Raw genomic sequence first — 56,714 nt, 5'->3', positions numbered from 1 at the left:
GTACGCGCCTGTGGCGAGGGGCGGGCTATCGGCCGTCGTCGGTGTCGCGCAGGGAATCGATCATGCTTCGCAGGCTGCGGAACGCGGCCGCCTGTTCGGGCCCGGTCATGCCGGTCAGCATCTTGAGTTCGACGGATCGCACCGCCGTGGTCGCCTTTTCCAGGCTTCGGCGGCCTCGGGGGGTCAGCCTCGCGGGGAGGGCCTTTCCGACGGGGGCCTCCGCGGGTCTGGTTACGTAGCCGTCTCGTTCCAGGGCCTGGAGCAGGACGTTCATCGTCTGCCGGGTCACGAACGCGCCGCGCGCGAGTTCGGAGTTGGACAGGCCCGGGCGTTGGGCCAGCAGTTCGAGGCAGGAGTAGTGCGTCACGCTCATCCCGAGGGGCCGCAGCACCTCCTCCATGGCCGCGCGCAGGGCGCTCGAAGCCTCTTTCAGCAGGTAGCCCAGGGATGTGTCCAGGTCGACGCCCGCACCGTTTTGACTCATGTCAGGATTCTGACATACCTTGATGTGTGTCAGGAACCTGACATGCAACGAAGGAGTATCGCCATGCCCGCCACCGGCCCCGACTTCATCTCGCTCCAGGTGCGTGACCTCGACGCTTCGCAGGCGTTCTACGAGCGCTACCTCGGCCTCGTCCGCTCGCCGGCCGGGCCCCCGCACGCCGTCGTCTTCGAGACCAAGCCGATCGCGTTCGCGCTGCGCGACATCGTGCCCGGCACCGATCTCGCGTCCGCCGCCCGGCCCGGCATCGGTGCCGCGATCTGGCTGCACGCCACCGACGTCCAGGCCATCCACGACGCCCTCGTCGCCGACGGTCACCCCATCGTCGCCGCGCCGATCGACGGCCCCTTCGGCCGGACCTTCACCTTCGCCGACCCCGACGGCTACCACGTCACCCTCCACGACCGCACCTGACCAGCCGCCGACGCCCCGACCCGACGGCGGGCAGCCGGCGAGTCGGGGCGGCACGGGTCGGTCAGAGCTGTGCGCAGAGGCGGTCGATTTCGGCGATCTCCGGCTCGGTCAGGTCGGGTTGGCCGACCGCGGACAGGTTCTGCTCCAACTGCCGCACACTGCTTGCCCCGACGATGACCGAAACCACCCTCGGGTCGCGCAGGATCCAGGTGAGGGCGAGTTGGGCCAGCGTCTGGCCGCGGTCGCCGGCGAGCTTGTTCAGCGCGCGCAGCAGGGTCAGGCGCTCCTCGGTGAGGGCGTCCTCGGTGAGGAAGTGGCCCACCGCCATCCGCGAGTCGGCCGGGACGCCGTTCAGGTAGCGGTCCGTCAACAGGCCCTGCGCCAACGGGGAATACGCGATCAGCGCGGTCCCGGTCTCGCCGACCGCGTCCAGCACGCCCCGCTCCGGCTCGCGGTCCAGGATCGAGTACGCCGACTGGTTGAGCAGTACCGGAGTGCCGAGGTCGCGCAGGATCTCCACGGCCCGACGGTGCTCCTCCGGACCGTAGTTGGAAATGCCGGCGTACAGCGCGCGCCCGGACCGAACGGCCGTGTCCAGCGCGCCCATCGTCTCTTCCAACGGGGTGTCCGGGTCGTAGCGGTGCGAGTAGAAGACGTCGACGTAGTCGAGCCCCATCCGGCCCAGCGACTGGTCCAGGCTGGCCAGCAGGTACTTGCGCGAACCGCCGTTGCCGTACGGCCCCGGCCACATGTCCCAGCCGGCTTTGGAGGCGACGAACAGCTCGTCGCGATAGGGCCGGAAGTCGGCCCGGAAGTGCACCCCGAAGTTGGCCTCGGCCGACCCGTACGGCGGCCCGTAGTTGTTCGCCAGGTCGAAATGCGTCACCCCGAGGTCGAAGGCGCGTCGCAACACCGCGCGCTGGACCTCCATGGGCTGGGTGTCCCCGAAGTTGTGCCACAACCCGAGCGACACCGCGGGCAACTCGACCCCGCTGCGTCCGGCACGGCGATAGCGCATGGATTGGTAACGGTTCTCGGCGGCAGAGTGGATCATTACCCCATCTTGGCCCTCGACCGCCACCCTTGACACCCCCGGATGTCCCTCCTAGGGTCCAGAGCATTCTTTGGCAGGAACAGACGAAGACCACCTGTCGGTGGCTTCGCTGTGCCCTCCTACGCGTTAGCGCTCGCGTGTCACCGACCGGTCCTTTTTTCCGAGGACGGGAACATGGCACAGCAGCCGAGCGTCAGAGGCGTCAAGGACGTCGTCGCGCTCATCGACCGGCAGGGGACGATCTCCGGCCGGTCCAGGGTCATCTGGTTCCTCGTGTTCGGGGGACTTTTCCTCGACGCGTACTCCAACGCCGCACTGGGCGCCGGGCTCGCCCCGATGACGAAGCAGATGGACCTGAGCAGCACCCAGGTCTCCATCCTCACCGCCACCGCACCCGCGCTGGCCATCCTGTTCAACCCCATCGGCGGCTGGCTGGCCACCCGGATCGGCCGGGTGCCCCCGCTGCTGCTGGCCAAGCTGTTCGCGCTGGCCGGCGCGGTGATCGCGGCCACCGCCGACGACTTCCTCGTGGTGTGGATCGGCCGGGTCCTGGTCGGTGTGGCCTACGGCGTCGACTTCGCGGTGGCGATGGCGCTGCTCGCCGAGTACACGCCCAAGTCGCTGCGCGGCCGGCTCAATCTGTGGCAGGGCATCTGGTACATCGCCACCACGGGCAACCTGCTGCTCACCCTGATCTGCTTCAAGTTCGATGTCGGCGCCGACATCTGGCGCTGGTCGGTCGGCTCGGCCGGGGTGATCGCGCTGACCCTGTTCCTGCTCCAGTGGGCGTTTTTGGTGGAGAGCCCCACGTGGCTGGCCACAAAGGGTCGACTGGAGGACGCGGTCCGCAACCTGCGCCGCATCTACGGCATCGAGGCGGTCGCCGCCGCCCCCACCGTCGCCGGCGCCGTGCCCGACAAGGCGGACGCCGAGGAGGCGCCGCCGAACGTGGGGATCAAGCAGGCCGGGATCCTGTTCCGCGGCTCGTACCTGCCGCGCACCCTGCTGTCCTCGGCGATCTCGCTGGGCCAGTCCATGCAGTACTTCGCCGTCGGCTGGTATCTGCCGGTGATCAGCCTGGCCATCTTCGGCAACAGCTTCGAGAAGGCCACCATCGGTTCGATGGTGTTCAACGCCTTCGGCATCGTCGGCGGCCTGCTCTCCGCGTACTTCGCGCGCCGGCTCGGCCTGCGGATCAGCTCGGCGATCGGCTTCGGCGGCGTGTTCGTGATGCTGCTCGGCATGGGGCTGACCTTCGACCGGGTGCCCACCTGGATCGCGTTCATCCTCCCGGCGCTGTTCATCTTCTGTCACTCCGCCGGTCCCGGCGCCAACGGCAAGTCGATCGCCGCGCTGTCCTACCGCAGCGAGGTGCGCACCCTGGGCACCGGCGTGACCGGGATGATCGGCAGCTTCGGCAGCGTGGCCGGGCTGTACCTGTTCCCGCAGATCAAGGACGGCATCGGCCTGGACAAGACCTTCATGGTGTTGGCCGTCGTCCCGCTGCTCGGCCTGCTCACCTGCCTGGCGATCCGCTGGGACCCGACCCGGGCCGTCTCGCCCGACGAGGACCCGAACGTGCCGATCATCGCCGCACCGTCGGCCGGGCCCGCGAACCCCGCGTTGGTCACCCGCTGAAGCGGGTCCGTCACGCGAGACTCGCACTCGGATCAAGCGGAGATATCGCACCGAAAGGGCTGTGATGACGAAGACGTTGCACCACCCCGGCCGGCGCCTGGGCATCCTGTCCGTCGACGAGGGCACCACCGGGACCCGCGCCGGAGTCGTGCAGGACTCCGGGGCGGTCACCCACCTGGCGTATCGCACGATCGCCGTGGACCACCCCGACGAGGACTCGGTCGAGCAGGACCCGATGGAGATCTGGTCGGCCACCCTCGACGTATGCCGCGAGGCCCTGGCCGGGGCCCGGGCCGACGGCGTGGAGATCGTCGCGCTCGCGCTGTCCACCCAGCGGGCCACCGCGATGTTGTGGGACCGGCGCACCGGCCTGCCGCTGGTGCCCGCGTGCGTGTGGCAGGACCGACGCTACGCCCGGGACCTGCTCGGCTACGAGGCCGAATGGGACGAGCGGCTGCTCGCCCGGCTCGGCCGCCCGGTGGGCAGCAGAGCGCCGTTCCACTGGGCCGCGCGGCAGATCGCCGAACGGCCCGAGGTGGCCGAGGCGTACAAGGCGGGCACGCTCGTGTTCGGCACCGTGGACACCTGGCTGGCCTGGCGCTTCACCGGCGGGGCCGCGCACGCGGTCTCGGCGAGCAACGCCGGCTCGATCGGCGCCTACCTGCTGCGTGAACACGCGTGGGACCGCGAGTGGATCGAGCACCTGGGCTACCCGCTCGAACTGCTCCCGGACCTGTTCGCCGACGACGACCTCGGTTACGGCCGCACCGATCCCGAACTGCTCGGCGTGGAACTGCCGTTGGCGGCGGTGATGGGCGACCAGCACGCGGCGCTGATCGCGCTGGGCGGACTGGCCGCCGGCCAGGGGATGTGCATGTACGGCACCGGCACCTTCGTGGACGCGGCCACCGGCCGCACCCCGGCGATGCCGATCCCGGGCATCGCCGGGGTGCTCGCCCAGCCCGGTTGGCGCCAGGGCGACACCACGCACTTCAGCCTGGAGGCGTACTGCTCGACCACCGGGTCCGCGCTGCGCTGGTTGTGCGACGACCTGGGCCTGTTCGCCTCGCCGGCCGAAATCGGCGAACTCGCCGCGGGGGCCGGCGCCGGCGCGGGCCCGCGCGAGTGGTTCGTGCCCGCGCTGGCCGGGATCCGCACCCCCGAGTGGCGGCCCGAGGCACGGGCCGCGCTCGGCGGGCTGACCCTGGCCACCACCCGGGCCGATGTGGCCCGGGCCGTCCTGGACGGGATCGCGCACTCCGTGTGCGACCTGATCGACGGCGTCGCCGCCACCATGCGGGCCCCGTTCGCCCGCCTTCGGGTGGGCGGCGGGGTGGCCGGCAGCGACACCCTCATGCAGATCCAGGCCGACCTGGTCGGCCTGCCGATCGAGCGCGCCGCCGACTCGGCCACCGCGAGCCTGCGCGGCACCGCCTACCTGGCGGGCGTACGCGAGGGCCTGTGGTCCTCGCTCGACGAGGTGGTCGAGGCCCAACCACGCGGCCGGATCTTCGAACCGACCACCACCCCCGACCGGCGCGCCGCACAGCGCGCCGCCTGGCGGAGCGTGCTCGCCGGCTACCCCGCCTGAGCCGAACCGCCCGTACGACCCGGCGGCGCGAACCGTGAACGCCGGACAGACCCCAGGAGTTGATTGTGATTTCGATGCCCGCCCGCAAGCCACGACGGGCGTCGGCGGCGGCCACGAGAGGCACCCCGCTGCTTCTCGACCGCGGCCGGGCCAAGCACCGACTCGCGGACCACCGCTTCGACGTGCTCGTCGTCGGCGGCGGCGTCACCGGCGCCTACGCCGCGCTCGACGCGGCCTCGCGCGGCCTGGACGTGGCCCTGGTGGAGAAGGACGACTTCGCCTCCGGGACCTCCTCCAAGTCGTCGAAGATGGTGCACGGCGGCCTGCGCTACATCGAGCAGGGCAACGTCAACCTGGTCCGCCACTCGCTCCTGGAAAGACACCGCTTCCGCAAGAACGCGCCGCACCTGGTGCACCGCCTGCCGTTCCTGTTCCCGATCCTGGAGAAGGAGGGCGTCTTCGACGCCCGCCTCGCCAAGGGCTTCGAGGGCCTGCTGTGGACCTACGACCTGGTCGGCGGCTGGCGGATCGGCAAGCTGCACCAGCGGCTGACCGTCGACGAGGTCCTGGCCCACGCGCCGACGCTGCGCGCGGACCACCTCCAGGGCGGGCTGATGTACTTCGACGGCCGCGCCGACGACGCCCGCCTGGTGCTGACCATCGTGCGCACCGCCGCCGCGCTGGGCGCCACGGTGCTCAACGGCGCCACGGTGGACCGGATCCTGACCGAGCGCGGCCGGGCCGCCGGGGCCCGGATCGAGGTCGACGGCGAGCGCTTCGACGTGCGCGCCTCCGCCGTGGTCAACGCCACCGGCGTGTGGAGCGACACCGTCGACGGACTGGCCGACGACGACCACCGGCCGCAGGTACGACCCGCCAAGGGCGTACACATCGTGGTGCCGTGGCACAAGGTCCGGATCGACTGCACGGTCACCGTGCCCATCCCGGGCCGGGCGCGCCGCGCCACCTGCACCCGCTGGGGCGACGCGGTCGTGCTCGGCACCACCGACGAGGACTACCGCGGCTCGATCGACGACGTGCACTGCACCCGCCCGGAGATGGAGTTCCTGCTCGAAGGCGCCAACACCGCGTTCGAGGGCCGGCTCACCCCGGACGACGTGATCGGCAGCATCGGCGGCCTGCGTCCGCTGGTCGGCGGCAAGGAGGGCGCCACCCTCGACATGAGCCGCGACCACCACATCTCGGTCGGCCGCGGCGGCATGGTCACCGTCACCGGCGGCAAGCTCACCACCAGCCGGCACATGGGCGAACTGGTGATCGACAAGGTGATGCAGGTCCTGGGCCGCAAGGGCCGCAGCCGCACCACCAACCTGCCGCTGATCGGCGGCGCCGGCTACGACGCCGAGGCGGTCGCCGCGTCCGGCGGCCTGGCCGCACACCTGGGCGAGCGCTACGGCACCGAGGCCCGCTTCGTCTCCGACCTGCTCGCCGAGGACCCCGCGCTCGCCGAGCCGGTGGTCGCCGGCATGCCGTACATCGGGGCCGAGGTCGTCTACGCGGCCCGCTCCGAGATGGCCCGCTCGGTGGACGACGTGCTCTCCCGACGCACTCGCTCGCGCCTGTTCGCCCGCGACGCCTCGGCCGCCGCGGCCCCCGAGGTCGGCCGGCTGCTCGGCGCCGAACTGGGCCTGACCGCCGCGCAGATCGACCGCCAGGTCGCCGACTACCTCGCCGCCGTACGGCACGAGAAGGCGGTCCTGCTCGGCGAGCCCGAAGAACCCACATCCGCAGTGATCGCACCCCAAGGAGCCGCGAAGTGATCAGCAGGCAGACCATCACGAACCCGTTCAACCGCGGCGACTACATCGTGGGCGCGCCCACCCCGGCCAAGTGGGCCCGGAACACCCCGATCGGCACCGGCGACGCGTCGCTCCAGGGCCGCGTGGTCGAGGTGCCCGCCCCGGTGCTCGAGGACCTGCGTGCCGCCGCCAAGGCCGTGTACACCGACCGCGACGACGTGGTCGCCCGTACCCGCGACTGGTGGGCCGGCACCATGATCGGCGAGACCGACGGCCGCCCCGCCACCCCCGACGCGGTCGTCGTCGAGGTCGTCGACGCCGACCAGGTGGCCGCCGTACTGCGGATCTGCCACGCCGCCGGCATCCCGGTCACCGCCTCCGCCGGCCGCAGCAACGTCACCGGCGCGGCGCTGCCCGTGCACGGCGGCGTCGTGCTCGACCTGTGCGGCCTGAACCGCATCCTCTCCTTCGACGCCGAATCGCTCGTCGTCGACGTCGAGGCCGGCATGTTCGGCGACCTGTTCGAAAAGGAACTCCAGGAGACCCACGGCGTCACCACCGGCCACTGGCCGTCCGCCTTCGCCGTCTCCACCGTCGGCGGCTGGATCGCCTGCCGCGGCGCGGGCCAACTCTCCACCCGCTACGGCAAGATCGAGGACATGGTCGTCGGCGTCGACGTGGTGCACGCCGACGGCACCCGGGCCACCTACGGCGACTACCCGCGCGCCGCCACCGGCCCCGACCTGCGGCAGATCTTCATCGGCTCGGAGGGCACGCTCGGCGTGATCGTCTCCGCGCGCATCCGGGTACACCCGCTGCCCACCTACGCCAAGGCGCTCGCGTTCGGCTTCGACACCTTCGCCGAGGGCCTGGACGCGTGCCGCAAGATCATGCAGCGCGGCGCCACCCCGGCGGTGTTGCGCCTGTACGACAAGCTGGAGAGCGGGGTGCACTTCGACCACCCCGAGACCAACCTCCTGCTGATCGCCGACGAGGGCGACCCGATCCTGGTCGACGCGATGCTCGAGGTCAGCAAGGAGGTCTGCCTGAGCTACGGCCCCGAACTGGACAGCGACGCGGTGTTCGAGCGCTGGCTCAAGGACCGCATGCTGGTCGGCAAGTCCTCCGACGGCTTCACCCCGGGGCCGGGCTTCGTCGCAGACACGCTGGAGATGGCCGGGTCGTGGACGGCGCTCGGCGAGGTGTACGACGAGGTGGTCGCGGCGATCCAGGCGGTGCCCGGCACGCTCGCGGCCTCCGCGCACCAGTCGCACGCGTACACCGACGGCGCCTGTGTCTACTTCTCGCTGCGCGGCGACGTGGACCGGCCCCGGCGCCGCGACTGGTACCGCGCGGTGTGGGACGCGGCCAACGAGGTGCTGATCCGGCACGGCGCCGCGCTCAGCCACCACCACGGCTGCGGACTGCTGCGCGGCCCGTACCTGCCCGCCGCGCTCGGTGCCGGGTTCGACACGTTCGCCAAGGTCAAGGCCGGCCTGGACCCGGCCGGAATACTCAATCCTGGCAAACTGGGCCTGCCCAACCGCTTCGACGCGTGAGGCGGCCGAGACCCAGCCCAGGTAGGTCATGAACGCCAGTCGACGCCCCGCGAGCGCGCCCCGGATGTCCTCCGTGCTCGCGTCCGCCTTCGCCGAGGTACCCGTGATCGCGTCGATCATCGGACCCCAGCGCCTGCAGAACTTCCTCGGCGCGCCCGCACAGGTGTGCATCCTCGCGTCCATCCCGGTCGGGCAGCTGCCGAACATCGTGCAGCTGCTCGGCAGGGCGGGCAAGACGGTGTTCGTCAACGTGGACAGCTGCCCCGGCCTGGCCCAGGACAAGGGCGCGCTGGAATTCCTCAAGGCGATGGGCGCGCACGGCATGGTCAGCACCCGACTCTCGCTGATGGAGAAGGGCCGCCCGCTCGGGCTGCTGACCATGCAGAAGGTGTTCGTCACCGACCGCTCCAACATGCGCCGCAGCACCGACGCGATCGCGCGCGGCGGCCCCGACCTGGTCGAGATCATGCCGTCGCCGATCGTGGCCCGGATGACCCCCGAGGCCAAACGCGCGATGTCGCCGTTCGTCGCGGCCGGCTTCGTGGAGACCGCCGAGGACGCGGCCGCCGCGCTCGCGCTCGGCGCGGTCGCCGTGGCCACGTCCGACCCCCGGTTGTGGGACCTGCGGCGCGACCGGCTCGGCGCGACCGCGCCGGCCCCGCCCCCTGCTTCTTCCGCTCCGTAGTACGTAGGAGAACCACCCTTGAGTTACGTAGTCGTCGCCCGCTATCTCACCCATCCCGACGCGCAGGACCGGGTACTCGCCCTGCTCGACGAGATGACCCGCCACTCGCTGGCCGAACCCGGCTGCCGGAGCTATCGCGTACACCAGGGCACGGAGGACGCCCGGACGATCGTGCTCGTCGAGGAGTACGACGCCGAGGCCGACTTCACCGCGCACTGCGCCTCCGCGCACTTCCGGGAGATCGTGCTCGGCAAGGTGGTGCCGCTGCTGGCGAGCCGGGACGTGGTCCGGCTCACCCCGCGCGAGGTCGCGCCGTGAGGATGCGGGCCGCCGTGCTGCGCGCGACCTCGCAGGCCCGGCCGTACGGGACGAGCCGGCCGGTCGCGATCGAGGACGTGGAACTGGGCGAGCCGCGCGCGGGCGAGGTGCTGGTGCGGATCGCCGCCGCGAGCCTGTGCCACTCCGACCTGTCCGTGGTCAACGGCGACCGGGTCCGGCCGCTGCCGATGGCGCTCGGGCACGAGGCGGTCGGCGTGGTCGAGGCGGTCGGGCCCGGGGTGGACCGGGTCGAGCCGGGGGAGCACGTCGCGCTCGTGTTCGTGCCCAGCTGCGGCCACTGCGTGCGGTGCGACGAGGGCCGGCCGGCGCTGTGCTCGGCCGCCGCGGCGGCCAACGGCTCGGGCGGGCTGCTGCACGGGCCGTCGCTGCTCCGGGACGCGGACGGCGCGGTGGTGCACCACCAGCTCGGGGTGTCCGCTTTCGCCGAATTCGCGGTGGTGGCGCAGGAGTCGGTGGTGCCGATCCCTCGCGACGTGCCATTCGAGGTGGCGTCGATGTTCGGCTGCGCGGTGCTGACCGGGGCGGGTGCGGTGATCAACACGGCGGCGGTACGGCCGGGCCAGTCGGTCGCGGTGTTCGGCCTCGGCGGGGTCGGCCTGTCCGCCGTGCTCGGCGCGCGGGCGGCCGGGGCGTACCCGATCGTCGCGGTCGACCCGGTCCCCGCGAAGCGCGACCTGGCCGTGCGGCTCGGTGCGTCGCACGCGTACCACCCGGAGGAGGCGGTGGACGCGATCGGCGGCCTGGTCGGCGACGGCCTGGACGTGGTGATCGAGGCGGTCGGCAGCGCCGGCGTGATCGCGGACTGCCTGGCGGCGGTGGGTCGAGGCGGCCGGGTGGTCTCGGTCGGCCTGCCGGCGCCGGGTCGGCGGTTGGACGCGGTGCCGGCGCTGGCCTTCGCCGGCGAGGGCAAGTCCCTGATCGGCTCGTACATGGGCGACGCGGTCCCCCGCCGCGACATCCCCCGCTACCTGGCCCTGTGGCGGGCCGGGCGGATGCCGGTCGAGCTGCTGCACACGGGCACGGTCGAACTGGACGACCTGAACGAGGCGATGGAGGAGCTGGCAAGCGGCGAGGCCATCCGCCAGGTGATCCGCACGGGAGCCGCGGTGGCGGCCGGGCGGTAGGCCCCGGGGGTGCGTGCCCCGGTCACTACGCCAGTGCGCTCAGGTGGTCGGGGTGGGCGGCGGCGACATCGTGGGCGGCTCGGACGAAGGCGGCGACGGCCGGGGATCGTGAGGTCTCCGGCCAGGCGACCACGACCGTGCTGGGGCTGAGGCCGGTGACCGGCCGATACGCGATGTCCGGGCGCTGGTGGCGCTTGGTGGTGGACAGCGCCAGGAACGCCACCGCCTGGCCCAGCGCGACCACCTCCAGAAGTTGCTCGACGCTCGCCACGAGCGGCCCCTCGGCAGTGTCGGCCGGCGCCGAGTCCGGGTGGCCGTCGCCCGCTTCCGCCCCGTCGCGTCCCGTGTAGTAGGCGAGGGTGGCGGGGGCGGCCCCCTTCCAGCGCGGGATCGGTTCTCCCTCCAGGTCGGCCGGCCGCAGTCGCCGACGCGCGGCCAGGCGGTGCGCGGCGGGGAGAACGGCCAGTCGCGGCTCGACCACGAGCGTCTGGGAATCCAGCCCCCGACCGTCGAACGGGCTGCGCAGCAGCGCCACATCGGCACGGCCGTCCCGCAGCATGGCGATCGGCTCCCCGCTGCCGCCGACCACGACCTCGGGCGGCGGCAGACGCGAACCCGTTCCCCGGTAGGCGTCGAGGATCTCCCGCAACAGCCCCGCATCGCCTCCCGGCTTGACCGCCACGACGAGTCGGGGGGTCGGCTGACCGGCCCGACGTGCCCGCCGGGCCGCCGCGTGCACCGCGTCGACCGCGATCCGGGCCTGGTCGAGCAGCACCCCACCGGCGGTGGTCAGCCGCACCCGCCGGGTGGTGCGCTCCAACAGGCGTACACCGAGCCGGGATTCCATGTGGGCGATCGCCTTCGACAGCGGGGGCTGCGCCATCCCCAGGCGTTCCGCGGCCCGGCTGAAGTTCAGCTCCTCGGCGACCGCGATGAAGTACCTCAGCTCCCGCACCTCCAGCTCACTCATATCCGTGGACTATAGATCCAGAGTCGTCCGGTCTTTCACCGCCGCCCGTGGGTCAGGGGAGGCTGGGTGCCATGACGACGACTTCGCAGCAGACCGCCCTGATCACCGGCGCGAACAAGGGCATCGGCAAGGAAACGGCGCGCGGGCTCGCCGCCCTCGGCATCACCGTGTTGATCGGCGCCCGCGACGCCGAGCGGGGCGAGGCGGCGGCCGAGGAGCTTCGCGCCGACGGCGCCGACGTACGGTTCGTACCGCTGGATGTCACCGACGAGATGTCGGTCCAAGCCGCCGCCAGGCGGATCGACGCCGCGTTCGGCCGCCTCGACATCCTCGTCAACAACGCCGCGATCGCCGCCGAACCGCGAAAGCCGAGTGAAACCCCCGCCGCCACCGTCCGGCAGGTCTACGAAACCAACGTATTCGGCGTCATCGCGGTGACCCACGCCATGCTCCCGCTGCTACGCCGCTCCGCCGCCGCACGGATCGTCAACATGTCCAGCGAACTCGGCTCCCTCACCCACCTGGCCGACCCGGGCAGCCCGTGGGCCCCGTACTCCTCGACCCTCCTCCCCTACTGCACCTCGAAGAGCGCCCTGAACGCGATCACCGTGCTCTACGCCAACGAACTGCGCGCCGAAGGAATCCTGGTCAACGCGGTAAGCCCCGGCTACTGCGCGACCGACCTCAACCGCCACACCGGCCAACGCACATCACAGGAGGGCGCAACCGCCGCAGTCAACGCGGCAACCGCGGACAAGCACGGCCCAACGGCCGCCTTCCTGACCGAGACCGCCCCGATTCCCTGGTAAAACCCTCGCCCCATCCCCACCCACTCCGCCCGGCTGGCGCTTGAGGCCAAATCAGCCCCGCCGGCGCTTGAGGCGAAACAGCCCGGCCGGCGTTTGAGGCCAAGTAGCCCGGCCGGCGCTTGAGGCCACCTCGGCCGGAGGCCGGGGGCACTCAGCCCGGCCGGCGCTTGAGGCCAAAAGCCGGGCCGGCGTTTGAGGCCGTCGTGGTGGGCCGCGGAGCGCGCCCTCACGCCCTCGCGAGGAGCGCCGGGCGCAGGTCGGCCGGTTCGACCGCCGCGAGCGAGGCGACCACGCGGCGACCCGGCGCGGCCGGGATCGGGGCGGTCGTGCGCACCGCGACCACCGCGCAGCCGGCCGCTTCCGCCGACGTGACGCCGACCACCGTGTCCTCGACCGCGACGCACGCGCTCGGCTCGACCCCGAGCGCGGTCGCCGCGGCCAGATAAGGGGCGGGGTCGGGCTTGGTCCGCGCGACGTCCTCCGCCGCGACGGTGACCGCGAAACGCGCCGACCCCAACGCGTCCCGCACCAGGTCCACCACATGCCGCGGCGACGCGGACACGATGGCCAGCGGCACCTCGGCCTCGGCCAGCGCGTCCAGCAGGGCCACGACGCCCGGCAGCGGCTCGATCCGACCCCGCACCCGGTCGGTGAACGCCGCGTCCAGCGCGTCGGACAACTCGTGGACGCACGGCCCCTCGGGCACCACCGCGTGCAGGTAGGTCGCGGTGTGTGCGATGGCGTGGCCCACCACGTCGGCCGTGTCGGTCGGTCCCAGCGCGTAGCCGACCCGCCCCGCCACGTCCTCGACCGCCTCCCACCACAACTGCTCGGTGTCGACGAGGGTGCCGTCCATGTCGAACAACACGGCGGCGGGCAGAACGCTGGACACACTGACTCGTTTCGACGCGCGTTTCGCTGCGTGGAGCGCGGACGTCCCGACCCTCTCAGCCCGACGTGAGCACAGTGCCAAGGCCGGGTTGCGGGCGCGTGAACGTGTGCGAACCCCGCCGTCACGCAGCGCGAGCACGACGGCGCTAAACCACCGCGGCGCGCAACGACAGTACGTCGGGCAGGTGCTGGGCGATGCGCTCCCAGTGCTCGCCGCCGTGGTGCCCCCGGTAGATCTCGCCGCTGCGCGAGCCGAAGTACAGGCTGGTGACGTCGGCGTCGTCGGCGCACATCGCGTCGCGCAGGACCGCCGTCCAGAACCCGTCGGGCAGGCCGTCGGACAACGCGGTCCACATCTCGCCGGCGTCGTCGCTGCGATAGACCCGACAGCGCCCGTCGATCGGGAAGCGCATCGCGTCGGCGGTGAGCGGGACCACATACACGGTGTCCGGTCGGCGCGGGTGCACCACGATCGTGAAGCCGAAGTCGGCGGGCAGGCCCTCGGCGATCGACCGCCACGTCGCGCCCGCGTCGTCGCTGCGGTAGACCCCGTGGTGGTTCTGCAGGAACAGCCGGTCGGGCCGCTCCGGATGCCGGGCCACCTTGTGGACGCACTGGCCGTATTCCGGATACTCGTCCGGCTGGAAGCTGACGTGGATCCCGGTGTTGGACGGATGCCAACTGGCCCCGCCGTCCTCGGTGACGTAGACCCCGCCGGTGGACATCGCCACCACGATCCGGCGCGGGTCGGTGGGGTGCGGCAGCACGGTGTGGATCGCCTGACCGCCGAAGCCGGCCCCCCAGTGCGGACGGTGCGGGTGGTCCCACAACGCGCGGACCAGTTCGAAGGAGCGCCCACCGTCCGCGGAGCGGAACAGCGCGGACGGCTCCACGCCGGCGTAGACCACGTCGGGCTCGGAACTCGCCCCCGGCACCAGTTGCCACACCCGCTCGACCGACGCGCCGGCGTCGGCCGGGAAGCCGACCCGCCCCAGGTCCGGCTCGCGCCAGGTCGCGCCGAGGTCGTCGCTGGTGACCACGACCGGGCCGAAGTGCTCGTTCACCACGCCCGCCATCACCCGGGGCACCGGCCCCCGCGTATCGATCGCGACCGAGTAGACGCCGGTCATCGGATGGTGCGGCCCGGTGAACTCCCAGGGCTCGGCGCCGTGTGAGCGACCGAGCCACAAGCCCTTGCGGGTGCCGACGGCGAGCAGGACGGACTTCGTCACGATGACCTCCAGGCAGCGCTTCCCAGGTGGGAAACGCTACGCGCCACCGGTGACATTCGCCCGATTCGACGCTCTTGTCGGCCTGATTGCCCCACCCGAGCGCCGCACTACGGCAGCGGGCGCCGGCCCGCGAAGCCCAGGTCGGTGCGGTGGTACCAAGCCAGTTCCCGGTCCCCCTCCAACCAGCACAACAACACCGGTACGCCGTCCAGGTCGGCGGGGAAGTCGACGAGCAGCGGCGCGAAGCCCTTGAGCTCCGCGCCGGTCTGCTGAATCCGGGTCATCAGGTCGTCGAGCCGCGCCTGCGTGCCCTTGAGCTCCGGCAGACCGCCCAGTTCGGTACGGGTCCCGCCCGGCTCCAGCGCCGCGGCCAACTCCGCCGCGTCCGCGCGTACCACGATCAGTTCGTCGAGCACCGGCATCAGCCGGGCCAACTCCGCGCGTGCCTCGTCCACCGTGAACAGACCCATGGCGCACAGCCTCCCATGCCCGCCGGGGAGCGGCGTCGGCGCCGGGTCACCGATCGGCGCGATGGGAGGTTCGGCCCACGCGCCGCGCGCCCCGCCGTTCCATCCGGACCGAGGCTAGACGCCCGGCCAGGAACCGTGGTTGGTGTGCACGCCGAGGACGCCGCCGGCGGCTTCGGCGCGCGTCGTGTTGTCCCGCTCGATGCGCAGACCGTCGTGCGTCGCGGTCCGGGTGCGCGCGCGATCGCGCAGGGCGAGGAAGACGATCAACACACCGACGACGAGGAGCAGGTCGGCGACGAGCATGACGGTGATCACGGCGGCTCCCGAGGAGTGGATCGGCGGCCGGGCGACCCGGACCACCCCTACATGATCCATGCCCGTTCCGACCGGGTCGACCCCTGTCCCGCACAGCGGGCGGCCAGCGCGCGCAATCGGGCCTCGTCGCCGTCCACCGAGGAGTCCAGGCGCAGGATCTCCTGCACGAAGGTCCGGTTGATCGGCCGGCAGCGGATCTCCTGGGCCGCCGTGACCTCGGCGTCCAGCAGCGCGGTGACCGCCTCGCCGCGCCGACCCAGCGCGGCCAGGGCCCGGGCGAGGTCGATCAGGTGCCGGGCCTGCCTGCCGCGCGGCAGCACGGCGAGCGCGGCCGGGTCCAGCCGACCGTCGACGGCCCGCCCGTACTCGCCGAGCAGCACCTGCGCGGTGACCCGGCACAGTGGCACCTGGATCGCGCCGGGATCGATCCGCTCCGCCGCGTCGAGGAGGTCGCGCGTGCCCGAACGATCGCCGAGCCGCGCGGTGGCCAACGCGGCGCCCAACCGCAGGGTACGCAGCGCCGCCCGCCCGGCCGCGCCGCGCGGGCCCAACGCGGCGGCCAACTCCGCCTCCACCTCGAGAGCGAACTCGGCGGCGGCCCCGGCCCCTTCGTGCCCGACCATGGCCGCGGTCAGCCGATCGGCGGCGCGCGCGAGCACCACCGCGTCGCCGCCGCGCCCGGCCGCGGTGACCGCCCGGTCGGCGGCGCGCCAGGCCAGGTCGGCGTCGCCGAACACCTGCGCCGCGGCGGCGGCCAGGGTCAGCGCGCCGGCGCGCACCACCATCGGCGCGAGCGGGTCCGCCGCCCCCTCTCCGACGGGCGCGGCCGTCGCGGCCCCGGTTCCCACCAGGATCGGCGGCACCACCCGATCCAGGCACAGGTAGTCGGCCGCGGCGTACGCGGTCCACCCGTACGCCAACTCCCGCCGCAAAACCCCGAGATCGGGCGGCTCGACGGGGGCGCCCGCGGTCGGCGCGAAGTCCGCCCGGCGCAGCGCGGCCCGGACCGCCGCGAGCGGATCGTGGTCGACGCCCTCCCGGTTCGGCTCGGGAGGCAGCAGGCGGTCGATTCCGATACGCAGGACGGCCGCCGCCCGCGCGAGTACCGACAGCCGCGGGTCGGCCTGCCGGTGGCCGGCCTCCACGTCCTCGACCCAGCGCACCGATCGGCCCATCAGACGCGCGAATTCGGCCTGCGTCAGGCCCCTGCGCGTGCGCCAGTACGCGATCTGCCGGCCGATCCCACCCACGGTGTGCATGCCGTACCCACTCCTTTGGGTAGCGCCGAATGCGTGTTCGGTAACCTATGTGCGGAATTCGCTCCGCCGCTCGCCGCTTGTGCGCTGTATGTGACGCACGGGTAGGAAGTTCCCCACGCACACTGCGTGGATTGTGTCGGGTGCCTCACCGGTACCTTCGGCCGGGTCGCGGCAACCGCAATTTCGGGCCCGGTTGCCCTTGCGGGAGAGTCGATGAGAAAACTGATGCGCGCCCCTCGGGCCGACCGGACCGGGGCGGCTCGCTCGCGGCCGCGTCGGACCTTCACCATTCGGACCCTGCTGGTCCTGCTGACCGTGGTGCCGCTGGTGTCGATGGTCGCCCTGTGGGCGATCGCGACCTATCGGCTCGCGGATCACGCGAGCGGTTTGGACAACGAGGTCTCCGTGGCCGAACGGGCGGGCACGCCCAGCTACAACACGATGATCTCGCTCCAGGCCGAACGGCGGCTGACGGCGACCTGGATGGCCAAGCCCACGCCCGCCGCGGCCGACGCGCTGCGCGGGCAGCGGGTCAAGACCGACGAGGCCGTGAAGCAGTTCGTCGCCTTCGCCAAGAGCGGCGCGCGCGAGACCCCGGGCAACGCGGTGCGCCGCGCCCGCGAGGTGGCCGCGGAGTTGGCGCAACTTCCCGACGCGCGTCGCCAGGTGGACTCCATCGGCGCGATCGGCCGGGACCGCTGGATCAAGTTCTATACGAGCCAGATCGCCGATCAGATCTCGGTGGTCCAGGCGCTGGCCGAGACCTCGGACACCGACGTCACCTACGCCGGGCAGTTCCTCGTCATCCAGTTCCGCGCCGGGGAGGCGCTGGCGCAGGAGGACACGCTGGTGTCGTTCTCGTTGCCCGCCGGGCGGCTGAGCCAGCCGGACTACGCCGCGTTCGTACAGAACGTGGGTGTGCGTCGGCACTCGATCGAGGACGAGATCGAGCCCTTCCTGCCGCCGGCGTCACGGGCCGGCTATCTGGCGCTGACCCAGACGCCGGCCTGGCACGACCTGGTCTCGATGGAGAACGCGATCATCGCGACGGTCGACGCGCCGCGTGAGGCGCGCGCCACCGGCAGCGGTATCCCGATCCCGGCCGAACTGGCCAGCTGGCGCAGCGTTCTCGACCGACTCGCCGAGCCGGCGTCGGCCTTCGACTTCGCCCGTGTGGACCAGGTGTTCGCGGCCGGCGACGACGCCACCTCGGACACCTGGAACCAGGTGTACCTGCTCAGCGCGATCGGCCTCGCCTTCGTGCTGATCGGCGGCGTGTTGTGCTGGCGGATCACCCGGGCGGTGCGGCGGCGGTTGTTCCTGCTGCGCGACGCGACGGTGGAACTGGGCACACACCGGCTGCCGATGGTCATCGAGCGACTGCAACGCGGCGAGCGGGTCGACCTCGCGGTCGAGGCGCCGGACGTGGAGGCGGGTCGGGACGAGATCGGCCAGGTCGCCTCCGCGTTCAACTCCGCGCAGCGCGCGGCGCTGGACGGCGCGGTACAACTGGCCCGACAGCGCGAGGGTTTCGCGAAGGTCTTCGTCAACACGGCGTTGCGCACCCAATCGCTGGTGAACCGTCAGATCGGCGAGTTGGACACGATGGAGCGCCGGCACCAGGATCCGGAGCTGCTGCGCGAGTTGTTCACCATCGACCATCTGGCCACCCGACTGCGGCGATACGAGGAGAACCTCGTGGTGCTCACCGGCAACCGACCGGGCCGACGCTGGAGTCGCCCGGTCCGCATCGTGGACGTGGTGCGCGGCGCGGTCGGCGAGGTGGAGGACTACCACCGGGTCGAGGTGTACTCGGATCCGGACGTGCTGCTGTCCGGGCCGGCCGTGGGCGGGGTGATCCACCTGCTGGCCGAACTCGTGGAGAACGCCACGATGTTCTCGCCGCCGGACACGCCGGTGCATGTGCGCGCGGCGGCGGTGGCCAAGGGGTTGGTCATCGAGATCGAGGACCGCGGCCTGGGCATGTCCGAGACGGAATACGAGGCGGCCAACCGGCAGTTGGCGGTGCCGACCACGTTCGACGTGATCGCGCTCGCCGACGACGTGCGGATGGGCCTGTTCGTGGTCGCGCAGCTGGCGGACCGGTTGGGCGTCGGCGTGACGTTGCGACCGTCGCCGTACGGCGGCACGCTGGCCATCGTGTTCGTGCCCGACGAGCTGATCACCCGCGAGAGCGGCGTCCCCGACGAACCGGACCGCGCGGCGGGGCCGTTCGAGGCGGCGACGGCGATCGGGGCGGTACAACCGGCTCCGGAGCCGGACCCCGCCTCGACGCACGAGGCGAACGAAGGCCCCGATTCCGTACCGGAGTCGCCGGGTCGGCCGCACCCCGAGCCGGTGGTGCGCTCGCTGGACCGGGTCCCGATGCCGGCCGAACACACCGAGCCCGCACCCGCCGAACCCGACGTGTGGGTACGCCCGACCGCGCCGACCGGCACCGATCCCGGTCCGGTCGCCTCCCCGGAGCCGGCCCCGGCTCCGTCTCCGAGGCACGCACGCGCGGCGACCACACCCACGACCGCGCCCGCCGTCGAGGAGACCACCCCCGACGGCCGCCGCGCGCTGCCCCGCCGGGTGCGCCAGCGCAACCTGCCGATGCCGCTGCGTACCGAGACCGCCACCACGAGCGAGGGAGGGGCGCGAACCGAGGCGAAGCCCTCCTCACCGCGGGAAGCTGCGGCTACCTTGTCCTCGTTCCGATTCGCGAGCCAACGTGCGCGCGAGGCATCCGAACCGACCGCGGCCGACGACGAGTCCGCGATCGCGACCGAACCCGGAACCGGGACCGAGCCCGCTCCGGGCACGCGCCCCGTCGCCGGAAGCACCACGCACCCTGGGGAACCGTCATGACGAACACGCACGATCTCGCCGGCGGCATGGCCACCACCGCGACCGACAGCCGCCTGGACTGGTTGTTGACCGACCTGGTCAAGCGCGTCCACCAGACGCGGCACGCGATCGTGCTGTCCGAGGACGGCCTGCTGATGAGCCGGTCCGAGACCATCCCGCGCGACGACGCCGAGCAGTTGGCCGCCGCGGCGGCCGGCCTGCAGAGCCTGGCCCGCAGCATCGGCCGGGGTTTCGCGGGGGGTTCGGTGCGCCAGACGCTGGTCGAGATGGACGACGCCTTCCTCTTCCTCACCGCCGCGGGCACCGGCGCGCATCTGGCCGTGCTGGCCGAACAGAGCGCGGACGTGGGCGTGGTCGCGTTCGAGATGAACATGTTGGTGAAGAAGGTCGGTGAATACCTCGGCACCCGGCCACGCGGTGACGAGGGCGGCACTCGATCCGGTGGTCGAGCGTGAGATCCGGGTGGGATCAGTCCTGGGACGAGGACGCGAGCCCGGTGGTGCGCCCGTACACGCTCACCCGGGGGCGGACCAAGGCGGTGCGCGACGCGGACCTGACCCTGATCACCCTGGTGACCACGGTCGACCCGGACGAGCCCGCGGTCCGGTCCCCCGGGGCCGACGAGTCGTCCCCGGGGCCGCGGCGCAAGCCCCGCGACGGGCGCGGCCGCCAACCCGAGCATCAGCGGATCCTGGAGTTGTGCCGGGAACCGCAGGCCGTCGCCGAGGTGGCGGCCCTGATCGATCTGCCGGTGAGCATCACCAAGGTGCTCGTCGACGACCTGCTCCGCGACGGCCTGGTGACCGTGCGCGCCCCGCTGGCCTTGGCCCGCACTCCCGATACCGCCCTGCTGAAAAAGGTACGTGATGGTCTCCTTCGGCTCTGACCGGCTGCCCGAGCGCGCGGCGGCGGTCAAGATCCTGATCGCGGGCGGATTCGGGGTCGGCAAGACCACGCTGGTCGGCACGGTCAGCGAGGTTCCGCCGCTGCACACCGAGGAGATGATGACCGAGGTCGGCGTCGGCGTCGACGACACCGTCGGCATCGAGGCCAAGTCGCGCACCACGGTCGCGCTCGACTTCGGCCGCATCACCCTGTCCGAGGAACTGGTGCTGTACCTGTTCGGTGCCCCCGGTCAGGAACGGTTCTGGTCGTTGTGGCACGACCTGGCGATCGGCGCGCTGGGCGCGATCGTACTGGTGGACACCCGCCGCCTGGAGGCCGGTTTCGGCAGCATCGACTTCTTCGAGCGGCGCGGTATCCCCTTCGTGGTCGCGATCAACCGCTTCGACGAGGCGGTGGAGTACACCGTCGACGAGGTCCGCGACGCGCTCGACCTCGACCCCGAGGTGCCGATCGTGCCGTGCGACGTGCGTACGCGCGGGTCGGGGCGCGACGTACTGCTCGCGCTCGTCGACCACCTCCTCGGCGTTCCGGTGTCGGCCGGCGCCGGTCGGGCACCGGCCGGCGCGGCCGGCGTGTGAGATCCGATCGATCGCGTCGGGGTCAGTGCACCGTGACCCCGACGCGGACGACCGGTCGGGCGGCCGAAGTACCCAGCCCCTTGGGCCCGTAGCACACCCGGGGTACCGCGGCCGGCTCGACCGGCGCCCGGGCCGCGCCCGACCGCGCGCCCTGTGCGATCGCGCCGACGCCCGGTCGCGGTGCGGGCGGCGCGAACCGCTTCCCGACCTGCTGCGGGAACGGCACCGGCGACCTGGGGTCGGCGTAGCGCCTGCACTCCCGATGCCACTTCAGGATCGCCGCGTTCCAGTCGCCGAGCGCCGCCGCGTAGCCGTCCAGCGCTTCCCTGGCCGCCGCACTCAATTCCAGGTCCCGGTACATGGCGGGGAGTTCGGTCGCCACCACCCGCTCGAACTCGCGCATCCGGGACGTCATCAGGTCGTTCACGATGGCCAGCGCGTGGTCGAAGTCGCAGCCGAAGAAGTTCTGCACGACCAGGAGCAGGTTGTGCAGCTCCCCCTCGACCTCGATCTCCTTGCGGTAGGAGAACACGTCGTTGATCATCCAGCCGAAGTCGGCCGCCGAGTTCTCCATCGCCTGCATCGCCCGTGAGCGGTAGGCCTGTTCGGGCACCACGTCGCCGTGGGTCAGCCGGGACAGGCTCTTGGTCAGGTCGGAGCCGAACGTACGGCGACGCATCTCGATGTAGTCGACCGGATCCGGGATGCGGTTCTGCGCGGCGTTGGCCAACTCCCACAACCAACTGTCCAGCATGTCGTCGACGGCACACCGGAACCTGCGTCGCGACGCCGGCGGCATCGGGCCCGCCGTGCGTGTCCACAGGTCGACCAGGCCGCGTTCGATCGCGTCCGTCGGCGCGGGCGCGGCCTCGCCGTCGACCGGCATCAGGGTCTTCAACCGCTCGGTGTAGGCCTTGGCGCCGGCCTGGTCGTGCGAGCGCCCGAAGACGATCGGGTAGTAGTCGTCGCCGTAGGTCCCCCACGCCAACCACTGGGCACCGAGGTCCAGTTGCTCCGGCGAGGCGGCCGGCGCGATGCCCGCCGCGCACAGCGCCAGGTCGAAGTCGCGCAGTGCCCGCTCGTCCCAGACGCCCTCGTCGAGGATGCCCGTGCGCCGACTCCACTCGACGAGGTTGTCCCGGGCGCCGTCCAGGTGCGGGTTCAGGCGCGGCTCGAACGGGATGTGGAAGTCCGGGATCTCGTACGGTGCGACCGGCTGGAACGGCACGTGTGTGTGGCCGCGCAGGGCGCTGTTCAGTCCGGCCACCAGGCCCGGCAGCATGCGAGCCGCCGAGGTGCCGATGCCCTGCGGGCCGGCCAGGACCCCGGGGACCGTGAGGGTGCCGCCCACCTCGGTGGCGCCGTTCATGTAACGGCTGGAGCGCATGTGCCACTCGTGGCCGCCGGACTGCCAGTCCTGGAGGCCCTTGACGTAGGCCATCACATCGATGCGGGACCGCGGGTCCAGGCCGTATTCGGCGAACAGCGGCGGGAGTTCGGTGAAGGTGGTGTGCTCGAACTGGTGCAGGCGCGAGGTGAGCAGTTCGTTGACCGCGTCGGCCGCCTCCTGGGTGGCGCAGCCGAGGAACTTCTCGAAGACCAGGACCGCGTTGGCGTTCTCGCCCTCGTTCTCCACCTCGCGCTGGTAGGAGAACAGGTCGTTGCGCAGGTGCACGGCGTCGGCGAAGGTGTCCTTGAGCACCCGCATCGGCCGGCTCGCGGCGATCACGGCGGGCACCTCGGCGTTCGCGGCGTATTCCACCAGGTTGGCCGACCACGGCGCGCCGCCCACCTTGCGGCGCATCTCGATGTATTCGACCGGGTTGGCCACCCGTCCCTCGTTGATGTTGGCCAGTTCCCACAACGACTCCTCGAGCAGCGCCCGCGTGCTCGCGGCGAATCGCTCGCGCCAGGCCCGCGACATGCTCGGCACGGTGCGCGCCCACAGGTCGGCCAGGCCCTCCTCGACCTGGTTGATCGGCTCGGGGATCGGCGTGCCCGGGTCGACCGGCATGAACGCGCGCAGCCGTTCCAGGTATGCCTTGGCGCCGGCCATGTCGTGGGTGCGCTTGAACACGTCCAGGAAGTGGTCGTCGAAGAAGAAGACCCAGACGTACCAGTCGGTGACCAGGTCGAGTTGCGGGCCACCACAGTCGGGATGGGTGTACGCGCACAGCAGCGCGTAGTCGTGCGAGTCGAAGTCGCGCTCGTCCCAGATGTTCGAGCCCTCGATCATCCGCATCCTGCGGGCCCACGCCTTGGAGTGCAGGCGCGCGCCGTCGAGATGCGGATTCAGTCGTGCCGGGTACGGCACGTAGAACTCCGGGAGTTCGAAGGGTTGTGACATCGATGCGCCCCTTTCGCCAGGGCACACCGTAGGGTCGCGCGCGGTCGAACGGGCCTTCGTCGCACCGGTTCTCGCTCGATCAGGTGAAACCGGGCCGGCACAGGATTGACGATCTTCACCGGCAGGCATAGGGCGCGCCCTCCGGGGCCGCGGGGGCGCGTGGCGGGCGCGCGGCGCGGCGGGTGAGGATGGGCGCATGACGACATCGCAGCGGCTCACCCGCATTCCCGCGCCCGAGGGCGTCGCGCCGGGTCGGGGGTACACCAACGTGGTCATCGGCACCGGCCGAGTGGTCGCGATCTCCGGACAGATCGCCCTGGACGAACACGGCGAGCTGGTCGGCGCGGACGACCCGGGCGCGCAGGCCCGCCAGGTGTTCGAGAACCTGCGCCGCTGCCTGGCGGCGGTGGGCGCGACCTTCGACGAGGTAATCAAACTGACCTACTTCCTCACCGACATCGCCGACCTGCCGGCCGTCCGGGCGGCCCGGGACGCGTACATCGACCCGGAGCGGCTGCCCGCGAGTTCGGCGATGCAGGTCGCGGCCCTGGTCCGGCCGGATCTGCTGCTGGAGATCGAGGCGTTCGCGGTGCTTCCCGAGCCCGAACCGGCCGCCGAATAGGGCTCGGCGCCGGCCCGCGTCCGGGCGCGAATCGATGCCGGCATCATGGCCGGGCAGGTCGGCCCGCCGTGCGCGCGGGCTCCCGACGGTTCCCGAAGGGTGGCGCCAAGTGCTCGTGCAGGTGAGCGTGGTCGGCGACGAAGGCATCGAAGTAGCGGCGTTGCAGCGGTGGTTGGCCATAGACCCCGACCTCCGCGGCGGCGCGGTGACCAGCTACGCCGAGGACGACGCGACCGGCACCATGGGCGCCACCCTCGACGTGGTCAACGTCGTGCTGAGCAACGGCATCGGCCTGTCCGGTCTGCTGGTGGCGATCGCCGGCTGGCGCCGCTCGCGCGCACCGATCACCGGCGCCGGCGGCCCGGACATCGTGGTGCGCCGGGGCGATGTGGAGGTCGTGCTCTCGGAGGCGACGGAGGACGACATCGCCCGGGCCGTACGGGCCCTGGAGGCCCCCGACGGCTCCGCGTGACGACGCGCTCCGGGTCCTGACGGGCCATCAAAAACGCCCGACGGCCGACCGTTGGGCCGACCGTCGGGCGTGCTCGGGGATACGCCCGGACGAGGCGCGGCTAGACCAGCGCGTCCACCGGCTCCGCGGCCAGGACGCCGGCCGCGATCGCCTCGTTCAGCCATTCCGGGAATTCCAGGAGGAGTTGGTCGTACAGCTCCGCGTCACGGAGCGACCGCGGATCCTGCCCGGCGTGGAAGAAGCCCGCGTTGTCCACCACGCGCTGCTCCGGCACGGTGAGTTCGTCCAGCTTGCGCAGGAAGTCGAAGCCCTTGGACTCGGGGTCGCCGAACCCGAGGAACTGCCAGAAGATCGGCAGCCCGGCCGCGTCGCACAGCGCCTTCGCGGCGGCCGGCCGGCTCGTCGGCGCGCCGTCGGTCTGGAAGATCACCAGGGCCGGGTCGGTGCTGCCGGACGCGCGGTAGTGCTCGACCACCCGGGCGATCGCCCAGTGGTAGTTGGTCCGGCCCATGTGGCCGTAGGAGCCGTGCAGTTCCTCGATCCGGCCCACGTGGTTGCCGGGGTCGAGGTCGGCGACGCCGTCGATGTCGGTGGAGAAGAACACCATCGGGACGACGGCCTCGCCCAGTTGCCCGGACAGTGCCAGCGTCTGGTCGGCCAGGTGCTGGACGGTGCCGTCCTTGTAGTAGGAGCGCATCGAGCCGGAGCGGTCCAGGACGAGGTAGACCACGACGCTGCGGCCGGTGAGGCCGCACTTGGCCACGGCCGCGGCGGCGGCCTCGGCGCGGCCCGAGGTCGCGGGCGCGGGCTCCTCGGCGCGGGCGGACGGGACGGGGGCGACGGCGGTGGGCGTCGCGGCCGGGGTCGGCTCGGTCTCGGCGGCGGGCGCCTCGGACTCCGGGGCCGCGGACTCGACCTCGGCGGTCGGCGTGACGACCACCTCGGCCTCGGCCGGCTCCGCCTCGTCACGGGTCGTGATCGACTGTGCCGGCACGGGGATCGACATCGGGGCGGCCTCGGCGGCGACCGACTCCGCCCGGGACTCGGGGATGACCACCGACTCGGGAACGACCCCCGACTCGGCGACGACGGGCTCGGGCTCGGGCACGTGTACCGGCTCGGGCTCGGGTACCCGCACGGGCTCCGGCTCGGGCTCCGGTTCCGGTTTCGTCAGGGCCGGCGGTTCCGGGACGACCTCCGGCTCAGGCGTGATCGGCGCGTCCGACGTGTGGTTCGCCTCCGCTGTCGTGCTCGCCTCGACCGCCGTGGCCGGCTCCGGTGCGGGGCGTGCCGCCGGCTCCACGACCGCGTCCGTCGCCCCGGGTGTCTCCGCCGTCTCGCGGGACGCCCGCGAACGAAAGACGTTGCGCAGCAGACTCCTCAAACCCATCGGCGAATCCTTACCTGTGTGAGGGACGCCGCCCCGATCATCAGGACGGTTACGTAAGGCTAGTCATGGCGCCGGCCGCCCGGCGGCCGACCCGCGCGTACGACACCCGACCGCCCCCCGAACAGCCGAAGGATCGCCCCTCACACGCCGGCGAGCAGCACGAACGCCGCGTCCACGGCGGTGCAGGCGGCGGCCACGTCGTCGTCGGTGAGCGCCGCCGAGACGAACCAGCACGCCGAACCGGCCGCGTTGACATGGATTCCGCGCTCCAGCAACGCGTATCGGAACAGGGCGTAGCGTGCGTCGTCGTTCACGGTCGGGCCCCCACCGGCCCGCGTCGACGCATCGTCGGCGGAGAAGACCACCTGGAACATCGCCCCGACGCCTTGCACCACACAGGGAATTCGCCGATCCCGGGCGGCCCGTCGGATCGCCTCCATCACCCGGGTGCCGGCCGCGTCGATGTGCGCGGTCACCGCCGGATCGCCGAGTTCGCCGAGCGTGACCAGCGCGCCCGCCGCGCACAGCGGCGAACCGTTGTACGTGCCACCGTGCTTGATCCGATTGGCGCCGATCTCGCTCATCACGTCCTGTCGGCCGACGAACGCCGCGATCGGCAGGCCGCCACCGAGTGCCTTGGCGTAGACGGCGAGATCGGGGATCACGCCGAACAACCCCTGGGCTCCGCCCGGTCCGGTGCGAAAGCCGGTGCAGACCTCGTCGAAGATCAGCAGGATCCCGCGTCGGGTGCACTCCTCGCGCAGCGTCTCCAGGTATCCGGGCACGGGCATGGCGCACGCGTTGTTGGCCATGATCGGCTCGCAGATCACCGCGGCGAGTTCGCCCCGATGCGCGTCCAACACCTCGCGCAGGATCTCCGCGTCGTTCCAGGGGCAGACCACCACGTCGGCGAGCACGCCCTTCGGCACGCCCGGCGAGTACGGGTGTGCGCGCGGTCGCGCGTACGGTCCGGCCTCGGCGGCGCGCGGCCCGGTGGAGACCGCGAGCGTGTCGGCCCATCCGTGGCAGTGGCCCTCGAACTTCAGCACCCGGTCGCGGCCGGTGAAGCCGCGCGCCGCGCGGATCGCCCCCTGGATCGCCTCCGACCCCGAGTTGGCGAACCGGACGAGGTCGGCGCACGGGATCATCGCCCGCATGGTTTCCGCCAATTCGATCTCCGGTACGGTGCCCGCGCCGAACATGGTGCCGTTGGCCAACACGTCGGCCACCGCCGAGGCGATCCGCGGATTGGCGTGCCCCACCACCGCGCAGCCGTACGAAATCAGATAGTCGACATACTCGTTCCCGTCCACGTCCCAGATGTGCGCGCCCTTTCCGCGCGCGATATACAGCGGATAGGGATAGGACCCGGTGGTGGTGACCCGGCCGGACGAGGCCGTTCCGCCCGCCAGGGATCGTCGGGCCCGATGGAAAAGCGCCCGGCTGGTTTCGGTCGACTCGGCCGAGATCACGAAATTCGCCACCTTTGCTCGCGACGCCCGCCCGGGACACCGCGTGGGTTTACTTCGCCGCCGGCGCTCCCGGGCGCCCGGGATCCCGCGCTCGCCCGGGCCGAGCGCGCGCGGCCCGGGATCCGCCCGGCGGTCGGCTGCGAGCCGGGGCATCGGCCGGCCCGGCGAAAAGCCGGGTGTCTCCGGATATCCGGGCTCGGCAAATCCGTCGATTCGGTCTTCGGCATATGGAATTCCCCCGCGTCGGTCGTGTCTTTCGGTCGGTCGAACGGGTGGTCGCGGAAAGCGGAGGGTCGTCTCGCATTTCCGGGTGAAAACCACGTGACCGAACGGAAAACGGAGCCTGATCGAACCGATACGAGAAATATCCAGAAGGGGACCGGTCCATGCGCGGGTCGGACGGATTGGCCGGATCACTCCCCCGGCCGACCGCGCCGACCGCGCACACCGGGGCGGATTCACGCCACGCGGCGAGGGCCGCGCCACCGGCCGTCCGGCCCGGCCGGCGGGTTCAGCCGAGGAAGGTCAACCGCACCGTGCGGTCCGGGTTGTCCCGGTTGGTGTCCACCATCGTGACCGACTGCCAGGTGCCCAGCGCGAGTTCGCCCGCGATCACCGGCAGGGTCGCGTGCGGCGGGACCAGCGCGGGCAGCACGTGATCGCGTCCGTGGCCGGGGCTGCCGTGTCGGTGTCGCCACCGGTCGTCGGCAGGCAGCAGATCCGCGAGCAGTGCGAGCAGGTCCTCGTCGCTGCCCGCGCCGGTCTCCAGGATCGCCACCCCCGCGGTCGCGTGCGGCACGAAAACGTTCAGCAATCCGTCCCGTCCCGCCGCCGTCTCGCGCAGGAATCGCGCGCACATCCCGGTCAGGTCGTACACCCGCTCCCGCCGCCCGGTACTGACCTCGAACACCCGCGACACATTCGTCTCCGCCATCCCCCCATGCTCACCCGAACCCCGGCCGCCGCCGCGCAGCCACACGCTCTCCCGGCGGATTCCTTTGCTTTCGGCCGAATACGTACGGACAATGTGCGGCAGTACCTACCTGTCGGTAAGGAACTGTCCGAGGAGGGGAAGGCGCATGGCTCGGCGCTACCAGTGCGGTCTCGACGCCGCCATGGACGTCATCGGCGGCAAGTGGAAGGCGCTGATCCTGTGGGCGCTGCACACCGAGGAGCGGCGGTTCGGGGAGCTGCGCCGCGCGGTGCCCGGGATCAGCGAGAAGATGCTGATCCAGCAGCTGCGCGAGATGGAGACGCGGGGCATCGTGCACCGCGAGGTGTTTCGGGAGGTCCCGCCGAAGGTGGTCTACTCGCTGACCCCGCTGGGCGAGTCGCTCAACGAGGCACTGTTGCCGCTGGGCGTGTGGGGGCAGGACCACGAGCAGCACATCACCGCCACCGCGCCCTCGACCACCGCGACGCCGGATCCGGCGCGGCCCGCCGCCTAGAGGTCGTTTCCGGGCGAAGTTTCCGGAGGCGGCGAATGCTCGGGAATAGCGTCGAACGGTCTGCTATACCCGCGCGGCGCACTCTGGGTGAGTCGTTGTTGACTTTTCGTAGCACCCGCCGTAATTATTTCGGCATCGAATATCCGGATTGTCTGCGACGTCTTCGTTGAGCCGCCGGGGTGTGAATATATGACCGAATACGTCCGAGTGTCCGAACAGCTGGCGCTGCCTCGCGGCCGGGTCGATCCGATCATGGCCACCGCTCGGCGGCTCGACACATATCCGGTCCATGTCTGCCTCGACGAGAACACCGCGCTCGCGCGCCTGTGCGCCGAGATCGACGGCCGCCGGGTCGCGCTGGTCACCGACGACACCGTGCTCGCGCTGCACGCACGCCGCCTGGCCGAACGCCTGATCGCCGCCGGACTCGACGTGGTCGCCACCTCCTTCCCGGCCGGCGAGGCCAGCAAGAGCCTGCGCACCGCGAGCACGCTGCTCGACTGGCTGGCCGAAACCTCGCTGGTACGCCGGGACATCCTGCTCGCGGTCGGCGGCGGCGTGGTGATGGACACCGTCGGCTGGGTGGCCAGCGCGTACATGCGCGGACTGCCGTACATCAACGTGCCCACCACGCTGCTCGCGCACGTGGACGCGGCCCTGGGCGGCAAGGTGGCCATCGACCACCCGTCCGCGAAGAACCTGATCGGCGCCTTCTACCAACCCCGCGCGGTGGTCTCCAACGTCGGCTATCTGAGCACCCAGGACGATCGTGGACTGCGCGCCGGACTGGCCGAGGCGATCAAGACCGGGATCATCGCCTCGCCCGAGTTGTTCGATCTGATCGAGCACCGGCACGCGGCGATACTGGCCGCCGAGCCCGGGCCCACCGCCGCCCTCGTGCATGCCTCCAGCGTGCTCAAGTGCCGTCTGATCGCCCGCGATCCGTACGAACGCGACCTGTGCCGGCCGCTGAACTTCGGACACACCATCGGACACGCGGTGGAGACCGCGACCGGCTACGGCCCGGTCCTGCACGGCGAGGCGGTCGCGTTCGGGATGGCCTGCGCGGCGCGCATCGCCGAACGCCGAGGGCTGCTCGACCCGGCCCTGCTCGCCCGAATGACCGCACTCCTCGACCGGGTGCGACTGCCCACCACGCTCGCCGCGTTACCCGCGCCGCTCGATCCGGCGACCACCGTCGAGGCGCTGGGGCAGATCCGCAAGATCCGGGACGGCCGGCTGCGCTTCGTGCTGCCCACCGCGCTCGGCGAGACCGTGATCACCGACGACGTCACCGACGAGGAGATCCACGCCGCGCTCGTGGTCTCCACCGGATCCGAGGCCACCCTGGCGCACACCCACGGAGGTACCGATGGCTGAACCCGCCGGGCTGGATGTGTTCGTGGTCGGCGGGGTAGGCGTGGACGTGATCGTACGGGTCCCGGAACTACCGTTACCGATAAGCGACTTCAAGGTGCCGCCGATCCGCAGCTATGTCGCGCACACCGGCAACGGGGTGGCCCTGGGCTGTCGGGCGTTGGGGCTGCGCACCCATCTGGCCGCCGTGCTCGGCGAGGACCCGGAGGCGGACTTCGTGCTCGCGCACTACGCGCGGCACGGCCTGTCCTTCGCACATGCCACCGACCCCGCCGGTACCCCGCGCAGCGTGAACCTGGTCGGCCCCGACGGCGAACGGCTCTCGCTGCACGACAGTCGGCTGCCGAAGGACCTGGTGGTCGACCCCGATCTGTACCGCCCCGCGCTGGCCCGGACCCGGCACGCGCACGTGTCGATCGGCGGCTGGTCGCGGGCCGCCCTCGCGGAGGCGATCGAGGCCGGCGTGTCCACCTCGACCGACCTGCACGGCTGGGATGGGAAGGACCCCGACCGGGCCGACTTCGCCTACGGGGCCGAACTGGTGTTCACCTCCACCAATCGGCTGGGCGACCGGGTCGAGGAGGCCGCGCGGGACCTGCTCGCCCGGGGCCGGGCGAAGATCGTGGTCGCGATGGCGGGCGGTCGGGGCAGCTATCTGGTGGTGCGGGATCGGCCGCTGTGGCACGTTCCGGCGCTGGCCATGCGGGCCGACGAGGTGGTGGACACCAACGGGGCCGGGGACAGCTACGTCTCCGGCTTCCTGTACGCCTACCTCGCCGGCCGCGACTGGGCCGGTTGCGCCGCCGCGGGTACGCATGCGGGGGCACACGCGGTCCGCACGGCCGGTACGCACACGTCGTTCATCACGGCGGAAGAGCTGGATCGTGCGGTGTCCTGACCGGCTCGGCGGGCGGCGTTGCGGATCCGGTGGGCGTCGTGGTGCCGGGCGGGGCCGGGGTCAGGATCCCGCCCGGGGTGACGATGGCATCGCGAACCGTACTGCCGGCGGCGACCGTGGCGCCCGGCAGCACCACCGAGCGCAGTACGGACGCGCCCGGTTCGAGGTGACAGCCCGGGTGCAGCACACTGCCCTCGACCCGCGTCCCCGGTGGTATCCCGGTGCCCAGCAGACTCCCGTCGGCGTACCGGGGGAACCCCTCCCCCAGACCCGCGAGGGTGCGCGGCAGCAGTTCGGCGGGGATCGGGTGCGGCGGGTCGAGCAGCCGCAACTGCTCGTCCCGGTAACGCTCGACGGTCCCGATGTCGGCCCAGTGGTCGGCCACTCGATATGCCGCCACCCGGTCGCCCCTGGCGATCATCGCGGGCAGCACGTCGCGGCTGATGTCGTGTTGCCAACCCGCCTCGCCACGCGCCGCCAGCACCGCCAACACCTCGCGCAGCGCGGCGATCCGAAACACGCAGAACGCGGTGAACACCAGGTCGGAGGTCGGCCGCGCGGGCTTCTCGACCAGGGCTCGGACCCGGCCGTCGGGCTCGGTCTCGACCATGCCGAACAGGTGTACCCAGCGCCGCTCGACGCGCTGTACGCCGATCGTGCAGTCGGCGTCGGCGGCACGATGCGCGGCCAGCATCGGCGCATAGTCGAACACGTAGACGTGGTCCGCGTGTTGGATCAGCAGATCGCGCGCGCCGGGGGCGAACAGGTATTCCGCGTTGGCCAGCAGCGCGTCGGCGGTGCCGCGTTCGGCGGGCCGGGCGGGCAGGATCGCGCCGGGGCCGGATCGGGCCAGGGCGTCGTGCGGGCCGAAGTGCAGCCGGGTGCCCGGGTGTTCGTCCCAGTGCGCGAGCAGGTGCCGGACCAGGTCGGACTCGCGGTGCTGGGAGAGCAGGACCAGCTCGGGCAGGCCGGAACGGATCGCGTTGGCCACGCTGAAGTCGACCAGGCGGCAGCTCGCGGCGTACGGGACGAGCGGTTTGCAGACGGTCTCGGTGAGCGGGCCCATACGCTCGCCCAGGCCGCCCGCGAGCAGGCCGCCACGTACTCCGTCGAGCGTCACCAGGTCCGCCCCGGGGCGACGCCGGCGGGGATCAGCGTGCGCAGCAGCGTCAGCGAATTGGCGATGCCCTGCTCCGTCGGCAGTAAGGCGTCCTCGTGTTCCACGTAGATCACTCCCCGGTAGTCGTCGTCGAGCAGCGCGGCCACGATGGCCGGCCAGGGCAGGGCGCCGGCGCCGAGGGCACGGAACCGGATCGCCGGGCCCGGGCCATAGCGCGACCAGCCCGCGCCGCGCGGCGGTTCGGTGTCGGACCAGCGCTGGAGGTCCTTGGCATGCACGGCGGCCAGTCGCCGGCCCCAGCCGCGGACACAGGCCACCGGGTCGTATCCGACGGCGGCGAGGTTGGCCGGGTCCACGCACAGACGCACCCCGCTCGCGGCGGAGAGCAACGCCCGGGTGCTGGCCGGGTCGTACGCGACCTGCTTGGGGTGCGGCTCGATCACCACGCGTACGCCCAGCGTGTCCGCCAGTTCCAGCACCGGGCGCGCGGCGTGTACCCATGCGTCCACGTTGTCCTGCCAACTCACCTCGCTGCCCGACCAGGACAACCAGCGGGCCAGATCGGGCACGCCCAGCATCAGCCGCACCAGCGGCGCGCCCACCCCGGCGGCGAATCGCACCGTCCCGAGCGCGGCGCGCACCCCGAACGCCCGCTTGGCCTCGGCGCCGCCGACCAACACCGCGTCGGTGTGCGGCCCGTGCGGGCCCAGTACGAGCTGGGTGTCCCGGCTGTTGCTCACACACCCGACCTCGACGCCGGCCGCCGCGCACCGCTCGCGCACGTCGCGCTGATGGCGCGGATCCTCGAGGCGGGCCGCGTCCACGAGCGCGAAGGCGCGGTCGACCGGCAGGTCGACGACGTCCACCCCGACGTCCCGGGCCACCGCCAACGCCCCCGCCGGTCCGAGCGGCGCCAGCGCGGCGAGACAGATCCCGAGCCGAATGGGCGCGGTGGAGGGGGCGGCTCGGTCCGCGGGCGGGACGGGTGGAGCCGGTGGGGTGGGGTTTTGGTGCTCGGCTCCGGTGGGGCTTGTGGTCATCGGCGGTCCCCCTCGTTCGGTTGCGTCTCGCGTCCTCACAGGTGGCGGATGTGTGCCCAACCCTTGGGCGGCGAACCCTCGTTCGCCCGCAGCGCGGCGTACACCGCGTCCACCGGGTCGGCGATCACGGTCGGCGATCGGGCCGCGCCGAGTTCGGTGACCAGGCGCCGGCTCAGCTCGGCCGCGTACGGCGGACAACCGCGGAACACACCGCCGTTGAGCACGACGCGCCACGTGCCGCTCAGGGCCGCCGCGTCCCGGGCCGCGCGGACCCCATCGACCAGATCGTCGAGGCCGGCCCGCACCACCTCGCCGGCGACCGCGTCGCCCGCCTGCCACGCCGCGCACACCTCGGGCGCCAACGCGGCCACCGCGCTCTTGGGAAACGGCTCCGCGGCCAGCCGGCGGGCCAGTTCGCGCGGACCCCGGGCGGCGAACAGCGTGGTCGGCCGCCCGCGCCCGTCCGCGCCGCGTACGGCGGCCCGCAATCCGGCCGCACCGAGCGCGTACGCGCTGCCCTCGTCGCTGCCCAGGTACTCGCAGCCCCCGATCACCACCGGCGGCCCCGCGTCCGGGCCGGCACCCGCCACGCAGGCCGACCCCGTCCCGGCCACCACGACCACCCCACGTCCGGCAGTCGGCGGCGCGAGCAGCAGCGGCGGTACGTCCCCGGAGACCACCAACCGCCCCACCAGGCCCTGTTCGCGCGCCAGCACCGCCAATCGATCGATCTCCGTCGGCGCGGTGTCCATGGTGATCGTGGCGCTCGCGAACCAGCCCAGCGCGGGTGCCCCGGCCAGGTTTGCGGCGATCTCGGCCAGCAGCCGCGCCAGCGTCGCCTCCGCCGCCGCGCCCGCCGACGCGGGATTCACCGACTCCCGGGTGTACCGCGCGCCGCCCACCCTGGCCGTGGTGCGTGTGCCACCGGCGTCGATCGCCCAGTACTCCACCGTCGAAAGCCTCCGCAGTCCGTCGAAATCGCCCCCCGCCGGTCACGCTATCGGTGCGGAAGGCCGGCTCGGGGTAGTGGTGGAGAGATACGGTGGGCGACACTCTCGGTCACCTGTGACGGACGGAGTGTGCATGCGATACGGCGGCGGTGTGCTCGGTCTGCTTGCCCCGGCGACGAGTTGGGGGCTGTTCTGGGGTGGTTGGGCCGCGCTGCTGCCCACCCTCCAGGACGAACTCGGGTTGGACGACGGGAGTCTGGGCCTGGCGCTGTTCGCGGTCCCGGTCGCGGCGGTGCCCGCGATGTTGCTGACCGGGCCGCTCGCGCGCCGGCTCGGCCCGCGTACGTTACCCCTGGTCACCCTCGGGTTCGCGCTCGGCACGCTCGCCGTCGCGATGGCCGGGTCGCGCCGGACGTTCGCCGCGGCACTGTTGCTGATCGGCGCGACCAGCGGGGCGATCGAGGTGGCGCTCAACGCCACCACGGCCGCGCGCGAGGCGCTGACCGGCGAACGGCTGTTCCACCGGGTCCAGGCGGCCACCCCGCTCGCGATGGTCCTGGCCGCCCCGGCGGTCGGTCTCGCACTGCACGCGGGGGTGTCGGCGCGGGCGATCCTGGTGACGATCGCCGTACTGGTCGCGCTGAGCGCGGCGGCGGCGATCGACCGCCGGCGCTGGCAGGAGGAGGCGGCCGCACCACCCGGAACGGAGCGCGCCGAACGGGCGAACGGCCGTCTCCTGATCGCCCTTTCGGCGGTCGGCGCGGTCGGCGGCACGGTGCTGCTGATGGAGAACACCGTCGAGCAGTGGGGCGCGATCCACCTCACCGACAACCTCGACACCGGCCCGTTCCTCGCCTCGTGCGGCCCGGCGGTCTACATGGCGGGCCTGTCCGCCGGCCGCATGCTCGCCCAGTGGCGCGGCGAACGGGTCGGCGACGCCCCGCTGATCGTCGGCGGCGGCGCGCTGGGCGGCCTGGGCCTGGCCCTCGCGGCGGCGGCCTGGTCCACCCCGACCACCCTCGCCGGCTTCGCGCTCGCCGGCGTCGGCCTGGCCCCGGTGTTGCCCACGCTGCTCGCCGCGACCGGGCGCGCGGTCGCCCCGAGCCGGCGCCCGCAGGCGATCTCGCTGGTGACCACCGTGTCCTACGCCGGCTTCCTCGGCGCCCCACCGCTGGTCGGCACGCTGGCCGGCCGGCTGGGCCTGGGTACGGTCCTCGGCATCGTGGCGCTGTGCGGGGTGGTGGTGATGGTGGGCGCGCGGTCGTTGCGGCTGCTGCCCGCCGAGACCGCCCCGGGCACGTCCGACCCGGACGGCGATCCCGATGATCCCGACGATCCGGGCGGCTCCGGCGGCTCCACCGACGGAGACCGTTCCGAAGGTGATCGTTCCGATCCGTCGCACCACCCACGTCCGCCGCACCGGAAGGGGGTCGCCCGATGACCCGGGTCCTGCTGTTCGGATCGGGGTACATAGCCGGCCACGTCGGCGCCCGGTTGACCCGCCTGGGCCACGGCGTCGTGCTCGGTTCGCGGCGCCGCCCCCGCACCCCGGAGACCCGGGGACTGCGCTGGCTTCCGGTGGATGTGGCCGATCCGCGCGAGGTGCGCACGGTGGTCGACGCGGTCCGTCCCGACGCGGTGGTGGCCGCGCACGGGCCCTCGGACATCACCCGGTGCGAGGCCGATCCGGCGGGCGCGGCCGCGGTACACGTCGCCGGGGCCCGACACGTGGTGGCGGCACTGGCCGGGCGGGCCGCGCGGATGGTGCTGATCTCCACGGACAACGTCTTCCCGGGCCACGCGGACAGTTGCGCCGAGTCCGCGCCGACCTCGCCCGCCAACGCCTACGGGCGGGCCAAGCTCGCCGCCGAGGCCGCCTATCTGGCCGGCGGCGACGCGCTCGTGTTGCGGGTCAGCCTGGTGTACGGCTGGGACCGGGCCGGACTGCGGCCGAACTTCTTCACCACGTGCGCCGAACGGCTCGGCGCGGGCGCGCCCGTGGCGGTGCCGGACGAGCACTGGAACACCCCGGTGCTGATCGACGACGTCGCGGCCTGGACGGCCGCGCTGCTCGACTCGCCGCACACGGGCGTGGTGCATCTGGGCGGGCCGCGGCGGTTGTCCCGGGTGCAGTGGGCCCGGCACATCGCGGCGGTGCACGGCGTGGACCCGGCGCTGGTGACCGCCGTACCGCAGCGGGACACCGGGTACGCCTGCCGGCCGCGCAACGCGTGTCTGCACAGCGAACGCGCCATGCACCTGCCCGAATTACGCGGCCTGGACCCGGTCGACGTGTTCGCGGCCGACGCGGCGCTGATCGCGGCCGCGGTCGGGCCGACGGGCTTGATCGGGCCCTCCGGATCCCCCGGTTCCACCGCCGACCCGAACACCCTCGCGCCGCGCGCCCCCCTCGACGCCTCGGCCGCCCTCGACGCCTCAGCCGCTCTCGACGCTTCAGCCGCTCTCGACGCCTCAGCCGCTCTCGGAAGGGACCAGCCCTGATGGACCGTCATCTGTTCCTGGCCAGCAAGCGTGCCGCAGTCAGCTTCGCCCCCGATCCGGTGACCGGCGCGCTGCGTCCCTGGCTCGCGCCCGGTGGCACCGGCAACGTGGTCGCCGAGCAGGCGGGTGTGCTCGACGTGACCTGGATCGCCAGCGCGGACACCGACGACGATCATCGGGCGGCCCGGGAGAATCCGAACGGTCTGAATCTGCGCCTGCGTTCGGGCCGCGACATCCGGGTCCGACTGCTGCGGCACGACCGGGAGACCTTCGACGTCGTGCAGAACTTCATGACCGCGCAGTTGATGTGGGCCGCGAACAACTACGGCTGGGACCGGTGGACCACGCCGACCTTCGGCGCCGAGACCTATACCGCCCTGGAACGATTCACCGAGTTCACCGAGGACTTCGCCGGCGCTCTGCTCGCCGACTCGGCCGACGTCGCCGATCCGGTGTACCTGGTGCACGACTACCAACTCGTCGGCGTACCGGCCCGGTTGCGCGCGGTGCGGGCGAACGCGCCGATCCTGCTGTTCGTGCACATCCCCTGGCCCTCGCCCGACTACTGGCGGATCCTGCCCCGGGCGCTGCGGGTGGGCCTGCTCGAAGGCATGTTGCCGGCGACCACGATCGGCTTCTTCGCCGAGCGGTGGTGCCGCAACTTCCTGGACTGCGTGGCGGATCTGATACCCGACGCCGACGTGGACCGCAACGCCGGCGTCATCCGGTGGCGCGGCCGGCGCACGGGGGTGCGCACCATGCCGCTCGGCTACAGCCCGCGCGCGCTCGACGCGGATCATCCGCGCCTGCCGGCGGGGATCGCGGAGTGGGTGGGCGACGCGCCTCTGGTGGTGCACAGCGGCCGGACCGACCCGATGAAGAACGCCGAACGCGCCGTCCGGGCCTTCGTGACCGCCCATCGCCGCGAGCCCGCGGTGCGGTCCTCCCGGATGCTGGTCCGGATGAATCCGAACCGGCTCTACGTCGAGGCGAACGCCGACTACGTCCGGCGCGTGGAGTACACGATCGCCGAGGCGAACGCCGAACTGGGCCCGGACACCGTGCGGTTGCACTGCGACAACGAGGTGGAGCACACCATCGGCTGCTTCCGCCGGGCCGACGCGCTGATCTTCAACTCGACGGTGGACGGCCAGAATCTGAGCACCTTCGAGGCCCCGCTGGTCAACGAGCGCGACGCGGACGTGATCCTGTCCGAGATGTGCGGCGCGGCGGAGATCCTGGCCCCGGTGTGCCGCACGATCAACCCGTTCGACCTGGTCGAGCAGGCCGACGCGCTGATCGGCGCGCTGACCGCGTCCCCCGCCGAACGGGCGGCCGCGGCCGAGCGGCGGCGCAAGGTGGCCGAGCCGTGGACCCTCGAAGCCTGGGTCCGCACCCAGTTGGAGCGGCTCGACGCGGACCACCGCGATGACTGAGTCGGCCGAGGAGCGCGCCGCCGCGACCGCCCGGGTCGCGCAATACCGGCTGGGCGAGGCGGAGTTGGTGCGCGGCGAGGGCATCCGCTCGTGGGACGCGAGCGGCCGGGAATACCTGGACTGCGTGTCCGGGACGTTCAATCTGATCCTCGGCCACCACCATCCCGAGGTGATGGCCGCCGTCCGGGCGCAGACCGAGGAACTGGTCTTCGCCTCCTCGTCGTTTCGCACCGAGTCCACCGACCGCCTGATGCGCGACCTGGCCGCGCTGGCCCCGGCCGGTCTGACCCGGGTGAACCTGCGCAGCAGCGGCGGCTCGACCGCCAACGAGGGCGCGATCCGAATCGCCCAGCACCACACCGGCCGGCGCGACGTGATCGTGCCGTTCCGGGGCCATGTCGGCCAGACCATCGCGGCCGCCGCGTACAACGGCAGCAGTCGGATGCGGGCGCCCTTCCACATGCCGCCGCTCGGCGCGGTACACGTGCCCGACGCCTACTGCTTCCGCTGCTTCTATCGGCAGACCCCCGACACGTGCGGCATGTTGTGCGTGAGCCGGATCGAGGACTTCATCACATACGCCAGTTCGGGCAGCGTGGCGTGTGTCCTGATCGAGCCGATCAGCGGAATGGGCGGCAACATCGTGCCTCCGCCGGACTACTTTCCGGCCCTGCGGGCCCTGTGCGACGAGCACGGGATCGTGTTGATCTTCGACGAGATCCAGACCGCGTTCGGCCGCACGGGGCAGATGTTCGCGGCCGATCTGTTCGGCGTGGTGCCGCACATGATGACCGTCTCGAAGGGGCTGACCGGCAGCGGACTGCCGCTCGCGGCGATCCTGACCGAGGAGCGAATGGCCGACTGGGACCGCTCGCTGCACGGCTTCACCTACGGCGGCCACAACCTGGCCGCCGCGGCGGCGGTCAAGACACTGGAGATCGTCCGGCGTCCGGGTTTCCTGGAGAACGTACGCCGGACCGGCACGATCCTGACCGAACGGCTGTGCGCTCTGCGACGCGATCACGCGATGCTCGGCGACGTACGCGGGCCCGGGTTGATGCTCGGCCTCGAACTGGTGCGCCCGGACGGCGGCAAGGCCCCGGAACTCGCCCACGCGTTCCAGCGCGCGCTGCACGCACGGGGTGTACTGACCCGGGTCTCCGAGCACGGGCTGGGCAATGTCATCGAACTGCGTCCGCCGCTGATCCTGACCCCCGCGGAGGCGCATCTGATCGCCGACCGGTTCGGCGAGGCGCTGGCGGTGGTGGCCGCCGAAGCGGTCGGGCGGACCACACCCGCGCCCCGCGTCGGCATCGCTCGCCCGGATCGGGCGGGATGAGGGTCGAGTTGGGCCCACACGGTCCGCATCTGCGGCTCGGCCGACCACACCCGCCGGCGGGCGAACACCGGGTGCGGATCCGGATCGAGTTGGCCGGTCTGTGCCGCTCCGACCTCAAGGAGGTGGCCCGCGAGCGGCACGGTCCCAGTCAGTTCGGCCACGAACTGGTCGGCGTGGTCGCCGAGTCCACCCTGCCCGAGGCGCTGCCGGTCGGTGCGCGGGTGGGCCTCGACCCCAATGTGCCACTCGCGCGCACCAGCGGTTTCGGGACCGAGATGTACGCGGCCGGCCCGGCCGACCGGCTGACCGCCGCGCTGCCCCGAATCCCGGCCGAACTCTCGAACCGGCAGGCGGTCTTCGCCGAACCGCTGGCCTGCGCCGAGCACTGCGTCGCGGCCCTGGTCGGGCACACCGGCATCCCCCTGCTCGGTCGGCGCGTGGTGGTGTTCGGCGCGGGCGCGGCCGGTCTGTGGATCGCCCGCCTCGCCGAACTCGCGGGCGCCGACGTCACGTTGGCCAATCGCAGCGCCGATCGCACCGAATTCCTGCGGGCGCGCGGCTTCGAGGTGCGGCCGAGTGTGGGGCTGCCGTCGTCGGCCTTCGCGCTCGCCGTGATCGCCACCAGCTTCGTGCGTCCGGAGATTCTGGCCGAGGCCCTGCGCACGCTGGTCCCCGACGGTCTGGCCCTGCTCTACGGCGGCACCGCCCCGGGCGATCGACTCCCGGACCTGGCCTGCGATCTGGACCGGGTCCGGCGCCGCGAGCAGGCGGTGCGCACCACCTGGGCGGGTCGGCCGGTCACCGTGGCCGGCAGCTACGGCACCGGCCGCGCCGACTTCGCCGCCGCGCTGGCGGTATTGCCGAAGCTGCCCGTCGAGCGCCTGGTGACCGCCGAGATCACCCTCGCCGAACTCCCGGCCGTACTGCGCGAACAGGTGAGTGGTCGGCCGCTGGGCAAGACGCTGATCCGACCACGAGCCGCGACCGCTCCCGCGCACGCGCCGTAGGATCCGGGACATGACGATCTCTCTGGGTGATTCCGCCCGCAAGCTCCTCGACGCGGCGCACCCGGCCGTACTGGCCACCGTGAACCGGGACGGCAGCCCGCAGACCTCCGTGGTGTGGGTCGGTCGCGACGGCGACGACGTCCTCGTCTCCACCCAGGCCGGCCGGCTCAAGGACCGCAACCTGCGCCGCGAACCGCGCGCGAGCCTGACCATCTACGACCCCGCCGACTCCGAGGTCTACGTCGAGATACGCGGCACCACCACGATCACCGAGGACGTCGGCCGCCGGCTCGCGGTCGAGTTGGCCGAGAAATACGAGGGCCCGGGCGCCGGCGACGAATACCTGAACCTCCCGCCGGAGTCGGTGCGCGTGGTCGTGCGCCTGACCCCGACCCGGATCACCGGCACCGCGACCGACTGAGCACCGCTCAACGCTCCCGCGCGGGCCGGCGGGCCGGCGGTCCCGGTGCCGGTGGCCGCGGTCGCGGCATGGCACACCAAGGTGACCCGTGTACTCATATCCGCGTACTCACCCCGGTCCGCCCGGTTCAAGACTTGCACAAGTCTGGCCTCCGGAGCCCCGCGCCCGTTGACCCGCTCGCGCGGCGACACCTAGATTCCGATCGACCTCGCGTCGCGACGAGGAAGCCGGTGAGACCCCGGCACGGACGCGCCACTGTGATCGAGTCGTCGACCCGCGCAAAGCGGGGTCGCGGCGGCCGTGAGTCAGACCCTCCCGCGACGCACCCCGCACACGGGCGCGTTGCCCCGAAGGAGGATTCCGTGGCTCAGGCTGCCGTTCCCCGCCCCGCCGCCACACCGATCGCGATCCCGGTCCGGGCGATCGTGCCCTGGGCCGCGTTCGCCGGGGCGTTCCTGCTGTTCCTGATCTACTTCGTCGCCTCCGAGCAGGGCGCGGTCGCGCTCTTCTCGGGTACCGGTGTGCACGAGTTCGTGCACGACGGGCGCCACCTGCTCGGCTTCCCCTGCCACTGACGGCCGCGCGATCGTGCGGCCGCACGGTCGCGCCGTGAGGCATGTTCGGCGCGGCCCTCGGTCGAGGGCCGCCGCACAGGGAGTCGACATCACGCATGGTGCGAAATCTGTTGATCCGCGGCATGCTCACCGGCGTTCTCGCCGGGGCACTGGCGTGGGTGTTCGCGTGGGTCTTCGGCGAGCCGCAGATCCGCGACGCGATCGCGTTCGAGGAGCACGGGCACGAGGCCGGCGCGGCCGGCGATCATCCCGAGGAGGAGGTCGTCGGTCGGGGCGTGCAGAGCACGATCGGCATGCTGACCGGGATCGGTGTGTACGGCATCGCGATCGGCGGCCTGTTCGCGCTGGTCTTCGCGTTCGCGTACGGCCGGATCGGCCCGTTCCGGCCCAGGGCCACCGCCGGATTGTTGGCGCTGCTCGGCTTCGCGGCGGTGATCGTGGTGCCGCTCCTGAAGTATCCGGCGAACCCGCCGGCGGTCGGCGACGCGGACACCATCGGGCGGCGTACCGCACTGTACTTCGGCATGCTCGCGCTGTCCGTGCTGTTCGCGGCGGCGGCGGTGATCCTGGCCCGGCGGCTGACCGACCGGCTCGGGGCCTGGAACGCCGTCCCGCTCGCGGTGGCCGGCTTCCTCGTCGCGGTGGGCATCACCATGCGGGCGATGCCGACGGTGAACGAGGTGCCGGCCGCGTTCTCGGCCACGGTGCTCTGGCGTTTCCGGGTGGCCTCGCTCGGCGTGCACGCCATCATCTGGACCACGTTCGGCCTGGTCTTCGGCCTGTTCGCGGAACGCGTCCTGCGGCCCGCGGCCGACCCCAGGCCCGAACCCCGAGTCCCGGCCGCCGCCGGTTGACCGGGCCGGTCCACACGGTGTCGCGGCCGCCCCCGGCCGTGACCCCGATCGCCGGTCGGGCCGTCCAGGGCCCGACCGGCGATGCGTCGGACGGGACCGGCCCCGCCGGAGGACGCAACCGCCGGCCGGGCGGTCCACGACTTCGGTCCACAAAACCCAACCCGGCCGGCGCTTGAGGCCACCTCGGCCAAAGGCCGGCCCACCCCGCCCGGCCAGGCGCATGCGGCCGAGGACCGGCGGAACCGGCCCCGCCCCAGGGCCCGCAAGCACCGGCCGGGCCGTCGATGGCTTCGGTCCGCAAATCCAGCCCGGCCGGCGTTTGAGGCCACCTCGGCCGAAGGCCGGGTCGGCCCGGCCGGCCGGGCGCGTGCGGCCGAGGGCCGGCGGGGCCGGTGCCGCCCGGGCAAACTCCCGGTAATCCACGCGCGTCGCGCCCGCCGCCTCCGTACGCTGCGAGACCATGCGCAAGATCGTCGTCGTCGGCGTCGGCGGAACCGGCAGGCCCGAGTTGGCCGACGCCCTGGGTACCCGACTCGACCTCCCCGTCACCCACCTGGACACCCTGTACCACCACGAGGATCGAACCACCGCTTCGGCCGAGGAGTTCGCCGACGCGCAGCGCGCGCTGGTCGCCCGGCCCGGGTGGATCGTGGTCGGCAACTACGCCTCCACACTGCCGATCCGGCTGCGGGCGGCGGATACCGTGGTCTTCCTCGACATCCATCCGCCGGCAGCGATCACCGCGATACTGGCCCGCCGCCGGCACCCCGAGGCGGGCGATCACGACCGGCTCGACCCGAGCGTGCTGCGCTCCGTCCTGGCCTACCGGCACTCGGTCCGCCCCCGGGTGCGCCGACTGCTCGCCGCCCACTCCGCGCCGGACGTCCCGGTACACACCTTCACCACCCGTCGCGCCGCCGACCGCTGGCTCGCCGGCCTGCCGACGAGCGGCTGAGCGGCGACGGGCGGGAGTGCGGTCAGCGGCTGTCGCGCTGGTCCAGGCCCGACCCCGGCGCTATCTCCGGCGCGTCGAGCAGCGAGGACTCGACGCCGCCGACGCCCCAGCCGTACGCGAGCTTGTGCACCTCCAGCACGAAGAAGGAGTCGGTGGAGAGCACCCCGTCGATCATCAGCAGGCGCCGGTTGAGCAGGTCGGTGAAGTGGTCGGTGTCCCGGCAGATCACCTCGACCATCACGTCGTACTGTCCGGCGACCATCACCACGTACGACGTCTCGGGCAACTCGCGCAGCTCCCGGCACACTTCCCGGGCGCTGCCGGGCCGCACCCGCATGCCGATCATCGCGAGCCGGTCGAACCCGATGGTGAGCGGGTTGGCGATGCCGACGATCTGGAGCGTCCCGCTCTCCTCCAGGCGCTGCACCCGGTAGCGCACCGAGGACGCCGGGATGCCCAGGTCCTCGGCGATCTGCTTGTACGCACGCCGGCCATCGGCCTGGAGGATGGCGATGATGCGCCGGTCGATGTCGTCCAAGGGGCCTGCAGGGGTCATGCGGCTGCTCCGGGTCTGCTGCGGCGCCGGGTTCGGCGCGTGTGCCTGGTCCTGATCTCCGGCGGCCATCTTCCCCTGTTCCTCCCGGCCTTCGGGCCCGGCACCCGGGTGGTTCACGAGTCGAAGCCCAGTCCGAGTCGATCCAGCGAGCGCAGCCACAGGTTGCGGCCACCGTGCGCGTCCTCGCGGGCCATCGACCAGCGGGTGGCCTGGATGCCGATCCAGCGCGCGGGCTCGGGCGGGAACGGGATCGGCTTGCGCTTGATCATGGTGAGTTCGGTACGTTCCGACCGGGTGCCGGCGAGCAGGTCCAGCATCACCTCGGCGCCGAACCGGGTGGCCCCGACGCCGAGTCCGGTGAAGCCGAGCGCGTAGCCGACGCGGCCGGCCGCGGCGGTGCCGGCGAACATGCAGAACCGGGTGGTCGAGTCGATCACGCCGCCCCACGCGTGCGAGAAGGCCACGTCGGCGAGCGGCGGAAAGGTCGCGGCGAACTGCTCGGCGAGGATGTCGAACGTCTCCGGGCGCTGGGTCAGCGCCTCGTCGACCCTGCTGCCGAACGGGTAGATGGCGTCGTAACCGCCCCACAGGATGCGGTTGTCGGCGGTCTTGCGCAGATAGTGGAACTGGTTGCCCGCGTCGGTGACGCCGTGCTCGCCGGTCCAGCCGATCGCGGCGAGCTGTTCGTCCGTCAGCGGCTCGGTGGTGAGCGCGTAGTCGTACACCGGGACCATGCTCAGGCCGAGCCGGCGCAGCAGCGGCGGGTAGATGTTGGTGGCGAGCGCGACCCGACGCGCGGCGACGAGCCCGTAGGCGGTGCTCAGCCGGACCGCGTCGGCGGGCTTGGTGTCGATCGAGGTGACCTCGGTACGCTCGACGATCCGCACCCCGGCGTCCAGGCAGGCTCGGCGCAGCCCCCAGACCAGGCGCGCGGGATCCAGGAGCGCGTAGTCGGGCTGCCACACGCCCGCCGCCCACAGCGGCGAGTCGACGTAGGCCCGCAGCGCGTCCCCTTCCAGGTATTCGGCCTTCTCCCCGTAGCGTTGGGCAACCCCCACCGACGCCCGCAGGGACTCGGCCTGCCAGGGGGTGGCGGCAACGGCGACCTTGCCGAAACGGCCGAACCCACAGTCGATCCCATGCACGTCCAAGTCACGCTCGAAATCGTCGAGATTGCGCGCACCCAGGCGCTGCAACGTATCGATCTCATCCGGCCACCGCTGCAGCCCATTGGCCAGCCCGTGGGTGAGACTCGGCGAGCAGAACCCCCCGTTGCGCCCACTGGCGGCATGCCCACAGGTGCCCTGCTCCAGCACCAGCACATCCCGCCCGGGATCCCGCTGCTTGGCGATCAACGCGGTCCAAAGCCCGGTATACCCGCCACCAACCACGGCCAGATCGACCCGAACATCCCCCACCAGCCGCGCCAACGGCTCGGGACGCTCGATCCGATCCAACCAAAACGGCTCCTGGGCAGCATTACGCAAGGCAATGCGGTGACTCGGGGTCATGCGGTTCCCTACGGGGTAGTGACCGGTATTCGTAAAGGCAAGCCAAACTTCGGCCTCAAACGCCGGCCGGGCTGGATTTCGCGAACCAAGCCGCCGACAGCCGGCCGGCGTTTGAAGCCAAACAGCCCGGCCGGCGCTTGAGGCCACCTCGGCCGAAGGCCGGGTCACACTCGGCCCGGCCGGCGCATGAGGCCAAGCAGCCCGGCCGGCGTTTGAGGCCGAAAGCCCGGCCGGCGAGGCCAACGGCGGCTACAGGTTGATCACGCCCGTGCGAAGGTCGGACATGTCCAGGAGCGTGTGCTTGCCCCCGATCCGCCCCCACCCCGTACCCCGATTCCCGGCCCCGCCGAACGGCATGTTCACGTCCCAGAAACACGTGCTGTCGTTCACCACGACCTGCCCCACCGCCATCTCCTCCACAAACCGATACGCCGCCCGCATGCTCCGCGTGAACACCGCCCCCTGAAGCCCCAACTTGTCGTCGTTGGCCAGCCGCAGCGCATCGTCCTCGTCCACCGCCGTGATGATCGGCACCACCGGCCCGAACGACTCCTCCCGCGACAGCAGACTGTCCACGGGAACCTCGTCCACCACGGTGAACTCGTAGTACAGGTCGGTCGGCATCCCCACCCGGCGCTTGCCGCCCAAAAGCACCTTCGCACCCCGCTCGTGCGCGTCCGCGATGTGCCGATCCATCTTCGCGGCGACACCCTCGTTGTTCAGCGACCCCAAATTCGTGGCGGCGTCGAACGGGTCACCGAGCACCACGTCCTCGGCAGCTTGCAACACCGCCGCCACGAACGCGTCGTGTACCGCGTCGACCACGATCACCCGCTCGGTGGCGCAGCAGACCTGCCCGGCGCACAGGTACGCGCCGTACACCGCGGCCTTGGCCGCGGCGGCCAGGTCGGCGTCCTCCAGCACGACCAGCGGCCCGTTGCCGGAGCACTCCATGATCGAGCGCTTGAGCCCGGCGGCGGCCTGGATCTTGGCGCCGGTCGCGGAGGACCCGATGAAGCCGATCGCGTCGATGCCGTCGTGCCGTACGAGCGCGTCGCCCGTGGCGCCCTCGCCCGGGAGGATGTTGATCAGACCCTCGGGCACCCCGGCGGCGACGAACGCCTCCATCGCCTTGAGCACCGTCAGCGGCGTGTTGGCCGGCGGCTTGACCACGTGCGCGTTGCCCGTGGCCAGCCCCGGGGCGACGAACTCGGCGAGCATGAGCAGCGGGAAGTTCCAGGGGGTGATGATGCCCCAGGTGCCGACCGGCGCGTAGAAGGTCCACATGCGCTTCGTGCCGTCGGTGGAGGGCATCGTCTCGCCGTGCAGCCGGACCGCGTCCTCGGCGTGCAGGTGGAAGAGTTGTGCCGCCTCCTCGATGTCGGCGACCGACTCGGCGAGCGGCTTGCCCTGCTCCAGGGTCTGGAGGCGGGCCAGCTCGTCGACCCGCTTGGTGATCTCGTCGCCGATGCGGTGACACAGCTCCGCGCGCTGCCAGACGTTGACCCTGGCCCACGCGCGCTGCGCGGTGTTGGCGGCGGCGACGGCCCGGTCCAGGTCGGCGGCGGTGGGCACCGGGACGGTGGCCACGTGCTCGCCGGTGACCGGGCTGATCACGTCGTAGCCCTCGGTGCCGGAGCCGTCGACGTAGGCGCCGTTGATGAAGAACTGGTGGCGGGCGGGGCCGTTGCTGCTCATGCGGGGGGATCCCTCTCTGTCCTCGGGCGGCGTGTGTTCAGACTTCATCAGCAACTTTGACCTGTCAATAGATCTCGATGAGCAACTTTGACAGCTCTCATTTGTCGAACGAACAAAGAAGAACCCTTGACGTGGTTGAAAACCCGGATCTATAACAGGGCCATCAGCAGGGCCACCGGCAGGGCCGACGACGGCGCCGACAGCAGCGCGTCCGGAGCCCGCGACCCCCTCCCCCAAGCGGCCGTCCCCCGGGAACCTCCACCGGCCGCTCCCACCCCGCGAAGGGGAAACGTATGTCCGCAGCACCCCACCCGGCCGCCCCCGGCTCGACCGGTACCGCCGCCGAGACCGTGGCCGGCCCGCCCGCGCTCGCCAAGAAGATGCGCTGGTACGACGGCTTCGCGATGTCCTTGACCATGCCCGCCGCGCTGATCGCCTCGCTGGGCGCCTCGATCGGCGGCCTCGGCGCGTGGGGCGCGATCGCCCTGTGGGCCGGTTCGATGCTCCTGGCCACGATCGCCAACTGGATCTACACCGAGTTGGCCGCGATGTTCCCCGAGTCGTCCGGCGGCATCGCGCACTACGCGACCGAGGGTTGGAAGAAGCGCGCGCCGTTCGTCGGCCCGCTGGCCAGCATCGGCTACTGGTTCCCCTGGACCACCGCGCTGTCCGTGTACGCGGGCATCATCGGCTCGCTGGTCCAGGCCCAGTGGTTCCAGGGCCAGGACTGGAACCTGGACCTGGGCTTCGCCGAGCTGACCTTCCCGATCGTGGTCGGCATCGCGGTGATCGTGCTGCTCTTCGGCGCGGCCATGTTCGGCCTGCACGTCGCGATGTGGGTCGTCTACGTCACCGGCGGCATGCTGCTCGTCCCGCTCGTGGTGTTCATCGTGCTGCCGTTCGCCAGTGGCGACTGGAGCGCGGGCAACCTGCACTGGAACCTGCACGGCGCGGCCGGCATCCGCGAATCGTTGGTGTGGCTGTACGTGATGGCCTGGACGTCGTTCGGCGTCGAGGTCTGCGCGACCTTCGCGCCGGAGTACAAGGACACGGTCAAGGACACCTCGCGGGCGCTGCGCGCGGGTGTGCTGTTCTCGCTCGGCGTGTTCATCCTGCTGCCGCTGGCGCTGGCCGGCTATGTCGGCGAGGAGAAGATCGGGCTCGACCCGACCACCTTCTACGTCGGCGCGTTCAACGACCTGGTGGGCGGCGCGGCCGACCTGATGGTGGTCTTCCTGATCGCCTCGCTGCTGCTGATCATGATCACCGGCCTGGCCGACGGTTCGCGCGTGCTCTACAACATGGGCAAGGAGGGCACCACGATCAAGCAGGTCGGCGTGCTCAACCGGCGCGGCGTGCCGGCGCGGGCGCTGATGATCGCCCTCGTGGTCAACGTGGTCATCCTGATCGCGCTCAAGACCCCGCTCGCGATCATCGTGACCGGCAACCTGGGCTACATCCTCACCCACGTGCTGGCCATCTCGGGCTTCGCGATGTTGCGCCGGGACCGCCCGGACCTGGCCCGGCCGATCCGGCTGCCGAACTTCTTCGTGCCGCTGGCCTGGCTGCTCGCCGCGTTCCTGGCCGTGGTGTTGGTGGTCGGCGCGACCGGCTTCTCCATCACCGGATACGGCGGTTTCAAGGAACTGGGCATCGCCTGCGGCGTGTTGGTCGTCGGCGTGGCCCTGTGGCTGTACCGCACAAGGGTCCAGGACCCCCGCGACGCGGCACGTGTGGACACGGGCGAACGGTAGATCCGCAAGGCGTTGCCGGGCACGGGGCCATCGCGCACGTCGCGGTGGCCCCGTGCCGTCGTCGCGGGTGACTACGAGCCGGTGTGCGGTTTCTGCTTCGCGGCTCGGTTGGTTTGCTTTTTCGCACGGTTGCCGCAGGTGTTCATCGAGCACCAACGGCGGGTGCCCGGGCGGGATTCGTCCAGGAAGAGTGCGCCGCAGAGCGGGCCGGCGCAGGCCCTGACCCGGGTGATCGCGGCGGAGTCGACCAGATCGATCGCGTCGCGGGCGACCAGCGACATGGTGGCGGCGACCGGGTCCGGCGCACTCCAGCGCACCCGGCCCCACGCGTCCACCGCCGGGATCGGTGTCGGGGCGGCGGCGGCGCGGTTGACCCGCTCACGGGCCGGGGATCGCCAGGCGGCCGGCCCCTCGCCCCCGCGGGCCACCACGATCAGTTCGTGGACGGCCTCGCGTAACTGCCGGGCGTCGGCGACCGATACGGCGGCGAAGGGGGCGACGGCGACGAGCCCGCCGCCCGGGCCGAACTGCCGCACCCACGCGAACAGGGCCTCCGCGTCCGGTAGTTCCTCGTTCTCCCGCGATGTGCCCCGGCCGCTGAGCGTGCGGATGAAGTCCAGGGTGAGCCTGCCCGCTCCGTGGCGGAATCGACGGGGGTCGGCGGCGGATCGCGGCATACCCGCCAGCGTACTCGCGAACCGGTTTGACCGGTATGGCCTGGAACGAGGGCGCGGGGTGCCGCGACCGGCTATTCGGGGGCCGCCGCGATCCGGTCGCGCAGTTCCAGATAGCGGCCGCGGCGATCCGGGCGGGCGTGCGCGGCGGCCTTGCGCAGCGCGGGCAGGACCGCGACGCCGATCCGGGCCAGGCCCTCGCCGGCGGCTTCGCGGATCACCGGGTCGGCGTCCGCGAACAGGGTGATCAGGGACGGTACGGCCGGCTGCCAACCGGCGTGCGACAACGTGCGGATCGCGCCCCGGACGACGTCGCGTCGCGGGTCGTCGAGCAACTGTTGGGTATGTCGCAGGTATTCGGCGCGGTCGAGCACGCGTCGCGAGATCCGGTGTGCGTGCAGGCGCACACGCGGGTGCGCATGACCAAGCAACTCGACCACCAGGGCGTGTACTTCCGGATCGGCGCCGTGTTCGTCGGCCAGCCGGGACATGGCCCGTCGGGCCTGCTCGGGCGCGTGTGCCCGGACCGTGGCGATCAGTTCGTCGCGGGTGGGGCGCTCGGCGCCGGGCGGCACGGTCCGGGCGCGCAGGGACACCAGGGCGAGGCCGTTGCGATCGGGGCCGGGTGCGCGGAGTACGCCGCCGACGAGGGTCAATCGGTCGGCGAGTGCCTTGCGTCCCTCTACGCGCAGCCGACGTACGGTCTCGGTCAGTTCCGGGGTGCGCCGCATGGTGCGGTCGAGCAGCAGGTCGAGGCAGCCCGGGGCGCCGGCGTCCAGGCGGGTCCGGAGGGCTTCGGCGAGGACGTCGGCGGACATGGCGCGGCCGGCGGTGAGTACCGCGGCCCGGGCCGTGGGTGTGCCGTGCTCCCACCACGAGACGAGGTGCGGGGCGGCGCGTTCCAGGTGCTCCGGGTCCATGATCGCGCACAGCCGCGCGGCTCGGGCGCGGGAGGGGTCGGCGTCCGGGCGGGCGAACACGCCTGCGGGGTCGGGGTCGTCGGCGAGGTCGAGCAGGGTGGGGGCGAGGGGGCGCAGGAGGTGCGCGGGCAGGTCGACGGCGCCGCGCAGGTGGGCGTCCAGGACGACGCGTCGGGTGGCCGGTTCGGCCCAGTCGCACAGGATCTCGGCGGCGGCCCTGCGGCGGCGCGGGTCGGCGGCGGCGAGCAGGGCCACCAGGCGCTCCCGCTGCGGGGTAGAGCGTGGTTGGTCGAGGTCTTCCGCGCGCGGGAGACGGGCAGCGGGACGGGTGCGGTCGAACCGCCGCGCTCGGGCGGCCCGTTCGGCCGACACCCACGGCGGCGCATCGATCGGCTGGAGTTCGCTCAGCCAGTCGAGCAGGGGCACGCGGGTGTCGGGCTCGGCACTCGGGAACACGTCGATCAGGGCGACGATCCGGGCCCGGGAGTCCGGCTCGGCTGCGGCCTCGCCCTCGGCGCCGCATCCGGCTCCGGCCCCGACCTCGGTCGCGGCCCGGAACGCGGCGAGGGTCCGCGGCGAGCGCACGGCGTCGTCGAGCCCGGACCGCCAGGCGTCCGGCAGCGCGACCCGCTCGGGGTCCTCGGCCTCGGAGCCCGAGGCATCGCCCCGCCCCTCCGGCCGGAACGCCTCGCCGAGCACCGCGACTTCGGCCTCCCAGGGGTTCGGCCCCGAACGCGCCCCGACCAGTGCGCGCTCCACGTCCTCGCGGGTGCGAACGGCTCCGCAACAGCGCAGCACGGCCAGTGGGGTCGGGCCCGCGAAGAGCGGGTCCGGCAATGCGCGGATCCGGCGGGCGAGATCGAACGCGGCGATCTCGGCCAACGTGCTCGCGACCGCCTCCAGGATCGCGCCGACTCCGTCCACTGTGCCGAACTCGGCCGCGAGCACGTCGTACGCGTCGGCGAACGCGGCCCGCTCGGCGTCCGACCACGGCGCGGGACAGGCCGCCACCACGAACCGCAACACCGCCGCCCGATCGGCCGGCCGCCACCGCGCCAGGACGAGCAGCTGCGGCAACGCCTCCCGCAGAGCGCCGTGTTGCTCCGGCGTCGACGCCTGCGGCCCGCGCCGAACCAACCGCAGTACGGCCGGCACGTCGTGGTCGGGGCGAGTCCGGCGGGTCATGGTGAGCAGATCGGCCCGGAGTTCCCGGTCCTCCTCCGACGCCTCGGCCGCCGGCTTCGGCACCGCGATGCCGTGGGCCGCGAACTCCTCGGCCAGGTCCGGGATCCCGCCGTCGCGCACGGTGAAGTCCCCCCGCGCCAGCCCGGCGAGCAGCGGCTCCGCGACCACCGATCCCCGACGAACCAGCGCCGCCACCGCACGGGTGGACCACTCCCGGTCCAGGGCCCGGATCAGCAGCGCACGCTCCCGCGCGTTGGTCGCCCGCTCCGCCGCCGCCAGGACCCGCGCCCGGTACGCCGGTCCGAGCACTTCCCCGAGCGCCGCCGTCAACGATTCGCGCAGGCCCGGGTTGTCGTGCCGCCCGAGCCACCCCAGCAGCACGGGAATCCGCCTCGGCGTGCCGGCGTCGATCAGCGCCTCCGCCGCCGTCTTCCTGACGTTCATCACCGGGTGCCCCAGGCACGCCGCGATCGCCTCCCCCGCCCACCGGGCCCGCATCCGGCCCAGCGCCCGCAGGGCCTGACGCACGGTCCGGGGATCCGGGGAGGTGGTGAGCGCGATCAGGCTCGCGGACAACGAACGGGCCGCGTCCGGGTCCCGGGCGATCAGCGAGATGGCGTGCTTCCGCACGTCCGGGTCGCGGTGCCGGATCAGGTGGTGGATACGGTCCTTGACGCCGGGCTCCGACCGGCGCGTACCGAACCCGGTCGCCTCGTGGCCCCGGGACAGGAGTTCGAGCAGGACGGCCAGTTCGGCGTCGGTGACACCCTCGCGGTCGATCAGGTCCAGGGTGATGTCGCAGAGGAGTTCGGCGCGCGCCGCCTTCGGGTCGCTCGCGCCGAGCAGACACACCGGGCGCAACACGCGGCGCCGGTACAGGCGTTCGCCGAGCGCGCCGATCGCCTCGACCACCTCGTCCGGCACCACCGGCTCGGCGGCCTCCTCACCGCGGTTCGCCACCAGGTCGCTCACCACCCGCAGCAGCAGGTCGGCCAGCGCCGGGATGGTGCGCGCGTCGCCGTTGCGGGCGATCCGGCACAGTGCGGCGACCGGACGGTCCGCGTCGATATCCGCGGTGAGCAGGGCGAGTTCGTCCGGATCCGGCATCCCGAGGTCGACCGCGATCCGCTCGGGCAGTGCGCGCCGGTCGAGCCGGGCCCGCAACTCCCGGCGCCGGTGCGGGTCGTCGGTCAGGTGCCACAACACCTCCAGCGCGAGGTCGGTCACCCCGCGCAGATGCGGCACCACCACGCCACCTTGGTCGGCCACCCCCAGCCCCTCGCGCAACACCGCGACGGTACGCGGCCCGCCGATCGCCTCCAAAGCGCGCAACGCGGCCCTGGGCGCCCGGGGCAAAGCGGCCAACACGCCCTCCTCCGCGCCCGTGTACCGCAACGCACGAAGCGCGGCCAATACGGGCTCCGGCCGGCCGACGCCGGCCAACCGAGCGGCCAACACCTCGCCCACCGGCAGATCGGGGGCACCCTGCGCGGACAGCGCGGACAGCAGTTCCACGCATCGCGGCCAGTCGGGGTGGTCGTCCGCGACCGAGATCAGCACGCGCAGCGCCTCGTGCCGCACCGTGTACAGCACGATCGCCACGTCGACCGCGGCGACGCGGTGGTCGGCGAGCGCCATGGCGATCACGGCGGGTACATCCTCGTCCCGGACGAAGTGCCCGCGCCGATGCATCGCCCCCAGGCAGGCCACGATCGACTCGGCGAACAACAGCGGGTCCGCCTCGGCGATCACCAACAACGCGCCCACATCGCCCCGTTCGGCGACATCCCCGATCGCGGCGAGGGCCCGCTGCCGCTGCCGCCCCGGCAGCCCGGGATCCGCGGCCACCTCGCGCAGCAGCCCGATCGTCCCGAACCGCGCCGCGACCTCCACCGCGTCCGGAAACTCCGGCAGCAGTCGGCGCAACGCCCGCTCCATCCCGGCCGGGATCTCCTCGGCGGCCCACGGCGCGGCCAACTCCGCCAACGCCCCCGCCACCACCTCGGTACCGGCGGCCGGATCCAACAACTCGACCAACCGGGCGCGGGCCTGCCCCGGCCCGATCAACGCATCGGCCAACGCCCGCCGAACCACCCGCAACGCCGCCGCGCGCAACACCGAATCCGGCCGCGCCGACAACCCGTCCAGCAGGGCCCCGACGTCGTCCACCGCACCGGCGTCGATCCCCTCGACCGCCCGGTACAACTCCTCCCCCGCCGGCTCGGCCCGCAGCGTCGCCTCGGGCCGGGCCACGATCTCCGCCCGGAGCCAGGCGATCCGCACCGGAGCCGGCCACCCCGCGGCGCGCCATTGCGGGACGGGGACACGCAACCGCGCGTACACCTGGGCCGACACCAAGGCCGCCTCGGGCGATCCGGCCGACACATGCGGCAGCAGAGCGGCCGCCTCGCGATCCGCACCACCCCCGGGCCGCCCCACCCGTTCCCGCAGCAACACCACGCCGAGGTATCGCAGCGTCGGATCCTCGTGCGCGACCAGACCCCGAAGCACCGGGATCGGGCACGGCACCCCGTCGAAGTACGCCGAGAGCCACGCGACGTCGGCCCGCGCCACGGCATGCGACACGGCGCCCTGCTCCGAGATCGTCATCGCTCGATCCTAGGCAGGCCCCGCAGCACGCGACGAACGGGTTTTCCCACCCACCCCGATGCTTGCCGTCGACACACCGGGCCGGCTAGGTTCGCCGTCCGACCGCCGAGAACCCGCAGCACCACGCACAAAGCACACCCACCGATACGCGAAGCACCGAGCACCGAGCACCACCCATGGAGCCCCCTTGCCGACGACCTACCTCACCCCGCTCACCGACCCGAAGCGGAGTCCCAGCGCCCACCGCCTGGCCTGGCTGGCCGCCGACGCCCACGGCATCCCACGCGGCTCCGCCTTCCTGCGGCTGTTCGACAAACCCGGCCAGGATCACCTGGCCGAGCTCGAGGTGCACGTACATCCGGCCGAGCGCCGCGACGGCGTGGGTACCGCTCTGCTCCACGCGGCCGTCGAGGCCGCCCGGGAGGCGGGCCGCCGCTCGCTGCTCGCCCAGGCCAAGGCGGACTCGCCGGGCGCGGCGTTCCTGTCCGAGCGGGGATTCCGGGACGTGCTGACCCTGATCTACACCCGGCTGCCCCTGACCGACCACGAGCCGGGCGACGCGGCGTGGGCCGCGATCGCCGATCGGGACCACCCCGGCTACCGGCTGCACTCCTGGGACGGCACCGTCGCGGACGCACTGGCCGAGACCTTCGCCGCCTCCCGCCGCGCGATGGACGACATGCCGATGGGCGAGACCGACTACGGAACGGTCGTCTGGGACGTGGAACGCCTCCGTGCGGCGGCCCAGGCGATCGCCGATCGCGGCGAGCTGCTGCACACGGTCGTCGCGATCGACACCGCCGACGACACCATCGCCGGCTTCACCGAACTGGTCGTTCCCGGCGACGGCAAGGGCGACGGTCAGCACTACAGCACCGGTGTCCTGCCCGAGCACCGAGGCCACGGACTGGGCCTGTGGATGAAGGCCGAGGCCATCCGGCAGGCCCGCGAACGCCACCCGAACCTCACCGCGCTGCTGACCGACACCGCCGAGGCCAACCACGCGATGCGCGCCATCAACGACACCCTCGGCTACCGACCGACCCACCGGTCGACCGAGTATCAACTCGACCTACCGGTGGGCCGATCGCGCTGACGGGCAGAGCCGGCGCAGCGAGGAAGGCGGAGAATCAGCAGGGCCCCAGGTCCTGCCACACCCCCCACTGCCCGGTCGTTCCCGGCTCCTCACCCTGCGTCCACCACTTCGCCTTCCACGAATGGCCCTTGTGGGAGACGGAGTTGCCGCCCTGGTAGACCGCCGCCCGATCCCACGCCGCGATCGTGCAGTCGCCCGGCGGGGTGGTCGTCGGAGGGGTCGTGGTCGGCGGTGTCGTGGGCGGCGTGGCGCCCGCGAACCGTACCGAGAACTTGGTGAAGTCCCAGGGCGCCTGCGGAACGCTGCTGCACACGCCCGACGTTCGCCCACCGTTGTCCGGTGGCGTGCACTGCCGGTCGCGGTTGACCGACCAGTTCGTGAAGCGCGCCATGTGATGACTGATCGCGTAGTCGTAGACCGTCTGGAAGTCCGCCTGGTAGAAGTACTCGCCGGTGTCGCTGCGCCCGTTCATCTGCGAAATGCCCTCGTGGGCATAGGCGGTGGCGGCGTCCCAGCCGAACGTACTGCGCAGGATGGCGTTGAAGTTGGTCAGCGCGGAGGTCTGCGCCGCCGCTCCGTTGAAGCCGCCGTCGAACGGCATGATCGAGAAGTTGTCCGGCGTGAAGCCCTGCGCCTTGGCCTCGTTGAGCATCTGCTTGCCGAACCAGCCGGTGCCGTCGGCGGTGCCGGCCGTGGTCACCGAGATGTAGATGCCGGGATTCTTCTGCTGGAGGATTTTGGCCGCGCCGATCTCGTTGTGGATGGCCGCGCTGTTCTCGTACTCCGGCTCCTCGAGGTCGAAGTCGAGCGCCTTGAGCCCGTATTTGTCGACCACCTGCTGGTACGCGGCGGCGGTCGCCTCGGGTGTGCCGCAGGTCTGACCGAGCTTGGTGCCGCCGTAGCCGCCGATGGACACCGAGACGTCACCGCCCTTGGCCCGGATCGCGGCGATCACGCCCGCCACCGCGGTATCGGTGGACACCGGCTTCGTTCCGTCCCAAGTCGGCGTACAACCACCGCCGTTGGGCGCGAGGACGAACGCGAGCTGGAACGCCTTCAGGCCGGTGGCGTCCATGACCGCACCGGCGTCCGGCGGGTCGTTGTCGAGCGGCATGAGGTAGGGGGCGGCGGCATACCAGTTGCTCCCGACACCGCCCGGCGCGGACGCGGCGGGCCCGGCGGCGGTGGCTCCACCGGTGAGGGCGAACATCGAAAGCAACCCGGCGGACGCGGCGGCAGCGGCAAGTATGGGGACGAAACGACGTGCCACGGGGGACTCCTGTGGGGGACTTGGTATAGACCAATGGCCAAAGCGTGGCCCTCCCCTCCCACACCGTCAATACATTGGACTGGACCAATTTTGCCGGCCGGCCGCCGCCCACCGCCCGCCCGGCGCGTGCCGCGCGCACCTCGCCTCGACGGCTCGTCCCCGAATGTTCGTCCGGACGTCCCCGGGGTGAGCAAACCAAGTCGTCGGGTGGTTCCCGCCGTGCCGCAGGGTGGAGGCGTGCGGCCTCG

50 protein-coding genes and 1 riboswitch are annotated in these 56,714 nt (G+C 72.3%); of the genes, 29 read left to right on the top strand and 21 right to left on the bottom strand.

Going from position 1 to position 56,714, the window contains the following annotated elements:
- Positions 1-25: 25 nt before the first annotated feature.
- Positions 26-484 carry a MarR family winged helix-turn-helix transcriptional regulator gene (locus ACFRCG_RS20570; protein WP_380033391.1) on the bottom strand — a complete coding sequence of 153 codons (459 nt, stop codon included), beginning with the start codon at positions 482-484 and terminating at the stop codon, positions 26-28.
- Positions 485-547: 63 nt separating this feature from the next.
- On the opposite strand from ACFRCG_RS20570, the gene ACFRCG_RS20565 reads away from it, so the two are divergent.
- Positions 548-916 (top strand): VOC family protein, encoded by a 369-nt coding sequence (locus ACFRCG_RS20565; RefSeq protein ID WP_380033389.1) that lies wholly within the window; start codon positions 548-550, stop codon positions 914-916.
- A gap of 61 nt (positions 917-977) precedes the next feature.
- On the opposite strand, the gene ACFRCG_RS20560 is transcribed toward ACFRCG_RS20565, so the two are convergent.
- Positions 978-1,970, bottom strand: a complete 993-nt coding sequence (locus tag ACFRCG_RS20560; protein ID WP_380033388.1) for an aldo/keto reductase — start codon at positions 1,968-1,970, stop codon at positions 978-980.
- A gap of 174 nt (positions 1,971-2,144) precedes the next feature.
- Between ACFRCG_RS20560 and ACFRCG_RS20555 the strand changes: the two genes are divergently transcribed.
- The 7 genes from ACFRCG_RS20555 to ACFRCG_RS20525 all read left to right on the top strand — a co-directional run bounded on the left by ACFRCG_RS20555 (position 2,145) and on the right by ACFRCG_RS20525 (position 10,666).
- The gene (locus ACFRCG_RS20555; RefSeq protein ID WP_380001232.1) at positions 2,145-3,608 is read left to right on the top strand and encodes an MFS transporter; all 1,464 of its coding nucleotides are present in this window, start codon (positions 2,145-2,147) and stop codon (positions 3,606-3,608) included.
- Positions 3,609-3,672: 64 nt separating this feature from the next.
- Positions 3,673-5,199 carry an FGGY family carbohydrate kinase gene (locus ACFRCG_RS20550; RefSeq protein WP_380033386.1) on the top strand — a complete coding sequence of 509 codons (1,527 nt, stop codon included), beginning with the start codon at positions 3,673-3,675 and terminating at the stop codon, positions 5,197-5,199.
- 65 nt (positions 5,200-5,264) lie between these two features.
- Positions 5,265-6,980: a glycerol-3-phosphate dehydrogenase/oxidase gene (locus tag ACFRCG_RS20545; RefSeq protein ID WP_380033384.1), complete on the top strand. Its 1,716-nt coding sequence runs from the start codon at positions 5,265-5,267 to the stop codon at positions 6,978-6,980.
- Entirely contained in the window at positions 6,977-8,518 is a 1,542-nt protein-coding gene (locus ACFRCG_RS20540; RefSeq protein ID WP_380033382.1) for an FAD-binding oxidoreductase, read from the top strand. The genes ACFRCG_RS20545 and ACFRCG_RS20540 overlap by 4 nt, the downstream gene beginning before the upstream one ends.
- Before the next feature lie 28 nt (positions 8,519-8,546).
- Positions 8,547-9,203 carry a glycerol-3-phosphate responsive antiterminator gene (locus ACFRCG_RS20535; RefSeq protein ID WP_380033380.1) on the top strand — a complete coding sequence of 219 codons (657 nt, stop codon included), beginning with the start codon at positions 8,547-8,549 and terminating at the stop codon, positions 9,201-9,203.
- A gap of 18 nt (positions 9,204-9,221) precedes the next feature.
- Complete coding sequence (locus ACFRCG_RS20530) at positions 9,222-9,521, top strand: putative quinol monooxygenase (protein WP_380033378.1); 300 nt, start codon at positions 9,222-9,224, stop codon at positions 9,519-9,521.
- Complete coding sequence (locus tag ACFRCG_RS20525) at positions 9,518-10,666, top strand: alcohol dehydrogenase catalytic domain-containing protein (RefSeq protein ID WP_380033376.1); 1,149 nt, start codon at positions 9,518-9,520, stop codon at positions 10,664-10,666. The genes ACFRCG_RS20530 and ACFRCG_RS20525 overlap by 4 nt, the downstream gene beginning before the upstream one ends.
- Before the next feature lie 25 nt (positions 10,667-10,691).
- Here the strand turns inward: ACFRCG_RS20525 and ACFRCG_RS20520 are convergent, their stop codons facing one another.
- Complete coding sequence (locus tag ACFRCG_RS20520; protein WP_380033374.1) at positions 10,692-11,636, bottom strand: LysR family transcriptional regulator; 945 nt, start codon at positions 11,634-11,636, stop codon at positions 10,692-10,694.
- A 71-nt stretch (positions 11,637-11,707) separates the two neighbouring features.
- Between ACFRCG_RS20520 and ACFRCG_RS20515 the strand changes: the two genes are divergently transcribed.
- Complete coding sequence (locus tag ACFRCG_RS20515) at positions 11,708-12,445, top strand: SDR family NAD(P)-dependent oxidoreductase (RefSeq protein ID WP_380033373.1); 738 nt, start codon at positions 11,708-11,710, stop codon at positions 12,443-12,445.
- A gap of 226 nt (positions 12,446-12,671) precedes the next feature.
- Here the strand turns inward: ACFRCG_RS20515 and ACFRCG_RS20510 are convergent, their stop codons facing one another.
- The 5 genes from ACFRCG_RS20510 to ACFRCG_RS20490 all read right to left on the bottom strand — a co-directional run bounded on the left by ACFRCG_RS20510 (position 12,672) and on the right by ACFRCG_RS20490 (position 16,612).
- On the bottom strand, positions 12,672-13,337 hold the full coding sequence (locus ACFRCG_RS20510) for an HAD family hydrolase (protein WP_380033371.1): 666 nt from the start codon (positions 13,335-13,337) through the stop codon (positions 12,672-12,674).
- A 145-nt stretch (positions 13,338-13,482) separates the two neighbouring features.
- The gene (locus ACFRCG_RS20505; RefSeq protein WP_380033369.1) at positions 13,483-14,568 is read right to left on the bottom strand and encodes a WD40/YVTN/BNR-like repeat-containing protein; all 1,086 of its coding nucleotides are present in this window, start codon (positions 14,566-14,568) and stop codon (positions 13,483-13,485) included.
- Positions 14,569-14,675: 107 nt separating this feature from the next.
- A complete protein-coding gene (locus ACFRCG_RS20500; RefSeq protein ID WP_380033367.1) occupies positions 14,676-15,038 on the bottom strand; it encodes a DUF2203 domain-containing protein in 363 nt (120 codons plus the stop codon).
- A 114-nt stretch (positions 15,039-15,152) separates the two neighbouring features.
- Positions 15,153-15,413, bottom strand: coding sequence for a hypothetical protein (locus tag ACFRCG_RS20495; protein WP_380033366.1), 261 nt, complete (start codon positions 15,411-15,413; stop codon positions 15,153-15,155).
- Complete coding sequence (locus ACFRCG_RS20490; protein WP_380033364.1) at positions 15,401-16,612, bottom strand: helix-turn-helix domain-containing protein; 1,212 nt, start codon at positions 16,610-16,612, stop codon at positions 15,401-15,403. The genes ACFRCG_RS20495 and ACFRCG_RS20490 overlap by 13 nt, the downstream gene beginning before the upstream one ends.
- 213 nt (positions 16,613-16,825) lie before the next feature.
- Between ACFRCG_RS20490 and ACFRCG_RS20485 the strand changes: the two genes are divergently transcribed.
- The 4 genes from ACFRCG_RS20485 to ACFRCG_RS20470 are packed head-to-tail and all read left to right on the top strand — an operon-like array spanning position 16,826 to position 20,967.
- Positions 16,826-19,483, top strand: a complete 2,658-nt coding sequence (locus tag ACFRCG_RS20485) for a nitrate- and nitrite sensing domain-containing protein (protein WP_380033362.1) — start codon at positions 16,826-16,828, stop codon at positions 19,481-19,483.
- On the top strand, positions 19,480-19,938 hold the full coding sequence (locus ACFRCG_RS20480; RefSeq protein WP_380033360.1) for a roadblock/LC7 domain-containing protein: 459 nt from the start codon (positions 19,480-19,482) through the stop codon (positions 19,936-19,938). Before ACFRCG_RS20485 ends, ACFRCG_RS20480 begins: the two co-directional genes overlap by 4 nt.
- Positions 19,935-20,369: a DUF742 domain-containing protein gene (locus tag ACFRCG_RS20475; protein WP_380001206.1), complete on the top strand. Its 435-nt coding sequence runs from the start codon at positions 19,935-19,937 to the stop codon at positions 20,367-20,369. The genes ACFRCG_RS20480 and ACFRCG_RS20475 overlap by 4 nt, the downstream gene beginning before the upstream one ends.
- The gene (locus tag ACFRCG_RS20470) at positions 20,350-20,967 is read left to right on the top strand and encodes an ATP/GTP-binding protein (protein ID WP_078974303.1); all 618 of its coding nucleotides are present in this window, start codon (positions 20,350-20,352) and stop codon (positions 20,965-20,967) included. The genes ACFRCG_RS20475 and ACFRCG_RS20470 overlap by 20 nt, the downstream gene beginning before the upstream one ends.
- Positions 20,968-20,989: 22 nt before the next feature.
- On the opposite strand, the gene ACFRCG_RS20465 is transcribed toward ACFRCG_RS20470, so the two are convergent.
- Positions 20,990-23,314, bottom strand: a complete 2,325-nt coding sequence (locus tag ACFRCG_RS20465) for a germacradienol/geosmin synthase (protein WP_380033358.1) — start codon at positions 23,312-23,314, stop codon at positions 20,990-20,992.
- Between the two features lie 196 nt (positions 23,315-23,510).
- Here ACFRCG_RS20465 and ACFRCG_RS20460 point away from each other — a divergent pair, with 196 nt between their 5' ends.
- Positions 23,511-23,936: a RidA family protein gene (locus ACFRCG_RS20460; RefSeq protein WP_380033357.1), complete on the top strand. Its 426-nt coding sequence runs from the start codon at positions 23,511-23,513 to the stop codon at positions 23,934-23,936.
- A gap of 109 nt (positions 23,937-24,045) precedes the next feature.
- Positions 24,046-24,408 carry a hypothetical protein gene (locus ACFRCG_RS20455; RefSeq protein ID WP_380033355.1) on the top strand — a complete coding sequence of 121 codons (363 nt, stop codon included), beginning with the start codon at positions 24,046-24,048 and terminating at the stop codon, positions 24,406-24,408.
- A 100-nt stretch (positions 24,409-24,508) separates the two neighbouring features.
- On the opposite strand, the gene ACFRCG_RS20450 is transcribed toward ACFRCG_RS20455, so the two are convergent.
- The 3 genes from ACFRCG_RS20450 to ACFRCG_RS20440 all read right to left on the bottom strand — a co-directional run bounded on the left by ACFRCG_RS20450 (position 24,509) and on the right by ACFRCG_RS20440 (position 28,204).
- Positions 24,509-25,798: a VWA domain-containing protein gene (locus ACFRCG_RS20450; RefSeq protein WP_380033353.1), complete on the bottom strand. Its 1,290-nt coding sequence runs from the start codon at positions 25,796-25,798 to the stop codon at positions 24,509-24,511.
- 140 nt (positions 25,799-25,938) lie between these two features.
- Positions 25,939-27,270, bottom strand: a complete 1,332-nt coding sequence (locus ACFRCG_RS20445) for an aspartate aminotransferase family protein (RefSeq protein WP_380033351.1) — start codon at positions 27,268-27,270, stop codon at positions 25,939-25,941.
- A gap of 511 nt (positions 27,271-27,781) precedes the next feature.
- Positions 27,782-28,204: a secondary thiamine-phosphate synthase enzyme YjbQ gene (locus tag ACFRCG_RS20440; protein ID WP_380033349.1), complete on the bottom strand. Its 423-nt coding sequence runs from the start codon at positions 28,202-28,204 to the stop codon at positions 27,782-27,784.
- Positions 28,205-28,349: 145 nt separating this feature from the next.
- Between ACFRCG_RS20440 and ACFRCG_RS20435 the strand changes: the two genes are divergently transcribed.
- The 3 genes from ACFRCG_RS20435 (at position 28,350) to ACFRCG_RS20425 (ending at position 30,993) form a co-directional block, all read left to right on the top strand.
- Positions 28,350-28,718 (top strand): winged helix-turn-helix transcriptional regulator, encoded by a 369-nt coding sequence (locus ACFRCG_RS20435; RefSeq protein ID WP_380033347.1) that lies wholly within the window; start codon positions 28,350-28,352, stop codon positions 28,716-28,718.
- 189 nt (positions 28,719-28,907) lie between these two features.
- Positions 28,908-30,098 carry a 3-dehydroquinate synthase gene (gene aroB, locus ACFRCG_RS20430; RefSeq protein ID WP_380033346.1) on the top strand — a complete coding sequence of 397 codons (1,191 nt, stop codon included), beginning with the start codon at positions 28,908-28,910 and terminating at the stop codon, positions 30,096-30,098.
- A complete protein-coding gene (locus ACFRCG_RS20425; RefSeq protein WP_380033344.1) occupies positions 30,091-30,993 on the top strand; it encodes a carbohydrate kinase family protein in 903 nt (300 codons plus the stop codon). Before aroB ends, ACFRCG_RS20425 begins: the two co-directional genes overlap by 8 nt.
- Here the strand turns inward: ACFRCG_RS20425 and ACFRCG_RS20420 are convergent.
- The 3 genes from ACFRCG_RS20420 to ACFRCG_RS20410 are packed head-to-tail and all read right to left on the bottom strand — an operon-like array spanning position 30,959 to position 34,103.
- Complete coding sequence (locus ACFRCG_RS20420) at positions 30,959-32,113, bottom strand: sugar phosphate nucleotidyltransferase (protein ID WP_380033342.1); 1,155 nt, start codon at positions 32,111-32,113, stop codon at positions 30,959-30,961. The two genes, ACFRCG_RS20425 and ACFRCG_RS20420, sit on opposite strands and share 35 nt — an antisense overlap.
- Complete coding sequence (locus ACFRCG_RS20415) at positions 32,110-33,153, bottom strand: sugar phosphate isomerase/epimerase family protein (RefSeq protein WP_380033340.1); 1,044 nt, start codon at positions 33,151-33,153, stop codon at positions 32,110-32,112. The genes ACFRCG_RS20420 and ACFRCG_RS20415 overlap by 4 nt, the downstream gene beginning before the upstream one ends.
- Positions 33,154-33,188: 35 nt before the next feature.
- Positions 33,189-34,103, bottom strand: coding sequence for a BadF/BadG/BcrA/BcrD ATPase family protein (locus ACFRCG_RS20410; RefSeq protein WP_380033338.1), 915 nt, complete (start codon positions 34,101-34,103; stop codon positions 33,189-33,191).
- Positions 34,104-34,236: 133 nt separating this feature from the next.
- Between ACFRCG_RS20410 and ACFRCG_RS20405 the strand changes: the two genes are divergently transcribed.
- From ACFRCG_RS20405 to ACFRCG_RS20365, 9 genes are all read left to right on the top strand, one after another.
- The gene (locus tag ACFRCG_RS20405) at positions 34,237-35,544 is read left to right on the top strand and encodes an MFS transporter (protein WP_380033337.1); all 1,308 of its coding nucleotides are present in this window, start codon (positions 34,237-34,239) and stop codon (positions 35,542-35,544) included.
- Complete coding sequence (locus ACFRCG_RS20400) at positions 35,541-36,605, top strand: SDR family oxidoreductase (protein WP_380033335.1); 1,065 nt, start codon at positions 35,541-35,543, stop codon at positions 36,603-36,605. Before ACFRCG_RS20405 ends, ACFRCG_RS20400 begins: the two co-directional genes overlap by 4 nt.
- Positions 36,605-38,041: a trehalose-6-phosphate synthase gene (locus ACFRCG_RS20395; RefSeq protein WP_380033333.1), complete on the top strand. Its 1,437-nt coding sequence runs from the start codon at positions 36,605-36,607 to the stop codon at positions 38,039-38,041. The genes ACFRCG_RS20400 and ACFRCG_RS20395 overlap by 1 nt, the downstream gene beginning before the upstream one ends.
- Entirely contained in the window at positions 38,034-39,380 is a 1,347-nt protein-coding gene (locus ACFRCG_RS20390; RefSeq protein WP_380033332.1) for an aspartate aminotransferase family protein, read from the top strand. The genes ACFRCG_RS20395 and ACFRCG_RS20390 overlap by 8 nt, the downstream gene beginning before the upstream one ends.
- Positions 39,377-40,387: an alcohol dehydrogenase catalytic domain-containing protein gene (locus ACFRCG_RS20385; protein ID WP_380033330.1), complete on the top strand. Its 1,011-nt coding sequence runs from the start codon at positions 39,377-39,379 to the stop codon at positions 40,385-40,387. Before ACFRCG_RS20390 ends, ACFRCG_RS20385 begins: the two co-directional genes overlap by 4 nt.
- A gap of 10 nt (positions 40,388-40,397) precedes the next feature.
- The gene (locus ACFRCG_RS20380; RefSeq protein WP_380001168.1) at positions 40,398-40,808 is read left to right on the top strand and encodes a PPOX class F420-dependent oxidoreductase; all 411 of its coding nucleotides are present in this window, start codon (positions 40,398-40,400) and stop codon (positions 40,806-40,808) included.
- Between the two features lie 222 nt (positions 40,809-41,030).
- A riboswitch (cobalamin riboswitch) is annotated at positions 41,031-41,119 on the top strand.
- A 51-nt stretch (positions 41,120-41,170) separates the two neighbouring features.
- Positions 41,171-41,383 (top strand): CbtB-domain containing protein, encoded by a 213-nt coding sequence (locus ACFRCG_RS20375; RefSeq protein ID WP_126643036.1) that lies wholly within the window; start codon positions 41,171-41,173, stop codon positions 41,381-41,383.
- A gap of 95 nt (positions 41,384-41,478) precedes the next feature.
- Complete coding sequence (locus ACFRCG_RS20370) at positions 41,479-42,237, top strand: CbtA family protein (RefSeq protein ID WP_380033327.1); 759 nt, start codon at positions 41,479-41,481, stop codon at positions 42,235-42,237.
- A gap of 460 nt (positions 42,238-42,697) precedes the next feature.
- Positions 42,698-43,192: a topology modulation protein gene (locus ACFRCG_RS20365; RefSeq protein WP_380033325.1), complete on the top strand. Its 495-nt coding sequence runs from the start codon at positions 42,698-42,700 to the stop codon at positions 43,190-43,192.
- Between the two features lie 22 nt (positions 43,193-43,214).
- On the opposite strand, the gene ACFRCG_RS20360 is transcribed toward ACFRCG_RS20365, so the two are convergent.
- The 3 genes from ACFRCG_RS20360 to ACFRCG_RS20350 all read right to left on the bottom strand — a co-directional run bounded on the left by ACFRCG_RS20360 (position 43,215) and on the right by ACFRCG_RS20350 (position 46,957).
- Complete coding sequence (locus ACFRCG_RS20360) at positions 43,215-43,817, bottom strand: Lrp/AsnC family transcriptional regulator (RefSeq protein ID WP_380009886.1); 603 nt, start codon at positions 43,815-43,817, stop codon at positions 43,215-43,217.
- Positions 43,818-43,861: 44 nt separating this feature from the next.
- Positions 43,862-45,259 (bottom strand): NAD(P)/FAD-dependent oxidoreductase, encoded by a 1,398-nt coding sequence (locus ACFRCG_RS20355; RefSeq protein WP_380033323.1) that lies wholly within the window; start codon positions 45,257-45,259, stop codon positions 43,862-43,864.
- Positions 45,260-45,508: 249 nt separating this feature from the next.
- Entirely contained in the window at positions 45,509-46,957 is a 1,449-nt protein-coding gene (locus ACFRCG_RS20350; protein ID WP_380033321.1) for an aldehyde dehydrogenase family protein, read from the bottom strand.
- 293 nt (positions 46,958-47,250) lie between these two features.
- Here ACFRCG_RS20350 and ACFRCG_RS20345 point away from each other — a divergent pair, with 293 nt between their 5' ends.
- The gene (locus ACFRCG_RS20345) at positions 47,251-48,711 is read left to right on the top strand and encodes an APC family permease (protein WP_380033320.1); all 1,461 of its coding nucleotides are present in this window, start codon (positions 47,251-47,253) and stop codon (positions 48,709-48,711) included.
- 71 nt (positions 48,712-48,782) lie between these two features.
- On the opposite strand, the gene ACFRCG_RS20340 is transcribed toward ACFRCG_RS20345, so the two are convergent.
- The gene (locus tag ACFRCG_RS20340) at positions 48,783-49,388 is read right to left on the bottom strand and encodes a CGNR zinc finger domain-containing protein (protein ID WP_380033318.1); all 606 of its coding nucleotides are present in this window, start codon (positions 49,386-49,388) and stop codon (positions 48,783-48,785) included.
- A 71-nt stretch (positions 49,389-49,459) separates the two neighbouring features.
- Positions 49,460-54,100, bottom strand: a complete 4,641-nt coding sequence (locus tag ACFRCG_RS20335; RefSeq protein WP_380033316.1) for a HEAT repeat domain-containing protein — start codon at positions 54,098-54,100, stop codon at positions 49,460-49,462.
- 187 nt (positions 54,101-54,287) lie between these two features.
- Between ACFRCG_RS20335 and ACFRCG_RS20330 the strand changes: the two genes are divergently transcribed.
- The gene (locus tag ACFRCG_RS20330; protein ID WP_380033315.1) at positions 54,288-55,196 is read left to right on the top strand and encodes a GNAT family N-acetyltransferase; all 909 of its coding nucleotides are present in this window, start codon (positions 54,288-54,290) and stop codon (positions 55,194-55,196) included.
- A 34-nt stretch (positions 55,197-55,230) separates the two neighbouring features.
- Here ACFRCG_RS20330 and ACFRCG_RS20325 read toward each other — a convergent pair whose 3' ends face one another.
- A complete protein-coding gene (locus tag ACFRCG_RS20325; RefSeq protein ID WP_380033443.1) occupies positions 55,231-56,406 on the bottom strand; it encodes a chitinase in 1,176 nt (391 codons plus the stop codon).
- Positions 56,407-56,714: the final 308 nt, after the last annotated feature.

The sequence above is a fragment of the Embleya sp. NPDC056575 genome, assembly GCF_042793325.1.
Classification (GTDB): Bacteria; Actinomycetota; Actinomycetes; order Streptomycetales; family Streptomycetaceae; genus Embleya.
The sequence above is the reverse complement of the archived record's forward strand: the minus strand, read 5'-3'. Positions and strand labels throughout refer to the sequence as shown.

Bases quoted from the DNA above. Each gene is read 5' to 3' on its own strand.
- ACFRCG_RS20340 (WP_380033318.1), bottom strand. From the start codon at position 49,388: ATGCCGCGATCCGCCGCCGACCCCCGTCGATTCCGCCACGGAGCGGGC.
- ACFRCG_RS20360 (WP_380009886.1), bottom strand. From the start codon at position 43,817: ATGGCCGCCGGAGATCAGGACCAGGCACACGCGCCGAACCCGGCGCCG.
- ACFRCG_RS20435 (WP_380033347.1), top strand. From the start codon at position 28,350: ATGGCTCGGCGCTACCAGTGCGGTCTCGACGCCGCCATGGACGTCATC.
- ACFRCG_RS20485 (WP_380033362.1), top strand. From the start codon at position 16,826: ATGAGAAAACTGATGCGCGCCCCTCGGGCCGACCGGACCGGGGCGGCT.
- ACFRCG_RS20325 (WP_380033443.1), bottom strand. From the start codon at position 56,406: ATGTTCGCCCTCACCGGTGGAGCCACCGCCGCCGGGCCCGCCGCGTCC.
- ACFRCG_RS20550 (WP_380033386.1), top strand. From the start codon at position 3,673: ATGACGAAGACGTTGCACCACCCCGGCCGGCGCCTGGGCATCCTGTCC.
- aroB (WP_380033346.1), top strand. From the start codon at position 28,908: ATGACCGAATACGTCCGAGTGTCCGAACAGCTGGCGCTGCCTCGCGGC.
- ACFRCG_RS20565 (WP_380033389.1), top strand. From the start codon at position 548: ATGCCCGCCACCGGCCCCGACTTCATCTCGCTCCAGGTGCGTGACCTC.
- ACFRCG_RS20515 (WP_380033373.1), top strand. From the start codon at position 11,708: ATGACGACGACTTCGCAGCAGACCGCCCTGATCACCGGCGCGAACAAG.
- ACFRCG_RS20425 (WP_380033344.1), top strand. From the start codon at position 30,091: ATGGCTGAACCCGCCGGGCTGGATGTGTTCGTGGTCGGCGGGGTAGGC.
- ACFRCG_RS20365 (WP_380033325.1), top strand. From the start codon at position 42,698: ATGCGCAAGATCGTCGTCGTCGGCGTCGGCGGAACCGGCAGGCCCGAG.
- ACFRCG_RS20495 (WP_380033366.1), bottom strand. From the start codon at position 15,413: ATGGATCATGTAGGGGTGGTCCGGGTCGCCCGGCCGCCGATCCACTCC.
- ACFRCG_RS20350 (WP_380033321.1), bottom strand. From the start codon at position 46,957: ATGAGCAGCAACGGCCCCGCCCGCCACCAGTTCTTCATCAACGGCGCC.
- ACFRCG_RS20400 (WP_380033335.1), top strand. From the start codon at position 35,541: ATGACCCGGGTCCTGCTGTTCGGATCGGGGTACATAGCCGGCCACGTC.
- ACFRCG_RS20345 (WP_380033320.1), top strand. From the start codon at position 47,251: ATGTCCGCAGCACCCCACCCGGCCGCCCCCGGCTCGACCGGTACCGCC.
- ACFRCG_RS20355 (WP_380033323.1), bottom strand. From the start codon at position 45,259: ATGACCCCGAGTCACCGCATTGCCTTGCGTAATGCTGCCCAGGAGCCG.
- ACFRCG_RS20490 (WP_380033364.1), bottom strand. From the start codon at position 16,612: ATGCACACCGTGGGTGGGATCGGCCGGCAGATCGCGTACTGGCGCACG.
- ACFRCG_RS20500 (WP_380033367.1), bottom strand. From the start codon at position 15,038: ATGGGTCTGTTCACGGTGGACGAGGCACGCGCGGAGTTGGCCCGGCTG.
- ACFRCG_RS20380 (WP_380001168.1), top strand. From the start codon at position 40,398: ATGACGATCTCTCTGGGTGATTCCGCCCGCAAGCTCCTCGACGCGGCG.
- ACFRCG_RS20535 (WP_380033380.1), top strand. From the start codon at position 8,547: ATGAACGCCAGTCGACGCCCCGCGAGCGCGCCCCGGATGTCCTCCGTG.
- ACFRCG_RS20480 (WP_380033360.1), top strand. From the start codon at position 19,480: ATGACGAACACGCACGATCTCGCCGGCGGCATGGCCACCACCGCGACC.
- ACFRCG_RS20470 (WP_078974303.1), top strand. From the start codon at position 20,350: ATGGTCTCCTTCGGCTCTGACCGGCTGCCCGAGCGCGCGGCGGCGGTC.
- ACFRCG_RS20570 (WP_380033391.1), bottom strand. From the start codon at position 484: ATGAGTCAAAACGGTGCGGGCGTCGACCTGGACACATCCCTGGGCTAC.
- ACFRCG_RS20415 (WP_380033340.1), bottom strand. From the start codon at position 33,153: ATGACCACAAGCCCCACCGGAGCCGAGCACCAAAACCCCACCCCACCG.
- ACFRCG_RS20450 (WP_380033353.1), bottom strand. From the start codon at position 25,798: ATGGGTTTGAGGAGTCTGCTGCGCAACGTCTTTCGTTCGCGGGCGTCC.
- ACFRCG_RS20405 (WP_380033337.1), top strand. From the start codon at position 34,237: ATGCGATACGGCGGCGGTGTGCTCGGTCTGCTTGCCCCGGCGACGAGT.
- ACFRCG_RS20390 (WP_380033332.1), top strand. From the start codon at position 38,034: ATGACTGAGTCGGCCGAGGAGCGCGCCGCCGCGACCGCCCGGGTCGCG.
- ACFRCG_RS20520 (WP_380033374.1), bottom strand. From the start codon at position 11,636: ATGAGTGAGCTGGAGGTGCGGGAGCTGAGGTACTTCATCGCGGTCGCC.
- ACFRCG_RS20440 (WP_380033349.1), bottom strand. From the start codon at position 28,204: ATGGCGGAGACGAATGTGTCGCGGGTGTTCGAGGTCAGTACCGGGCGG.
- ACFRCG_RS20560 (WP_380033388.1), bottom strand. From the start codon at position 1,970: ATGATCCACTCTGCCGCCGAGAACCGTTACCAATCCATGCGCTATCGC.
- ACFRCG_RS20385 (WP_380033330.1), top strand. From the start codon at position 39,377: ATGAGGGTCGAGTTGGGCCCACACGGTCCGCATCTGCGGCTCGGCCGA.
- ACFRCG_RS20370 (WP_380033327.1), top strand. From the start codon at position 41,479: ATGGTGCGAAATCTGTTGATCCGCGGCATGCTCACCGGCGTTCTCGCC.
- ACFRCG_RS20465 (WP_380033358.1), bottom strand. From the start codon at position 23,314: ATGTCACAACCCTTCGAACTCCCGGAGTTCTACGTGCCGTACCCGGCA.
- ACFRCG_RS20395 (WP_380033333.1), top strand. From the start codon at position 36,605: ATGGACCGTCATCTGTTCCTGGCCAGCAAGCGTGCCGCAGTCAGCTTC.
- ACFRCG_RS20335 (WP_380033316.1), bottom strand. From the start codon at position 54,100: ATGACGATCTCGGAGCAGGGCGCCGTGTCGCATGCCGTGGCGCGGGCC.
- ACFRCG_RS20555 (WP_380001232.1), top strand. From the start codon at position 2,145: ATGGCACAGCAGCCGAGCGTCAGAGGCGTCAAGGACGTCGTCGCGCTC.
- ACFRCG_RS20460 (WP_380033357.1), top strand. From the start codon at position 23,511: ATGACGACATCGCAGCGGCTCACCCGCATTCCCGCGCCCGAGGGCGTC.